52 protein-coding genes and 2 tRNA genes (1 of these 54 running past the window's edge) are annotated in these 57,095 nt (G+C 63.7%); 21 read left to right on the forward strand and 33 right to left on the reverse strand.

Annotation, left to right across the window (positions count from 1 at the left end; all coding sequences use genetic code 11):
* The 4 genes from JF290_RS15420 to rpsL all read right to left on the reverse strand — a co-directional run.
* A partial coding sequence (locus JF290_RS15420) for a GTP-binding protein (RefSeq protein WP_199025574.1) occupies window positions 1–116 on the reverse strand: 116 nt, incomplete at its 3' end.
* A gap of 87 nt (window positions 117–203) precedes the next feature.
* A complete protein-coding gene (fusA, locus tag JF290_RS15425; protein WP_199025794.1) occupies window positions 204–2,327 on the reverse strand; it encodes an elongation factor G in 2,124 nt (707 codons plus the stop codon).
* 21 nt (window positions 2,328–2,348) lie between these two features.
* Complete coding sequence (gene rpsG / locus JF290_RS15430; RefSeq protein ID WP_199025795.1) at window positions 2,349–2,819, reverse strand: 30S ribosomal protein S7; 471 nt, start codon at window positions 2,817–2,819, stop codon at window positions 2,349–2,351.
* Window positions 2,820–2,831: 12 nt separating this feature from the next.
* Entirely contained in the window at window positions 2,832–3,203 is a 372-nt protein-coding gene (gene rpsL, locus JF290_RS15435) for a 30S ribosomal protein S12 (RefSeq protein ID WP_011570072.1), read from the reverse strand.
* Window positions 3,204–3,619: 416 nt separating this feature from the next.
* Between rpsL and JF290_RS15440 the strand changes: the two genes are divergently transcribed.
* Entirely contained in the window at window positions 3,620–4,432 is an 813-nt protein-coding gene (locus JF290_RS15440) for a putative rhamnosyl transferase (RefSeq protein ID WP_199025796.1), read from the forward strand.
* Here JF290_RS15440 and JF290_RS15445 read toward each other — a convergent pair.
* From JF290_RS15445 to nusG, 8 genes are all read right to left on the reverse strand, one after another.
* Window positions 4,418–5,308 carry a DMT family transporter gene (locus JF290_RS15445; protein ID WP_199025993.1) on the reverse strand — a complete coding sequence of 297 codons (891 nt, stop codon included), beginning with the start codon at window positions 5,306–5,308 and terminating at the stop codon, window positions 4,418–4,420. The genes JF290_RS15440 and JF290_RS15445 overlap by 15 nt on opposite strands.
* Before the next feature lie 235 nt (window positions 5,309–5,543).
* Window positions 5,544–9,785, reverse strand: a complete 4,242-nt coding sequence (rpoC, locus tag JF290_RS15450; protein ID WP_199025797.1) for a DNA-directed RNA polymerase subunit beta' — start codon at window positions 9,783–9,785, stop codon at window positions 5,544–5,546.
* Between the two features lie 52 nt (window positions 9,786–9,837).
* Window positions 9,838–13,974, reverse strand: coding sequence for a DNA-directed RNA polymerase subunit beta (gene rpoB, locus JF290_RS15455; RefSeq protein WP_199025798.1), 4,137 nt, complete (start codon window positions 13,972–13,974; stop codon window positions 9,838–9,840).
* A 242-nt stretch (window positions 13,975–14,216) separates the two neighbouring features.
* Entirely contained in the window at window positions 14,217–14,594 is a 378-nt protein-coding gene (gene rplL / locus JF290_RS15460) for a 50S ribosomal protein L7/L12 (RefSeq protein WP_199025799.1), read from the reverse strand.
* 75 nt (window positions 14,595–14,669) lie between these two features.
* Window positions 14,670–15,185: a 50S ribosomal protein L10 gene (gene rplJ / locus JF290_RS15465; RefSeq protein ID WP_199025800.1), complete on the reverse strand. Its 516-nt coding sequence runs from the start codon at window positions 15,183–15,185 to the stop codon at window positions 14,670–14,672.
* A 503-nt stretch (window positions 15,186–15,688) separates the two neighbouring features.
* Entirely contained in the window at window positions 15,689–16,387 is a 699-nt protein-coding gene (gene rplA, locus JF290_RS15470; protein WP_199025801.1) for a 50S ribosomal protein L1, read from the reverse strand.
* Between the two features lies 1 nt (window position 16,388).
* A complete protein-coding gene (gene rplK / locus JF290_RS15475) occupies window positions 16,389–16,814 on the reverse strand; it encodes a 50S ribosomal protein L11 (protein ID WP_199025802.1) in 426 nt (141 codons plus the stop codon).
* A gap of 182 nt (window positions 16,815–16,996) precedes the next feature.
* A complete protein-coding gene (nusG, locus tag JF290_RS15480) occupies window positions 16,997–17,530 on the reverse strand; it encodes a transcription termination/antitermination protein NusG (protein WP_199025803.1) in 534 nt (177 codons plus the stop codon).
* Window positions 17,531–17,584: 54 nt separating this feature from the next.
* Between nusG and JF290_RS19615 the strand changes: the two genes are divergently transcribed.
* Window positions 17,585–17,860 carry a hypothetical protein gene (locus JF290_RS19615; RefSeq protein WP_233155447.1) on the forward strand — a complete coding sequence of 92 codons (276 nt, stop codon included), beginning with the start codon at window positions 17,585–17,587 and terminating at the stop codon, window positions 17,858–17,860.
* Between the two features lie 74 nt (window positions 17,861–17,934).
* Here the strand turns inward: JF290_RS19615 and secE are convergent, their stop codons facing one another.
* Together secE and JF290_RS15490 are read right to left on the reverse strand one after the other, a co-directional pair.
* Window positions 17,935–18,132, reverse strand: coding sequence for a preprotein translocase subunit SecE (secE, locus tag JF290_RS15485; RefSeq protein ID WP_199025804.1), 198 nt, complete (start codon window positions 18,130–18,132; stop codon window positions 17,935–17,937).
* 120 nt (window positions 18,133–18,252) lie between these two features.
* A tRNA-Trp gene (locus JF290_RS15490) sits at window positions 18,253–18,328 on the reverse strand.
* Window positions 18,329–18,496: 168 nt separating this feature from the next.
* Between JF290_RS15490 and JF290_RS15495 the strand changes: the two genes are divergently transcribed.
* Window positions 18,497–19,210 carry a DUF374 domain-containing protein gene (locus JF290_RS15495; protein ID WP_199025805.1) on the forward strand — a complete coding sequence of 238 codons (714 nt, stop codon included), beginning with the start codon at window positions 18,497–18,499 and terminating at the stop codon, window positions 19,208–19,210.
* A 273-nt stretch (window positions 19,211–19,483) separates the two neighbouring features.
* Here the strand turns inward: JF290_RS15495 and JF290_RS15500 are convergent, their stop codons facing one another.
* Window positions 19,484–20,665: an amidohydrolase family protein gene (locus JF290_RS15500; RefSeq protein WP_199025806.1), complete on the reverse strand. Its 1,182-nt coding sequence runs from the start codon at window positions 20,663–20,665 to the stop codon at window positions 19,484–19,486.
* Between the two features lie 674 nt (window positions 20,666–21,339).
* Between JF290_RS15500 and JF290_RS15505 the strand changes: the two genes are divergently transcribed.
* The 5 genes from JF290_RS15505 to JF290_RS15525 all read left to right on the forward strand — a co-directional run bounded on the left by JF290_RS15505 (window position 21,340) and on the right by JF290_RS15525 (window position 27,844).
* On the forward strand, window positions 21,340–22,935 hold the full coding sequence (locus tag JF290_RS15505) for an ABC transporter substrate-binding protein (RefSeq protein ID WP_199025807.1): 1,596 nt from the start codon (window positions 21,340–21,342) through the stop codon (window positions 22,933–22,935).
* Between the two features lie 80 nt (window positions 22,936–23,015).
* Window positions 23,016–23,981 (forward strand): ABC transporter permease, encoded by a 966-nt coding sequence (locus JF290_RS15510; protein WP_199025808.1) that lies wholly within the window; start codon window positions 23,016–23,018, stop codon window positions 23,979–23,981.
* A gap of 3 nt (window positions 23,982–23,984) precedes the next feature.
* Window positions 23,985–24,815, forward strand: a complete 831-nt coding sequence (locus JF290_RS15515) for an ABC transporter permease (RefSeq protein WP_199025809.1) — start codon at window positions 23,985–23,987, stop codon at window positions 24,813–24,815.
* Window positions 24,812–26,446: an ABC transporter ATP-binding protein gene (locus JF290_RS15520; RefSeq protein WP_199025810.1), complete on the forward strand. Its 1,635-nt coding sequence runs from the start codon at window positions 24,812–24,814 to the stop codon at window positions 26,444–26,446. Before JF290_RS15515 ends, JF290_RS15520 begins: the two co-directional genes overlap by 4 nt.
* A complete protein-coding gene (locus tag JF290_RS15525) occupies window positions 26,447–27,844 on the forward strand; it encodes an amidase (RefSeq protein WP_199025811.1) in 1,398 nt (465 codons plus the stop codon).
* A gap of 17 nt (window positions 27,845–27,861) precedes the next feature.
* Here the strand turns inward: JF290_RS15525 and JF290_RS15530 are convergent, their stop codons facing one another.
* The 6 genes from JF290_RS15530 to JF290_RS15555 form a co-directional block, all read right to left on the reverse strand.
* The gene (locus tag JF290_RS15530) at window positions 27,862–31,068 is read right to left on the reverse strand and encodes an efflux RND transporter permease subunit (RefSeq protein ID WP_199025812.1); all 3,207 of its coding nucleotides are present in this window, start codon (window positions 31,066–31,068) and stop codon (window positions 27,862–27,864) included.
* Complete coding sequence (locus JF290_RS15535; RefSeq protein WP_328701271.1) at window positions 31,061–32,038, reverse strand: efflux RND transporter periplasmic adaptor subunit; 978 nt, start codon at window positions 32,036–32,038, stop codon at window positions 31,061–31,063. The genes JF290_RS15530 and JF290_RS15535 overlap by 8 nt, the downstream gene beginning before the upstream one ends.
* A 302-nt stretch (window positions 32,039–32,340) precedes the next feature.
* Window positions 32,341–32,417 (reverse strand) — tRNA-Arg (locus JF290_RS15540).
* Between the two features lie 74 nt (window positions 32,418–32,491).
* Entirely contained in the window at window positions 32,492–33,889 is a 1,398-nt protein-coding gene (locus JF290_RS15545) for a sensor histidine kinase (protein WP_199025814.1), read from the reverse strand.
* Between the two features lie 18 nt (window positions 33,890–33,907).
* A complete protein-coding gene (locus tag JF290_RS15550) occupies window positions 33,908–35,326 on the reverse strand; it encodes a dihydrolipoyl dehydrogenase family protein (RefSeq protein WP_199025815.1) in 1,419 nt (472 codons plus the stop codon).
* A 4-nt stretch (window positions 35,327–35,330) separates the two neighbouring features.
* On the reverse strand, window positions 35,331–36,062 hold the full coding sequence (locus tag JF290_RS15555) for a TVP38/TMEM64 family protein (RefSeq protein ID WP_199025816.1): 732 nt from the start codon (window positions 36,060–36,062) through the stop codon (window positions 35,331–35,333).
* A gap of 293 nt (window positions 36,063–36,355) precedes the next feature.
* Between JF290_RS15555 and rpmH the strand changes: the two genes are divergently transcribed.
* From rpmH to yidD, 3 genes are read left to right on the forward strand one after another with little or no spacing between them, the layout of a single operon-like run.
* Entirely contained in the window at window positions 36,356–36,490 is a 135-nt protein-coding gene (gene rpmH, locus JF290_RS15560; protein ID WP_121063747.1) for a 50S ribosomal protein L34, read from the forward strand.
* A 23-nt stretch (window positions 36,491–36,513) separates the two neighbouring features.
* Window positions 36,514–36,939, forward strand: a complete 426-nt coding sequence (gene rnpA, locus JF290_RS15565; protein WP_199025817.1) for a ribonuclease P protein component — start codon at window positions 36,514–36,516, stop codon at window positions 36,937–36,939.
* Window positions 36,936–37,199, forward strand: coding sequence for a membrane protein insertion efficiency factor YidD (gene yidD, locus JF290_RS15570; RefSeq protein ID WP_199025818.1), 264 nt, complete (start codon window positions 36,936–36,938; stop codon window positions 37,197–37,199). Before rnpA ends, yidD begins: the two co-directional genes overlap by 4 nt.
* On the opposite strand, the gene JF290_RS15575 is transcribed toward yidD, so the two are convergent.
* Entirely contained in the window at window positions 37,172–38,488 is a 1,317-nt protein-coding gene (locus tag JF290_RS15575) for a ferredoxin reductase family protein (protein WP_199025819.1), read from the reverse strand. The two genes, yidD and JF290_RS15575, sit on opposite strands and share 28 nt — an antisense overlap.
* A 189-nt stretch (window positions 38,489–38,677) precedes the next feature.
* Here JF290_RS15575 and yghU point away from each other — a divergent pair, with 189 nt between their 5' ends.
* Window positions 38,678–39,556, forward strand: a complete 879-nt coding sequence (yghU, locus tag JF290_RS15580) for a glutathione-dependent disulfide-bond oxidoreductase (protein WP_199025820.1) — start codon at window positions 38,678–38,680, stop codon at window positions 39,554–39,556.
* A gap of 30 nt (window positions 39,557–39,586) precedes the next feature.
* Here the strand turns inward: yghU and JF290_RS15585 are convergent, their stop codons facing one another.
* A complete protein-coding gene (locus tag JF290_RS15585) occupies window positions 39,587–40,138 on the reverse strand; it encodes a DUF3833 domain-containing protein (protein WP_199025821.1) in 552 nt (183 codons plus the stop codon).
* Between the two features lies 1 nt (window position 40,139).
* On the reverse strand, window positions 40,140–40,289 hold the full coding sequence (locus tag JF290_RS15590) for a hypothetical protein (protein ID WP_199025822.1): 150 nt from the start codon (window positions 40,287–40,289) through the stop codon (window positions 40,140–40,142).
* A gap of 21 nt (window positions 40,290–40,310) precedes the next feature.
* On the opposite strand from JF290_RS15590, the gene JF290_RS15595 reads away from it, so the two are divergent.
* The 9 genes from JF290_RS15595 (at window position 40,311) to JF290_RS15635 (ending at window position 48,790) form a co-directional block, all read left to right on the forward strand.
* Window positions 40,311–40,685 carry a glycine zipper family protein gene (locus tag JF290_RS15595; RefSeq protein ID WP_199025823.1) on the forward strand — a complete coding sequence of 125 codons (375 nt, stop codon included), beginning with the start codon at window positions 40,311–40,313 and terminating at the stop codon, window positions 40,683–40,685.
* A gap of 95 nt (window positions 40,686–40,780) precedes the next feature.
* Window positions 40,781–41,659: a tRNA 2-thiocytidine(32) synthetase TtcA gene (gene ttcA, locus JF290_RS15600; protein ID WP_199025824.1), complete on the forward strand. Its 879-nt coding sequence runs from the start codon at window positions 40,781–40,783 to the stop codon at window positions 41,657–41,659.
* 68 nt (window positions 41,660–41,727) lie between these two features.
* Window positions 41,728–43,275, forward strand: a complete 1,548-nt coding sequence (locus JF290_RS15605; protein WP_199025825.1) for a putative bifunctional diguanylate cyclase/phosphodiesterase — start codon at window positions 41,728–41,730, stop codon at window positions 43,273–43,275.
* Between the two features lie 126 nt (window positions 43,276–43,401).
* Complete coding sequence (gene yidC / locus JF290_RS15610; protein WP_199025826.1) at window positions 43,402–45,225, forward strand: membrane protein insertase YidC; 1,824 nt, start codon at window positions 43,402–43,404, stop codon at window positions 45,223–45,225.
* Window positions 45,222–45,965: an MOSC domain-containing protein gene (locus JF290_RS15615; protein ID WP_199025827.1), complete on the forward strand. Its 744-nt coding sequence runs from the start codon at window positions 45,222–45,224 to the stop codon at window positions 45,963–45,965. The genes yidC and JF290_RS15615 overlap by 4 nt, the downstream gene beginning before the upstream one ends.
* Window positions 45,965–46,615, forward strand: a complete 651-nt coding sequence (gene yihA / locus JF290_RS15620) for a ribosome biogenesis GTP-binding protein YihA/YsxC (protein ID WP_199025828.1) — start codon at window positions 45,965–45,967, stop codon at window positions 46,613–46,615. The genes JF290_RS15615 and yihA overlap by 1 nt, the downstream gene beginning before the upstream one ends.
* Before the next feature lie 57 nt (window positions 46,616–46,672).
* Window positions 46,673–47,536: an acetylglutamate kinase gene (gene argB, locus JF290_RS15625; RefSeq protein WP_199025829.1), complete on the forward strand. Its 864-nt coding sequence runs from the start codon at window positions 46,673–46,675 to the stop codon at window positions 47,534–47,536.
* Between the two features lie 100 nt (window positions 47,537–47,636).
* The gene (locus JF290_RS15630; protein ID WP_199025830.1) at window positions 47,637–48,296 is read left to right on the forward strand and encodes a ferredoxin; all 660 of its coding nucleotides are present in this window, start codon (window positions 47,637–47,639) and stop codon (window positions 48,294–48,296) included.
* Entirely contained in the window at window positions 48,293–48,790 is a 498-nt protein-coding gene (locus JF290_RS15635; RefSeq protein ID WP_199025831.1) for a SixA phosphatase family protein, read from the forward strand. The genes JF290_RS15630 and JF290_RS15635 overlap by 4 nt, the downstream gene beginning before the upstream one ends.
* A gap of 57 nt (window positions 48,791–48,847) precedes the next feature.
* Here the strand turns inward: JF290_RS15635 and JF290_RS15640 are convergent, their stop codons facing one another.
* The 9 genes from JF290_RS15640 to JF290_RS15680 form a co-directional block, all read right to left on the reverse strand.
* Complete coding sequence (locus JF290_RS15640) at window positions 48,848–49,615, reverse strand: amino acid ABC transporter ATP-binding protein (protein WP_199025832.1); 768 nt, start codon at window positions 49,613–49,615, stop codon at window positions 48,848–48,850.
* 12 nt (window positions 49,616–49,627) lie between these two features.
* Window positions 49,628–50,926, reverse strand: a complete 1,299-nt coding sequence (locus tag JF290_RS15645; RefSeq protein ID WP_199025833.1) for an amino acid ABC transporter permease — start codon at window positions 50,924–50,926, stop codon at window positions 49,628–49,630.
* Between the two features lie 3 nt (window positions 50,927–50,929).
* Window positions 50,930–52,144 (reverse strand): amino acid ABC transporter permease, encoded by a 1,215-nt coding sequence (locus JF290_RS15650; protein WP_199025834.1) that lies wholly within the window; start codon window positions 52,142–52,144, stop codon window positions 50,930–50,932.
* 142 nt (window positions 52,145–52,286) lie between these two features.
* On the reverse strand, window positions 52,287–53,303 hold the full coding sequence (locus tag JF290_RS15655) for an amino acid ABC transporter substrate-binding protein (RefSeq protein ID WP_199025835.1): 1,017 nt from the start codon (window positions 53,301–53,303) through the stop codon (window positions 52,287–52,289).
* A 211-nt stretch (window positions 53,304–53,514) separates the two neighbouring features.
* Complete coding sequence (locus JF290_RS15660) at window positions 53,515–54,219, reverse strand: ATP12 family chaperone protein (protein ID WP_199025836.1); 705 nt, start codon at window positions 54,217–54,219, stop codon at window positions 53,515–53,517.
* Window positions 54,216–54,893 (reverse strand): HAD-IA family hydrolase, encoded by a 678-nt coding sequence (locus JF290_RS15665; RefSeq protein ID WP_199025837.1) that lies wholly within the window; start codon window positions 54,891–54,893, stop codon window positions 54,216–54,218. Before JF290_RS15665 ends, JF290_RS15660 begins: the two co-directional genes overlap by 4 nt.
* Window positions 54,890–55,933 (reverse strand): RluA family pseudouridine synthase, encoded by a 1,044-nt coding sequence (locus tag JF290_RS15670; RefSeq protein ID WP_199025838.1) that lies wholly within the window; start codon window positions 55,931–55,933, stop codon window positions 54,890–54,892. Before JF290_RS15670 ends, JF290_RS15665 begins: the two co-directional genes overlap by 4 nt.
* Entirely contained in the window at window positions 55,930–56,310 is a 381-nt protein-coding gene (crcB, locus tag JF290_RS15675) for a fluoride efflux transporter CrcB (protein ID WP_199025839.1), read from the reverse strand. The genes JF290_RS15670 and crcB overlap by 4 nt, the downstream gene beginning before the upstream one ends.
* 31 nt (window positions 56,311–56,341) lie before the next feature.
* Window positions 56,342–57,095, reverse strand: the 3' portion of a protein-coding gene (locus JF290_RS15680) for a replication-associated recombination protein A (RefSeq protein WP_199025840.1). 560 nt of this gene lie beyond the right edge of the window; the window shows 754 of its 1,314 coding nt (coding positions 561–1,314); the start codon falls outside the window, past its right edge — the gene reads right to left on this strand; its stop codon occupies window positions 56,342–56,344.

The raw sequence follows: 57,095 nt of genomic DNA on the forward strand, positions 1-57,095 counted from the left end.
AAATCGCCGAAATACTTCGTGATCGCAGCCGTCAGCGTCGTCTTGCCGTGGTCAACGTGACCAATCGTGCCGATGTTCACATGCGGCTTGGTACGCTCAAACTTTTCCTTACCCATCTTAAGGTCTCCTTTTTTCGTTGTCGGATGGCGGGGTGTCCCCGCCCTACAGTTGGTGGGTAGGGCGGGGTCGTCCCCGCCACCCGGTTATGCGTATTTCGCCTGGATCTCGTCGCTGATGTTCTGCGGAACCGGATCGTAGTGATCGAATTGCATGGTGAAGTTCGCACGGCCCGAGGACATGGACCGCAGCGTGTTGATGTAGCCGAACATGTTGGCCAGCGGCACCATCGCGTCGATCGCGATCGCGTTGCCGCGGGTTTCCTGCCCGGTCACCTGGCCGCGACGGCTGGTGAGGTCACCGATGATGCCACCGGTGTATTCTTCCGGGGTCACCACCTCGACGCTCATGATCGGCTCCAGCATCTTGGCGCCGGCCTTGCGCATGCCTTCCCGCATGCACATCCGCGCTGCGATTTCAAACGCCAGAACGCTCGAGTCCACGTCGTGGAACTTGCCGTCGATCAGCGCGACCTTGAAGTCGATCACCGGGAAGCCCGCCAGCGGACCGGAGTCCATGACCGACTGGATACCCTTCTCGACGCCCGGAATGTATTCCTTGGGCACCGCGCCACCGACGATGCGGCTCTCGAAGGAATAGCCTTCGCCCGGCTCGGTCGGCGAAATGATGAGCTTGACCTCGGCGAACTGACCCGACCCACCGGATTGTTTCTTGTGGGTATAGGTATGCTCGACCTCGTGACCGATGGTTTCGCGATAGGCCACCTGCGGCGCACCGATGTTGGCTTCGACCTTGAATTCCCGCTTGAGACGATCCACCAGGATGTCGAGGTGAAGTTCGCCCATGCCCTTCATGATCGTCTGCCCCGATTCCAGATCGGTTTCGACGCGGAAGGATGGGTCCTCGGCGGCCAGACGGGCCAGACCCTGGGACATCTTTTCCTGATCCGCCTTGGTTTTCGGCTCGACCGCGATCTCGATGACCGGATCCGGGAAGGTCATGGTTTCCAGAACCACCGGGTCGTTGACGGCGCAGAGCGTGTCACCGGTGGTGGTGTCCTTCAGACCGGCCAGTGCGATGATGTCGCCCGCAAACGCTTCGGTGATTTCCTCGCGGTTGTTGGAGTGCATCATCATCATCCGGCCGACGCGCTCTTTCTTCCCCTTGGTGGAGTTCAGCAGCGTGTCGCCCTTGTTCAGCTTGCCCGAATAGATACGGGTGAAGGTCAGCGATCCGACGAAGGGGTCGTTCATGATCTTGAACGCCAGGCCCGAGAACGCCATGTCATCATCCGCGCGACGCGGGATGTTGCGGGTTTCGGTTTCGTCGCCCGGCTTGAAGCCCATGTAGTCGACCACGTCCAGCGGGCTGGGCAGATAGTCGATCACGGCGTTCAGCAGCGGCTGGACACCCTTGTTCTTGAAGGCAGAACCACAGAGAACCGGGATGAACTTGATGCCGAGCGTGCCTTTGCGGATCAGCTTGCGCAGCGTCTCCACGTCCGGCTCTTCGCCTTCCAGATACGCTTCCATCGCGGCGTCGTCCATTTCGACGGCGGTCTCGATCAGCGTGGCGCGCCACTCTTCGGCAAGGTCCTTGAGGCTGTCGCGGATCTCGCGCTGCTCCCAGGACGCCCCAAGGTCTTCACCGGCCCAGACCCACTCTTTCATGGTGACCAGGTCGATCATGCCTTCGAGCTCGTTCTCGGCCCCGATCGGAATCTGGATCGGCGCCGGAATCGCACCGGTACGGTCCTTGATCATGCGCACGCAGTTGAAGAAGTCGGCGCCGATCTTGTCCATCTTGTTGACGAACACGATCCGCGGCACCTTGTAACGGTCGGCCTGGCGCCAGACGGTCTCGGTCTGGGGCTCGACACCGGCGTTGGCGTCCAGAACGGCGACAGCGCCGTCCAGAACCGCCAGCGACCGCTCGACCTCGATGGTGAAGTCCACGTGGCCGGGGGTGTCGATGATGTTCATCCGGTACTTGGTATCGGAAGTCGCATCGGCGGTCGGCTCTTCCTGGCGCTGCCAGAAGGTCGTCGTCGCCGCCGAGGTGATGGTGATCCCGCGTTCCTGCTCCTGCTCCATCCAATCCATCGTGGCCGCACCGTCGTGCACCTCGCCAAGGTTGTGGGATTTGCCGGTGTAGAACAGGATCCGTTCGCTGCAGGTGGTCTTGCCTGCATCGATATGGGCCATGATGCCGAAATTGCGGTAGCGTTCGAGCGGATAGTCGCGTGCCATGGGTCAGGTGCCTCTAGGGTTTTACCAGCGGTAATGGCTGAAGGCCTTGTTCGCCTCGGCCATCTTGTGGGTGTCTTCGCGTTTCTTGACGGCCGAGCCGCGGGACTGAACCGCGTCCAGCAGTTCGCCTGCGAGGCGCTCTTCCATCGTGTTCTCGTTGCGGGCGCGGCTCGCCTTGATCAACCAGCGGATCGCCAGCGCCTGACGACGCTCGGGGCGGACCTCGACGGGCACCTGGTAGGTGGCACCACCGACCCGGCGCGAGCGAACCTCGACGGAGGGCTGGATGTTGTCGAGCGCTTCGTGGAAGACCTCGATCGGGCTGCGTTTGATCTTGCTCTCGACCCGGTCCATCGCGTTGTAGACGATACGTTCGGCAACCGATTTCTTGCCGTCGATCATCAGGTTGTTCATGAACTTGGTCAGGATGACATCGCCGAACTTGGCGTCGGGCAGGACTTCGCGTTTTTCAGCGGCGTGACGACGTGACATGTCGCTCTCTCCTTATTTGGGACGCTTGGCGCCGTACTTCGAACGGCGTTGCTTACGGTCTTTGACACCCTGGGTATCGAGCACACCGCGCAGGATGTGATAGCGCACGCCGGGAAGGTCCTTCACACGGCCACCACGGATCAGGACGACAGAGTGCTCCTGAAGGTTGTGGCTCTCGCCGGGAATATAGCTGATGACCTCGAAGCCGTTGGTCAGGCGCACCTTCGCCACTTTCCGCATCGCCGAGTTCGGCTTCTTCGGCGTGGTGGTGTAGACGCGCGTGCAGACGCCCCGCTTCTGCGGGCATTCCTGCAAGTGCATGGACTTCGAGCGTTTGATTTTCGGCTGACGCGGCTTGCGGATCAGCTGTTGGATCGTTGGCATTCCGGTTTCTTCCCCGTTTCGCAACACATGTGTGATGCACGCTGTTGCGTGCGGTTCAAATTCGGCGACTTACGCGTCCGCAAGCGCAAAAACCGCAAACGTTCCCATTCCGAGGTGAACGTCGCGGTGGGCATTCAGAGGATCGGGGCGGCAGGTGCCCGGATCTTGACCACAAGAGTTTCGGATTCGACGTACGGGGCGACCCCCGCTGCCGAGATAGCGGGCGTATAGGGGGAGTCGCCGGTGGTGTCAACAGCCCGCCACCCAGGCCGACGCCCGCCCGGGCAGTTAGGCGGATCAAATCCTGATAGCCGCCCTACCCTGCCTACCCTGCCAGCCAGACCAGCTTGCAAGCCGGTGCGGGCGCTGCGACACTATCCCTCGCAAGATCGGGAAAACGGGCGAGACAGGGCAGGATGCAGGTCATCGGAATTTGCAGGTTCTCCTATCCGGGTCTTGGCGGCTTTCAGGTCACCCATGACAGCCTCGAAGAGCGGATTGCCTATCTCTATACGCCCGACCGGCTGGAAGAAAGGTTCCGCTTCTTCGAAACCATCACGCTTCCCGGGATCCGCGCGCAGTTCGACACCGACTTCACCTTCCTGATCGTGATCGGTGACAGCCTGCCACAGCGTTATCGCAGGCGCCTTGAGGCGCTTGTCGCCGATGTTCCGCAGGCGGTGATCCAGGCGCATCCGCCGGGTCGGCACCGCGAGGTGATGCAACGGGCGATAAACTCGGTCCGGCAGGCCAGCTCCGAACCTTGCCTGCAGTTCCGGCTCGACGACGACGATGCGGTCGCGGTCTCGTTCGTGCATCGGCTGCGCAGCGCGGCCGCCGATGTCACGGGCCTGCTGCGTGAACACCGAACCGTGGCGATCGACTTCAATCAGGGCTACATCGTGCGGCCCGGGCCCCGGGGCATCGCGGCGGCGCCAATCCAGGAACCGTACTGGACCGCTGGTCTCGCGCTGATGATCCGCCCCGACACGATGCAGAGCGTGATGAATTTCGGCCATCACCTGCTCGCAAAAAAGATGCCCACCGTCACGTTCACCGGCGAAGACATGATGGTGCGCGGCTACCACGCCTTCAACGACTCCCGGCAAACTCGGCCAAGCCGCACGCCGCCTCTGACACCGCTGGACGCGGATGGCGAACTTCTGTTCCAAATGACCTACGGGATCGAGTCCGACCACGTACGCCGGGTGTTCTCAGCGGCCCTGTAGAGCGGCGCGGGCCTTCTGCGCCACCCGCCGCTCGCGGTAGAGCGTGAAGACGCCGGTCGCCACAACGATGGCTGCCCCGATCAGCGTCAGCGCGTCCGGCCAGTCGCCAAAGACCAGCCACCCCAGCGCCAGTGCCCAAAGCAGACCGGTATAGCGAAACGGGGCCACGAACGAGACATCCCCCACGCGCATAACCATGACACTGAACAGATACCCCCCCAGAATGAAGACCGAGGAGCCGATCAGAAGAAGCGACAGCCTGAGGTCGAGCGGCTGCCACTCCGATCCGGTCGAGGCAATGGCCGAGAAGATCAGGACCGACACCGAGGCCGACAGGGTCACGGTCATCGAGGGTGCCGCGGCAGACATACGCCGCGTCGCGAGATCGCGCACCGTCACGCAACACACCGCCGCGAGCGCATAGATCGCGTCGATGCTGAACCCGTCCGGCCCCGGCCGCACGATCAGCAGCATGCCGCAGAATCCGACGATGATGGCCAGCATCCGCTTCCAGCCGACGGGGTCGCGAAAGAACAGCGCCGCCCCCAGCGTGACCGTCAGGGGCAGCACCTGCAAGATCGCGGTAACGTTGGCCAGCGGCATGTTGAAGAGCGCGGTCAGGAAGAAATAGGCCGCGCCGATCTCGCTGACCGAGCGCAAAGCCACCAGCATCCAGTCACGCGGCGACAGGTCGAATCGCAACGCGCCAAGCCAGCGTGCCAGCAAATAGATCAGCGCGGTTGAAATCAGCCCCCGGATCGTCAGAAGCTGGAACAATGGCAATGCCCCGTCCGTCGCCTTGACGCAGGTGTCGTTGAGCGTGAACGCCGCCATGCTGCCCATCATCAACAGGGCGCCGCGCGTGTTGGGCGACATCACTGCGCCAGACCCTGACTCCGTACTCATCGACGCGCTGCCCCTCCCCGCCCTGCGTGACTCGTTGCCTTGTTCACCATCTCTGAGGCCGTTCTTCGCCGTGCGCAAGCGGTTTGAACGGGAAGCCGGAACTCATCGTGTGGCCACCCGGATGGCTGCATCGCGGGGAACCAAAGAAAACGCCCCCGCACGGTTCGTGCGGGGGCGTCATCTTTTCAATCGGGAGAGATCAGGCTCAATCGCGGCTTTCCGGCGTTTCCACCAGATCGTCGAGGGCCCCGTTGTCAACGAAGTCTTCCTCGGTCGGCGCAGCGAGGGCTGCAGCGGCTTCGGCCTCTTCGCGGCGGGCTTCGATCACCACGTTGTCGCGTTCCTGAGCGATGCGGCGCACCCGCTGGGTGGCCCCACCCGTCCCCGCCGGGATCAGGCGCCCGACGATGACGTTTTCCTTCAGGCCGACGAGCTTGTCCTTCTTGCCCTGCACCGACGCTTCGGTCAGCACGCGGGTGGTCTCCTGGAAGGAGGCCGCAGAGATGAAGCTGCGGGTCTGCAAGGACGCCTTGGTGATACCCAGCAGGATCGGTTCGCCCTGTGCCGGACGGCCACCCTTGGCGATCGCCTTTTCGCAAGCCAGGTCGAACTCCTGCTTGTCGACATGCTCACCCTTCAGCAGCGTGGTATCGCCGCTGTCCTGGATCTCCCACTTCTGCAGCATCTGGCGCACAATCACCTCGATGTGCTTGTCGTTGATCTTCACGCCCTGCAGACGATAGACCTCCTGCACCTCGTTGATCATGTAGTCGGCCAGCGCCTCGACCCCGAGGATCGACAGGATGTCATGCGGCGCCGGATTGCCGTCCATGATGTAGTCGCCCTTCTGGATGAAGTCGCCTTCCTGCACCGGGATGTGCTTGCCCTTGGGCACCATGTACTCCACGGGCTCGAGCGTTTCGTCCGCCGGTTCGATGCTGATGCGACGCTTGTTCTTGTAGTCGCGCCCGAACCGGACATAGCCGTCGATCTCGGCGATGATCGCGTGATCCTTGGGACGACGCGCCTCGAACAGTTCCGCCACCCGCGGCAGACCGCCGGTGATGTCCTTGGTCTTGGACCCTTCGCGCGGGATACGCGCCACCACGTCGCCGGCCTTGATCTCGGCACCATCCTCAACGGACAGGACCGCATCAACCGACATCGGATAGGTGACCGGGTTGCCGGCATCGTTGCGCACCGGCTCGCCGTCCGCATCCACCAGGATGATCTCGGGCTTCAACTCGTTGCCCTTGGGTGCGGCGCGCCAGTCGATCACGATCTTCTGCGTCATGCCGGTCGCATCGTCGGTCTCGTCGCGCACGGCGATACCGCTGACCAGGTCGACGAATTTCGCCGTACCGGCCTTCTCCGCGATGATCGGCAGGGTGTAGGGGTCCCATTCGAACAGCTTGTCGCCGAACTTGACGTCCTGACCCTCGGTCACGAACAGCTTGGAGCCGTAAGCCAACTTGTGGCTTGCCCGCTCCTCGCCATTGGCGTCCTTGATCAGCAGCTTCATGTTTCGACCGACAACCAGCACCTCGCCGCTGGAATTCTCCAACGTCTGGGTGTTTTCATAGGCGATCTTGCCCTCCTGGCTCGCTTCGAGGAAGGACTGCTGACCGCCCTGCGCCACGCCGCCGATGTGGAAGGTCCGCATCGTCAGCTGGGTGCCGGGTTCCCCGATCGACTGCGCCGCGATGATGCCCACGGCCTCGCCTTGGTTCACCATCGTACCGCGTGCGAGGTCACGACCGTAGCACATGGCGCAGACGCCTTCCTCGGCCTCGCAGGTCAGCGGGCTGCGGATCCGTGCCGTCGCGACATTCGCCTCTTCGATGCTGTCAGCCATGCGCTCGTCGATGAGTGTTCCATGGGGCACCAGCACCTCGTCGGTGCCCGGCTTCAGGATGTCCTCTGCCGCGACGCGGCCCAGGATCCGTTCGCCCAAGGTGGCGACGACTTCGCCATCGTTCACGGCTGGCTCTGCTGTGATCGCCATGTCGGTGCCGCAATCGTGCATCCTGACGATGCAGTCCTGCGCCACGTCCACCAGACGGCGGGTCAGGTAACCCGAGTTCGCCGTCTTGAGCGCGGTGTCCGACAGACCCTTGCGGGCGCCGTGGGTCGAGTTGAAGTACTCGAGAACGGTCAGGCCTTCCTTGAAGTTCGAGATGATCGGCGTCTCGATGATGTCGCCGTTCGGCTTTGCCATCAGGCCGCGCATCCCGCCCAGCTGCTTCATCTGGGTGACCGAGCCCCGGGCCCCGGAGTGCGCCATCATGTAAACCGAGTTCGGTTCCATTTCGGCGCCGGTCTCGTCCCTTTGACTGGCCGAGATTGACCCCATCATGGCCTCGGTCACGCGGTCGTTGCACTTCGACCAGGCATCCACGACCTTGTTGTACTTTTCGCCCTGGGTGATCAGGCCGTCCATGTATTGCTGTTCGAAGTCTTTCACCTGGTCGCGGGTTTCATCCACGATCGGCCATTTCGTGTCAGGGATCAGCATGTCGTCCTTGCCGAACGAGATGCCGGCCTTGAACGCCTCGCGAAAGCCCATGGTCATGATCTGGTCGCAGAAGATGACCGATTCCTTCTGACCGCAATAGCGGTAAACGGTATCGATGACCTGCTGGACTTCCTTCTTGCGCAGAAGGCGGTTGACCAGTTCGAAAGGAGCTTTCGCATTCAGCGGCAGCAGCGCGCCAAGGCGCACACGGCCCGGCGTGGTTTCGTACCGCTTCTTGACCTCGTTGCCTTCCTCGTCGATCTGCGTGATGCGCGCGGTGATCTTGGAGTGCAGATGCACCTCGCCCGCGTCCAGAGCGTGCTGGACTTCCTCGATCGAGCCGAAGATCTTGCCTTCGCCCTTCATGCCCTCGCGTTCCAGCGTGACATAGTAGAGGCCCAAGATCATGTCCTGCGACGGCACGATGATCGGCGCGCCGTTCGCCGGCGACAGCACGTTGTTCGTGGACATCATCAGGACACGGGCTTCCAACTGCGCTTCCAGCGACAGCGGGACGTGCACGGCCATCTGATCGCCGTCAAAGTCGGCGTTGAAGGCCGAACAGACAAGCGGATGAAGCTGGATCGCCTTGCCTTCGATCAGGACCGGCTCGAACGCCTGGATGCCCAGGCGGTGCAACGTCGGCGCGCGGTTCAGCATCACCGGATGTTCACGGATCACCTCGTCGAGGATATCCCAGACTTCAGGGCGTTCCTTTTCGACCAGTTTCTTGGCCTGCTTCACGGTGCTGGAAAGCCCCTTGGCTTCGAGCCGCGAATAAATGAACGGCTTGAACAGTTCGAGCGCCATTTTCTTGGGCAGACCGCACTGGTGCAGCTTGAGTTCCGGCCCAGTCACGATGACAGACCGGCCCGAGAAGTCGACGCGCTTGCCCAGAAGGTTCTGGCGGAAGCGGCCCTGCTTGCCCTTGAGCATGTCCGAAAGCGATTTCAGCGGGCGCTTGTTCGCACCGGTGATAACGCGGCCCCGACGGCCGTTGTCAAACAGCGCATCGACGGATTCCTGCAACATCCGCTTTTCGTTGCGGACGATGATGTCGGGCGCGCGCAGTTCGATCAGTCGCTTCAGACGGTTGTTACGGTTGATGACCCGGCGATAGAGGTCGTTGAGGTCCGAGGTCGCGAAGCGGCCGCCGTCCAGCGGCACCAGCGGGCGCAGTTCCGGCGGGATGACCGGGATCACGGTCAGAACCATCCATTCCGGGCGGTTGCCGGATTCCAGGAAGGATTCAACGACCTTCAGACGCTTGATGATCTTCTTCGGCTTGAGTTCACCTGTGGCCTCCTTCAGGTCGGCGCGCAGCTGTTCCGCCTCGGCCTCGAGATCGATCGCGGCCAGCATCTCGCGGATCGCTTCGGCGCCGATGTTGGCGGTGAAGGCGTCCATGCCATAGGCGTCCTGAGCGTCCATGAACTCTTCTTCGGTCATCATCTGGCCATAGGTCAGATCGGTCAGGCCGGGTTCGATCACGACGTAGTTCTCGAAGTAGAGAACCCGCTCGAGGTCACGCAGAGTCATGTCCAACATCAGACCGATGCGGGACGGCAGCGACTTGAGGAACCAGATATGCGCGACCGGCGCAGCCAGTTCGATATGGCCCATGCGCTCGCGGCGCACTTTTTGCAACGTCACTTCGACACCGCATTTCTCGCAGACGACGCCGCGATACTTCATCCGCTTGTACTTGCCGCACAGGCACTCGTAGTCCTTGATCGGGCCGAAAATGCGCGCGCAGAACAGGCCGTCACGCTCGGGCTTGAACGTGCGATAGTTGATGGTCTCGGGCTTCTTGATCTCGCCATAGGACCACGACAGGATCCGTTCAGGCGACGCGAGGCTCACCTTGATCTCGTCGAAGACCTTGGTCGGAGTCAGCGGGTTGAACGGGTTGTTTGTCAGTTCCTGGTTCATTTTGATACCTCAAATTCGTGCGGAAGGGATGATGGGGTGAGGGCCAGAGCCCTCACTCGTCCACCTCCGCATCCAGGAGTTCCATGTTCAGGCCGAGGCCGCGGACTTCTTTCACCAGAACGTTGAAGCTCTCGGGAACGCCCGCTTCGAAATTGTCCTCGCCCTTGACGATGCTTTCATAGACCTTGGTCCGTCCGGCCACGTCATCCGACTTGACGGTCAGCATCTCCTGCAGCGTGTAGGCGGCGCCATAAGCTTCCAGCGCCCAGACCTCCATCTCGCCGAAGCGCTGGCCACCGAACTGCGCCTTGCCGCCCAGCGGCTGCTGGGTCACGAGGCTGTAGGGTCCGGTCGAACGCGCGTGGATCTTGTCGTCCACCAGGTGGTGCAGCTTGAGCAAATACTTGACACCCACGGTGACGGGACGCGCGAACTGCTCGCCCGTACGGCCATCGTAGAGAACCGATTGCCCGCTTTCGCTGAAACCCGCGCGCTTGAGCGCGTCGTTCACGTCCGCTTCCTTGGCGCCGTCAAACACCGGAGTCGCGATCGGCACACCGCGCACGACATTGCCGGCGGCTTCGATCAGATGCTCTTCGTCCATGCCGCTGATGCCTTCGTCATAGACATCTTGGCCATACGCCAGCTTCATCGCTTCGCGCACCGGGGTCAGGTCGCCCGAGCGGCGGTATTCGCCGAGCGCTTCGTCGATGTTGACGCCCAGGCCACGTGCGGCCCAGCCCATGTGGGTTTCAAGGATCTGACCGACGTTCATGCGCGACGGCACGCCCAGCGGGTTGAGGCAGAAATCGACCGGCGTGCCGTCCGCAAGGAACGGCATGTCCTCCATCGGCACCACCTTGGAAATCACGCCCTTGTTGCCGTGACGCCCGGCCATCTTGTCGCCCGGCTGCAGCTTGCGCTTCACCGCGACGAACACCTTGACCATCTTCATGACACCCGGAGGCAGGTCGTCGCCGCGGCGGACCTTCTCGACCTTGTCCTCGAACCGGGCATCGAGCGCGCGCTTCTGCGCTTCGTATTGCTCGTGCAGGGCTTCGAAGATCTTGGCATCGTCCTCGTCTTCCAGCGCCAGTTGCCACCACTGGCCGCGCGACAGCGTGTCCAGAAGTTCCTCGGTGATCTGGCTGCCGGCCTTCACGCCCTTGGGGCCTTTGACCGCGATCTTGCCCAAGATCATGTCCTTGAGACGCGCATAGATGTTGCGATCGAGGATCGCCATCTCGTCGTCCCGGTCACGTGCCAGACGTTCGACTTCCTCGCGCTCGATCTGAAGCGCGCGTTCGTCTTTCTCAACGCCATGACGGTTGAACACACGCACTTCGACCACGGTGCCGAAATCGCCCGGCTTCACCCGCAGAGACGTATCGCGCACGTCGGACGCTTTCTCGCCGAAGATGGCGCGCAGAAGCTTTTCTTCCGGCGTCATCGGGCTTTCACCCTTCGGTGTGATCTTGCCCACGAGAATGTCGCCCGGCTCCACATCGGCGCCGATATAGACGATGCCCGCCTCGTCGAGGTTGCGCAGGGCTTCCTCACCGACGTTCGGAATGTCGCGGGTGATCTCTTCCGGCCCGAGCTTGGTGTCACGCGCGGCGACTTCGAATTCCTCGATATGGATCGAGGTGAACACGTCGTCTTGTGCGATCCGCTCGGAGATCAGGATCGAGTCCTCGTAGTTGTAGCCGTTCCAAGGCATGAAGGCGACGACCACGTTCTTGCCGAGCGCCAGCTCGCCCAGATCCGTGCTCGGACCGTCGGCGATCACCTGGCCCTTTTGGACCGTGTCGCCCACCTTCACCAGCGGACGCTGGTTGATGCAGGTGTTCTGGTTGGAGCGCTGGAACTTGCGCATGCGGTAGATATCCACACCCGCGTCACCCAACTCCAGATCCTCGGTCGCCCGGATCACGATCCGCTGCGCATCCACCTGGTCGATGATACCGGCCCGCTTGGCCATGATCGCGGCACCGGAGTCCCGCGCCACGACTTCTTCGATCCCGGTGCCGATCAGCGGCGCCTCGGCCCGCAGAAGCGGAACCGCCTGACGCTGCATGTTCGAGCCCATCAGGGCGCGGTTGGCGTCGTCGTTTTCAAGGAACGGAATCAGCGAGGCGGCGACAGAGACCAGCTGTTTCGGCGAAACGTCGATCAGGTCGACATTCTCGCGCGGTGCGAGCGTGTAATCGCCCGACTGGCGCGTGCTGACCAGCTCGTTGATGAAGTTGCCGTTATCGTCAAGCGTCGCGTTGGCCTGGGCCACCGTATGCCGCATCTCCTCGGTCGCGGACATATAATGGACCTCGTCCGTTACGTGCGCGTCCTTGACCACCCGATAGGGCGTTTCGATGAAGCCATACTTGTTCACGCGGGCGAAGGTAGCGAGCGAGTTGATCAGGCCGATGTTCGGGCCTTCCGGCGTCTCGATCGGGCACATCCGGCCATAGTGGGTCGGATGCACGTCGCGCACCTCAAAGCCCGCGCGCTCGCGGGTCAGACCGCCCGGTCCAAGCGCCGAGAGACGGCGTTTGTGCGTCACTTCGGACAGCGGGTTGGTCTGGTCCATGAACTGGGACAGCTGCGAGGACCCGAAGAACTCGCGCACCGCGGCCGCCGCCGGCTTGGCGTTGATCAGGTCCTGCGGCATCACCGTGTCGATCTCGACCGAGCTCATGCGCTCCTTGATTGCGCGCTCCATGCGCAGCAAGCCGACGCGATACTGGTTCTCCATGAGCTCGCCGACAGAGCGCACCCGACGGTTGCCGAGGTGGTCGATGTCGTCGATATCGCCCTTGCCGTCACGCAGCTCCACCAGCGCCTTGATGCAGGCGACGATGTCTTCGCGACGCAGCGTGCGCACGGTGTCCTCGGCATCGAGATCGAGCCGCATGTTCATCTTGACCCGACCCACGGCCGACAGATCATAGCGCTCGCTGTCAAAGAACAGGGTGTCGAACAGCGCGCTGGCGGCTTCGACGGTGGGCGGCTCGCCCGGACGCATGACGCGATAGATATCCATGAGCGCGGTCTCGCGGCTCATGTTCTTGTCCATCGCAAGGGTGTTGCGCATGTACGGGCCAACATTGATGTTGTCGATGTCCAGCACCGGAATGTCGGTGACGCCCGCGTCGATCAGTTCCTTCGCGGTGCCGCCGATCAGGGTGCCGTCCTTGTCGTATTCCAGGGTCAGTTCATCCCCCGCCTCGACATAGATGGCCCCGGTTTCCTCGTTGATGATGTCCTTGGCGACGAACTTCCCGGCAATGTGATCGAAGGGAACGAGCAGGTCCGATACCGTACCCTCGTCGATCAGCTTCTTCACCGCGCGCGGCGTCACCTTCTTGCCGGCTTCGGCGATGATCTCGCCGGTCTTGGCATCGATCAGATCATAGGTCGGACGGGTGCCGCGCACCCGCTGCGGGAAGAACGGCGTGACCCAGCCCTTGTTCTTCTTCAGCTCGTAGGAGACCGTGTTGTAATAGGCATCCATGATGCCTTCCTGGTCGAGACCCAGCGCATAGAGCAGCGTCGTCACCGGCAGTTTGCGGCGGCGGTCGATGCGAGCATAGACGATGTCCTTGGCGTCGAACTCGAAATCCAGCCAGCTGCCGCGATACGGGATGATGCGGCAGGCAAAGAGCAGCTTGCCCGAGCTGTGTGTCTTGCCCTTGTCGTGATCGAAGAACACGCCCGGAGAGCGGTGCATCTGGCTCACGATGACGCGCTCGGTTCCATTCACGACGAACGTGCCATTGGGCGTCATCAGGGGCATGTCGCCCATGAAAACGTCCTGTTCCTTGATGTCCTTCACGGACTTGGCGCCGGTGTCCTCGTCGACATCGAACACGATCAGCCGCAGCGTCACCTTGAGCGGCGCGCTGTAGGTCATGTCGCGCTGCTGGCACTCTTCGACGTCGTATTTCGGCTTTTCCAGCTCGTACTTTACGAATTCCAGAACGCTGGTCTCGTTGAAGTCCTTGATCGGGAATACCGACTGGAACACGCCCATGATGCCTTCGCCATCGGTCGGCTGGGGCGCGTCACCGGAATTCAGGAACAGGTCATAGGAGGATTTCTGGACCTCGATGAGGTTCGGCATCTCCAGAACTTCACGGATTTTGCCATAATATTTACGCAGACGTTTCTGGCCAAGGAACGATTGAGCCATGTCAGGTATCACCTTTCGAATTTCTCACCGGTCAAGACTGCCGTCGGGCCCCGGCAGCTTGCCCATACGAGACAGCGTCTGAGGATCAATTCATGGCCACCGTCCCGACTGGCGGCCTCCCGATCCTTGGAACACGCCTTGGAAAACGCCTGCTGAAAGGCCCTTTCCAAGACAGGTTCGGCTGGACCCGGATTTCTCCGGGCCCAGCCAAATTCATTGGGTGGGAGATCCCACCGGCAGGCTTACGCCAGCTCGACCTCGGCGCCGGCTGCTTCCAGCTTGGCCTTGACTTCCTCGGCTTCGTCCTTCGAGACGCCTTCCTTGATCTTGCCACCGGCTTCGACCAGGTCCTTGGCTTCCTTCAGGCCCAGACCGGTGATTCCGCGCACTTCCTTGATCACGTTGATCTTGGATGCGCCGGCGTTCTTCAGAACGACGTCGAATTCGGTCTTTTCCTCTTCGGCAGCGCCACCGGCGTCGCCTGCGGGACCGGCCATCATGACAGCGCCGCCAGCAGCGGGCTCGATGCCGTATTCGTCCTTGAGGATGGTTTTCAGTTCTTGTGCTTCAAGCAGGGTCAGACCAACGATCTCTTCTGCCAGTTTCTTCAGATCAGCCATTTTATCAGCTCTTTCCGTTTACAGTTCGTGTGTTCCAACGACGCGTGTTCGATCACGTGCCGGACGTTACGTTGCTCAGGCGGCCGCCTTGTCCTCGATGGTGGACAAGATGGACGCGATGTTGCTTGCAGGGGCGCCAATGGCTCCGGCGATGTTGCTTGCAGGTGCGCCGATGCAACCCACGATCGAAGCGATAAGCTCCTCGCGCGACGGCATCTTCGACACGGCTTCGACACCGGCCCGGTCCAACGCGTTCTCACCCATCGCACCGCCAAGAATCTCAAACTTCTTGTTTTCCTTGGCGAAATCCTCGGCCACCTTGGCTGCTGCCACGGGGTCCTCGGAATAGGTCAGAACCGTCATGCCCGTCAGGAGCGACGTGATCGATTCACACGGCTTTCCCTCGAGGGCGATCTTGGCGAGCCTGTTCTTGGCAACACGCACGGACCCGCCTGCTTCGCGTGCACGCGCACGCAGGTCCTGCATCTCGGCAACTGTCAGTCCGACGTAGTGGGCAACCACGACGACGCCAGAGCTTTCAAAGATCTGGCCGAGTTCCTCGACCACTTTCTCTTTCTGGGCTCTATCCACAGTTTCACTCCAATTAGGGAGGTGTGACCCTCCGGCTCAGTTCTGCCGGGACGAAGAGCCCCGACAATCGGGTCCTTACGGGTCCTGCGCATCGCCTCGGGCGCCCTGCGGCGATCCGAAGAAATTCTGTCATTTCCCGTCTCAGGCAGGAATTATGGGCAAGGAGCCGACCCACCGTCTCGGACGAACGCCAGAGCGCCCCCGAATCATGAGGGCGCTCGACAGAGGCGTAGTTATGCCGCCCGGCCGCGAATGTGAAGGGGGGAATACGCCTTTTGCACAGCGCCCGGTCACAACCCCGTCATTGGGACATGGCAGGCCACGACCCATTGGCGAGGCAATCCAATCTGGCAAATGGAACCAAGCCTGCAACCGCTCTGAGGTAGCCCTGCCTGCGGGCCAGGTTGCGGTCTGGTCGCACCCAAAACAGGAATGGAAAAAGCGCGTCGCAGCAGCGACGCGCTTTTCGGTTCTATCATGGGGCCGTTCGTGCTGGCCCTGCGTCACTCGCTGGCGGCGGCGCCCACATCGATGGTCACGCCAGGACCCATGGTCGAACTGATCGCGATCTTCTTGAGGTAGGTGCCTTTGGCGCCCGCCGGCTTTGCCTTGGCCACTGCGCCAATGAACGCCTTGACGTTCTCGACCAGCTTGGCCTCGTCGAACGACGCCTTGCCAACGCCGGCGTGAACGACGCCGCCCTTTTCGGCCTTGAACTGGACCTGCCCACCCTTGGCGGCCTCGACGGCTTCCTTGATGTCCATGGTCACCGTGCCGACCTTGGGGTTCGGCATCAGGTTGCGCGGACCCAGAACCTTGCCCAGACGGCCGACGATCGGCATCATATCCGGCGTGGCAATGCAGCGATCGAACTCGATCTTGCCGCTCTGGACGGTTTCCATCAGATCTTCGGCCCCGACGATGTCGGCCCCGGCCTTCTCGGCCTCCTCGGCCTTGGCGCCACGGGCAAAGACGGCGACGCGCACGGTCTTGCCGGTGCCGTTGGGCAGGCCGACGACACCGCGGACCATCTGGTCCGCGTGGCGCGGATCGACGCCCAGGTTCATCGCGAGCTCGACGGTCTCGTCGAATTTGGCGCTGGCGCTGCTCTTGACGAGGGCAACGGCCTCTTCGATCGTCAGGTCGTTCTTGCCTGCAAAGGCTTCACGCGCGGCGCGGGTGCGTTTTCCGAGTTTTGCCATCTTACTTCACCTCGATGCCCATGGAGCGGGCAGAGCCCAAAATGATCTGCATCGCGCCTTCGATGTCATTGGCGTTCAGATCCTTCATCTTGGCTTCCGCAATCTCGCGCACCTGCGCGACGGTCACGGTGCCGACGATTTCACGGCTCGGCGTTTTCGCGCCGGACTTCAGCTTGGCCGCCTTCTTTAGGAAGTAGGACGCCGGCGGCGTCTTGATGTCCATGGTGAAGGACTTGTCCTGATAGTAGGTGATCACGGTCGGGCACGGCGCGCCCGGCTCCATGTCCGCGGTCTTGGCGTTGAACGCCTTGCAAAATTCCATGATATTGATGCCGCGCTGACCCAGCGCGGGCCCGACGGGCGGGGACGGGTTCGCCTGCCCGGCAGGCACTTGCAGCTTCATGCTGCCAACGAGTTTCTTGGCCATCGGCCCTCTCCTTTTGCAGAACCGGAGGAACGCGTTCTTCCGGCAGGGTGTCCCGTGGTCCGGTGCCGACACGCGTGCCTGCCGCCTCCCACGTCTTTGTATCGCAGTCCCTGCGATCGGCGCTGACTACAGCAATGTCCCGGGCTTGACAAGGGCGTGGTGCATGCCCCGCGCCGTCCCGATCAGCCTTGCTTGGTCACCTGAGTGAATTCCAGCTCGACCGGTGTTTCGCGTCCAAAGATCGACACCGACACCTTCAGGCGCTGGTTGTCTTCGTCGATCTCTTCGATCATGCCGTCGAAATCCTCGAACGGGCCGTCGTTGACCTTCACCTTCTCGCCGATCTCGTAGTGGATCAGGGTGCGCGGGGCTTCTTCGCCTTCCTGCACGCGGTTCATGATCACGTTGACCTCGGCATCGCGCATCGGCATCGGGCGGCCCTGCGGACCGAGAAATCCGGTGACACGGTTGATCGAGTTGATCAGGTGATAGCCTTGGTCGCTCATTTCCATGTGGACGAGCACATAACCGGGCATGAAGCGGCGTTCGGTCGTGACCTTCTTGCCCCGGCGCACTTCTATGACTTCCTCGGTCGGAACAAGCACTTCGTCGATCTGATCCTCAAGCCCCTGCTCGGCGACCGAGGCGCGAATCTGCTCCGCGATCTTCTTTTCGAAATTCGAAAGAACGCTGACCGAATACCACCGTTTCGCCATGAGTCCTGCTGTCCTTGTCTTGCCGCGCCGTCGCATGCCGCGCGGCGAAAACTGATGATTGCGCAATCGGATGTTCCGCTGCGACCCGGAACGAAAAGCGGCGCGCAACACGAATCGCCGCACGCCAGCCCCCGGGGGTTGCGGGTCACCTACCGCCCAAATCCTCGTTTTGCAAGCAGGCCTGCCCGGATTTTCGGCGGTGCAGGGAAACCACTGGTTTCATCCGTTAAATGCGATTTCCTGACGATCGGCCCGCGCCTGCGCGCAGGAGAAGCCAGCAATCATCGTTTCGCGGCGACGATGGTCTTTCGTTCCCTGCCCACCGCATAGCGATGGGTCGCGCTCGCCCGCTCTCGAGGCGGGCGCGCCGCATGTCAAAGACACGTCTTACCTGAGAATAGGACTCAGCCGAAGAATCCGAGGATGGCGTTCAGACCGCCGCGGATCAGGATATCCACCAGCGCGAAGAAAGCCGCGGTCAGGGCCGCCATGATGAAAACCATCACCGTGGTCAGGAACACCTCGCGGCGGGTCGGCCAGACGACCTTGGCCACTTCGGCGCGGACCTGCTGGATGAACTGGATCGGGTTGACGGTAGCCATGGAACGGACACTTTCTGCTAGCGGATGCAAGGCACATAAAGGGGCGGCGCGGCGAAATCAAGGCAGGGCCTGCGCCGCTCCGTCTGCCGTCATGTGTGCCGACACGGAAGGAGGGTGTTCTGGCAGGGGCTGAGGGACTCGAACCCACGACCCTCGGTTTTGGAGACCGATGCTCTACCAACTGAGCTAAACCCCTAGGCCGCGCTTTTCCTATGCCAGAGGGCGCGAGGGGGCAAGAGGTAATTCGGGGCGCGGGCGGCATCGCGGAGCAAAAGGCGGTAGCGGGCGAAATTTGTCGTCGCGCCGCATTCCAGCGCGCAGGCGGATTGCGTATGAAAGGGGCGAAACAACAGGAGCCGCGCCCGTGAGCCTGCGCAAGAAGATCGCCGACAGTCCATGGTTCAACGACTCTCTGGAGGGGGCGTTCGCCGCCTATATCCGATTTGCCCATCGCACATCCCGTTGGGAGCGGACAGGGTTCGAACCGATGGACGAGGCGGTGCGCGCGGGCGAACCTGTCATCATGGCCCTGTGGCACCAGCGGCTGATGATGGCGCCGTTCATGTTCGACACGACCTTGGGACCGATCTGTTCGCTGACCTCTTCGGCACGGGCCGGCAGCGCAGTCGGGCGGCTGCTGGGCCGGTTCGGGTTCGACACCGTCCCGATGTCGAGCCACAAGCGCCACGTGGCGCTGTCGCGCGCGGTTCTGGGCAAGATGCGCGACGGCATTTCCATCGGCATCGCGACCGATGGGCCGCGCGGGCCGGCACGCATCGCCTCGACCGTGCCGCTGGTCTGGGCGCGCGCCTCGGGCAAGCGCATTTTCGTGGTGAGTTACGCTGCGCGCCGTCAGATCACGTTTCCGACTTGGGACCGGCTGACCCTGCCCGCGCCCTACACGCGAGGTGTGCTGATGTGCAAGGAGTGGACCGAGCACGTGCCGCGCAAGGCCAGCGAGGAGGAACTCGAAGCGCTGCGGCTGAAACTGGAGGCCGCGTTGAATGAGATCACGGACGCTACCGATCGGGCGGTCGGGCGCAAGCCGTCCGCCGCACCGAACCGGCCCCGCGAATGAACATCGCTCGGACTCGGTCTCGACCTGATCCAGAAAATTCAGTCCAGAAGACTCGTCCCTCAGGGCCAACCCACGGGTCATGGAGACGAAGGTCCCTATCCCGGCAATCCATATGGCGTGAGGACTCTGCCATTGAGATGACCGGAGCCGCGATGCAAGCGCAGCATCGAATGCACGATTCACTCGCTTTCGGCCAGCAGTCCGCCGTGCCGGTGGATGACATGTCGGCAGTCACCGTAGCCGATTGTCAGGAAAAGGTCAGGAGCTTCTAGCTCATGGCGCCGTCAGCACGCAGACGCCGTCGCGTGCGGTCAACTTGCCACCCTTCAGGACCAGCTTGCGCGGCGCGCGGGTCACAACCGCCTCGGTCAAGGTCTCGCCCTCGACCAGCACCGCGTCGGCCTTGCAGCCGGGCGCGAGGCCATAGTCTGCAAGTTCCATGATCGCCGCCCCGCCGAAGGTGCAGATGTCGAGCGCCATTTCGACTTCATCATCGCGGCGCAGGTTGTTGCGCTGCCCGACATACATCGCCCGTTCCAGCATGTCGCCGTTGCCATAGGGCCCCCAGGTATCGCGGAACCCGTCCGAGCCCGCCCCGGTGAGAATGCCGAGCGCCCGCAGTTCCATGACCGCCGGCACCGGGGCGGAGGACGGCGCGGTGGTGATGATGTGGATGCGCGCTTCGGCCAGTTGCGCCTGCAGGTCGCCCACATAGGCGCGATCGGTCGCACCGAGGCAGAAGGCATGGCTGATCGTGACCTTGCCCTGCATCCCGAGCGCGACCGTGCGGGCGATGATCTCCTCCGTCGAGAACCCGCCCAGAGCGTCGCGCTCGTGGAGGTGGATATCGATCGGCTTGCCGTGCTTTTCGGCGAGGCCGAAGATCGCATCAAGGTGCGCGCGCGGATCGCGGTCGATTCCGCAAGGATCGAGCCCGCCCACGATGTCTGCGCCCAATGACAGCGCTTCATCCATTTTCTCGACCGTGCCGGGACGGATGATCATGCCCGATTGCGGAAACGCCACGATCTCTATGTCGACATAACCGGCCAGCTTCTCACGCGTGGCCAGGACGCCCTCGACCCCGGCCAGCCCGTGATGCGTGTCGATATCCACATGGCTGCGGATATGGGTGGTGCCGTAGCCGATGGATTGGATCGATTGGCGTTCCGACTGGATGCGGGGATCCAGTCCCAGAGACACCTTGACCTCGCGTTCGTTGGTGATCTTGTCGATCAAGCGCGGACCAACCTCGTTGCGATACCAAGGCAGGCCGAGCAGCGACTTGTCCAGATGGGTGTGCGCCTCGACGAGTCCCGGGATCAGGATGCGGCCACCGCAATCGACAGGTTCGGCGTTCGGCGGGGCGGTTTCGGCAAAACGACCGTTCACAACGGCGAGGTCGGTCGCGGGCTGGCCCATCGGGCGGACATTCTTCAGGAGCAGGTTTGTCATTTCAATCATCCTTGTTCGGAGTTGTTGCATGGCACAGCCAGTCACGGACAGCCAGTCACGGATTGCGATGACACACAGCGCGACCAGACAAAGATGGACCGCCGGAAAGACGATGATCCAACACCGGGCCGAAAAAGGTAACCGTTGCCGACATGGATCGGAATGATCCGTGAGGGCTGGTCCGCTCTTGTCTATGTTGGCCATGTCCGCTTCCAGCCCAGACTGCGGCGTCGCGCAGCAGCGGGGCGACCGCGGCACCGACCAAACGGCTCTCTGGATATCTCGCGGTCGGCCGGATGGTGAGCGAAGACTACTGCATGACGTGCGAGATCCTTGAGCGGTCGATACCAAGGGTAGCGGAGGTAACGACGCGCGGGGCCGCGGCACAGACCGTCCTGAGCGGCCGTAGCCAGCCCCCTGCCCCAACATTCCCACGACCATCGCCCTACAGCCTGCCAGGCATCCGACATCACCGATTCCCTGCAACCGTGAACCGACGCCACGCCCACTGTCGCCGCCGAAAAATCGGGCATGTCGCGCGGCTTTTCCTGACGCTTTTCGGGAGCTTACGGACAGGCACCCACGAAAGCCTTGTTTTTATTGCGGAACGCGGCGAACGTTACCCTACGTAAACAAAATAAAGATGCTGCTTTTCTCACATGGAGGTATTCAAAATGAATTTCAGGACCTGGGTCGGAGCGGCCCTGTGCGCCGCAGGACTGGCCGCGGGGGCCGGATCGGCGACCGCGCAAACCGCCGGCGGCACACTTGTCTACATCGTTCAGCCGGAGCCGCCGTCACTGGCCTCCTTCCTGTCGACCTCGGGGCCGATCGGCCTGGTGGCACCCAAGATCTATGACGGGCTTTTCGACTATGACAACGACCTGAACATCGTTCCCGCGCTTGCCGAAAGCTACGAAGTCAGCGACGACGGCAAGACCGTTACGTTCAAGCTGCGCGAGGGCGTGACCTGGCATGACGGCGCGCCGTTCACCTCGGCGGATGTGCAGTTCACCGTGATGGAGGTGCTCAAGAAGGTGCACCCGCGCGGCCCCAACTCCTTCCGAGAAGTGATGTCGATCGACACCCCCGACGACTACACCGCCGTCTTCAACCTCGAAAACCCTGCACCCTACATGCTGCGCGCCTTGTCGGGATACGAAAGCCCGATCGTGCCCAAGCACCTGCTGGAGGGCCAGGACCCTAGAAACTCGGACCTCGCGACCAATCCCGTCGGCACCGGCGCCTACAAGTTCACCGAATGGCGCAAAGGCCAGTATGTGCGGCTCGACAAGAACGAGAACTACTGGAAGGACGGCCTGCCCTATCTCGACCGGATCGTGGGCCGGTTCATTCCCGACGCCTCGACCCGCACTGCCGCGATGGAGAACAGCGAAGTCATGTATGGCGCCTACGGGGCGATCCCCAATATCGACGCCGTGCGCCTGCGTGACATGGACGGGTTCTCGGTCACGACCGACGGCTATTCGATGATCAACCCGATGGCGCTGATCGAGTTCAACACCAAGGAGTCGCCCTTCGACCAGGCCGCGATCCGGCAGGCCGTGTCCCTGGCCATCGACCGCGAATTCCTGATCGAGAACATCTGGTTCGGCTATGGCAAACCGGCGACGTCGGCGCTGTCGACCAACTTCTCGGCGACCGGACTCTACAAGGCGGGGCTGCCGAATTATCCGGCGAATGCCGATGTGGACGCGGCGATCAAGGTTCTGGAGGACGCGGGTATCACTGCGGATGGCGATGGGGTCCGGGCGCGCGCGGTGCTCGACCTTATCCCATATGGCGAGGATTGGCGCCGGGCCGGCGAGTACATGAAACAGGCGCTGGCGCCCATCGGGATCGAACTGGATCTGCGCTATGAGGATGTGCCGACATGGCTCAAGCGGGTCTACGCGGATTATGATTTCCAGATCAACGTGAACTACTTCTACCAGTTGCCCGACCCGGTGCTGGGCGTTCATCGCCACTACGGCTCCGACCAGATCCGCCAGGGCACGCATTTCGTGAACTCGTCGCGCTATTCCAATCCCGAGCTCGACGCCCTGCTGGCGGCCGGGGCGCAGGAAGCGGACGCGGCAAAGCGCTCCGAGATATATGGCCAGATACAGGAGATCCTGGCCGAGGACATGCCGGTGGTGAACCTGTTCGAGATGCAGTTCCTGACCGTCTACAACGACAAGCTGAAGGATCACGCGACCTCGGCGCTGGGGGCCTATGGCCCGTTCGAGCGCGTCTGGATCGAAGAGTGATCTGATACCGATGGTCCCGGCCCGAACCGGGCCGGGACCGATCTTGGGGGACTGGTAGAGTGTCACATTTCGCACGCCGTATGCGGTATGTCGTGAAGCGGCTGCTTCAGGCCATTCCGATCGTACTTGCGATCATCATTCTGAATTTCTTTCTGCTGCAATTGGCGGAAGGCGACGCGGTGGACGTGTTGGCGGGCGAGGCCGGCTCGGCAACACCGGAATACATGGCGGAACTGCGCGCCAAGTTTGGTCTCGACAAGCCGCTGCCCGTGCAACTGGCGATTTACCTGAAGAACGTGATGGTGCTGGACCTTGGCTATTCTTTCCGTCACGAGATGCCGGTGAGCGAGCTGATCTTCGACCGGCTGTTTGCTACCGTCCTGCTGATGACCTCGACGATCCTCCTGGCCGTTGGGTTCGGCGTCCTGCTGGGCCTTGTCGCAGCGATGGGGCTGAACACCTGGCGCGACACGGCGATTTCGATCTTCGCCCTGATCACCTACGCCACGCCGCTGTTCTGGGTCGGGTTGATGCTGATCGTGGTGTTTTCCCTGAACCTTGGGTGGTTCCCGACCTCGGGCATGGAGAACTTCGCCATGTTTTACGAGGGCTGGGACCGGGTGAAGGACATCGCCCATCACCTCGTGCTGCCGACGATCACGCTGTCGCTGTTCTACCTCGCGCTCTACACGCGGCTGATGCGCGCCTCGATGCTGGAGCAGGCCGGGCAGGATTACGTCACCACCGCCCGCGCGAAGGGCGTGACGGAAAACCGCATCATGTTCGTGCATGTCCTGCGCAACGCCTTGTTGCCCGTCGTCACGATGGCCGGCGTGCAGGTCGGGGCGTTGATCGGTGGCTCGGTGATCGTGGAATCGGTCTTTGCCTGGCCCGGTCTCGGGATGCTGGCCTTCGAAGCGCTGTTCTCGCGCGATCTGAACCTGCTGCTGGGCATCTTCTTTCTGTCGGCGTTGCTGGTGGTCGCCGTCAACCTGGTCGTCGATATCGTCTATTCGTCGCTCGACCCGCGGATCGAGGTGGACTGACCGATGGCATTCTGGAAACTTTTTGCGCGCAACAGGGGCGCTGTCATCGGGCTGGTAATCTTGGTATTGATCACGGTGATGGCCGCGACCGCCGGCCTGTTCTTTCCGCAGGATCCGTTCAGCCTGGCCGGGCAACCGATGTCGCCACCGGGCGAAAACGGCTTCCTGCTGGGCAGCGACAGCCTGGGCCGCGACGTGGCGGCGGGGATCGCCCACGGCGCCAAGACCTCGCTGCTGATCGGGTTGCTTGCGACGCTGGTCGCGGTCTTCGTCGGAATCGTGATGGGCGCGCTCGCCGGCTACTACGGCGGTTTCATCGACAACCTGCTGATGCGCCTGACCGAGATGTTCCAGACCATCCCCTCCTTCATCTTCGCCATCCTGCTGGTCGCGATCATGAAGCCCTCGATCGAAAGCATCGTCATCGCCATCGCCGTGGTCTCGTGGCCCGCCGTCGCGCGGCTGGTCAGGGGAGAATTCTTGTCATTGCGCAACCGCGAATTCGTGCAGGCATGCCATACGCTCGGCATGTCGGATCTGCGCATCATGCTGGGCGAGATCCTGCCCAACTGCCTGTCGCCGGTGATTGTCATCGGCTCGCTGATGGTGGCGACGGCGATCCTGATCGAGAGCGGCCTGGCCTTCCTCGGCCTGGGCGATCCCAACATCATGAGCTGGGGCTTCCAGATCGGGGCCGGGCGCACCCTGCTGCGGTCGGCCTGGTGGGTCTGCACCTTCCCCGGCATCGCGATCCTGTTGACCGTGCTCGCGATCAACCTGGTCGGCGAAGGCATGAACGACGCGCTGAACCCGCGTCTGAGGGAGCGCTCATGACCCGCCTTCTGGACATCACCGATCTGCATGTCGCCCTGCCGCCGGAGAGCCAGCGGCCCTATGCGGTGGAGGCGATGAACCTGCACCTGGAGGAAAACGAGATCCTCTGCGTCGTCGGTGAAAGCGGCTCGGGCAAATCACTGACCGCGCGCGCGGTCATGGGACTCTTGCCAAAACCGCGGGTGCGAATCGCGCAAGGCAGCGTCCTGTTCCAGGGCGAGGACCTGGCCCAGGCCAGCGAGGAGCGCCTGCGGGCGATCCGAGGCTCGGAAATCTCGATGATCTTCCAGGAGCCGATGACGGCACTGAACCCGGTGATGACCATCGGCGTCCAGATCGACGAGGTGTTCCGTTTTCACGACAGGATGCCCGGCAAGGAACGGCGCCGGCGGGCGCTGAAGTTGTTGCAGGACGTTCAGTTGCCCGACCCCGAGCAGACGCTCAAGGCCTACCCACACGAGTTGTCCGGTGGCCAGCGGCAACGCGCCATGATCGCGATGGCACTCGCGCTCGACCCGAAGATCCTGATCGCGGACGAGCCGACAACCGCACTTGACGTGACCACGCAGGCTCAGGTTCTGAAGCTGATCAAGGAGATGCAGGCCAGTCATGGCACCGGCGTGCTGTTCATCACCCATGATTTCGGGGTCGTGGCCGACATCGCCGACCGGGTCTGCGTGATGCAGAACGGGCTGGTGGTCGAAACCGGCACCACCGACCAGGTGCTGCGACGCCCGAGCCACCCCTACACCAAGGCACTGATCGGAGCGGTGCCAGATCTCGTGCCGCGCCCCGCCAGAGCGCGATCGTCGGAAACCGTGCTGCGAGTCCGTCATCTGGAGAAGACCTACCGCAGCGGTGGCGGATTGTTCGGCGGCAAGGAACGCGTGGTTCACGCGGCGAATGACGTGACGATCGACCTGGCGCGCGGCGAGACGCTCGGCATCGTCGGCGAAAGCGGCTCGGGCAAGTCGACCGTGGCGCGCTGCATCGTGCGGCTGAACGATGCCGAGGCCGGCGAGATCCTGCTGGGCGACACAGATCTCAGGCCTCTGGGACGCGCGGCGATGCGACCACACCGCGCACGCATCCAGATGGTTTTCCAGGACCCCTTCGCCTCGCTGAACCCGCGCACGCGGATCGGCAAGATCATCGCGCAGGGGCCAATGATGTATGGCGCCAGCGCCGAAGCGGCCCGTGCCAGGACACTGGAGTTGCTCGACATCGTGGGACTGGATGCGCGGGCCTATGATCGGTTCCCACACGAGTTCTCGGGCGGTCAACGCCAGCGGATCGGAATCGCCCGCGCCCTGGCCCTGGAACCCGAGATTCTGGTGGCGGACGAGCCTGTGTCCGCACTCGATGTGTCGATCCAGGCGCAGATCCTCAAGCTTCTGGACGAGATCCGTGACCGCATGAACCTGTCGATGATCTTCATCACCCATGACCTGCGGGTCGCGGCGCAGGTCTGCGACCGGATCGCGGTGATGCAGCGGGGCCAGGTGATCGAGGTCGGCCCGACCGCCGAGCTTTTTGCCAACCCGACTGCGAGCTACACGCGCGAGCTGCTGTCCGCCGTGCCCGGCAAGGATTGGTTCTCCGAGCCTGCAATCTCGTCCGAGACACCCTGAATGGACGTTCTGACCGACGCGCAATACCCGTCGCTCTGCGCGCTTGCCGATGCCTATGCCGAGGGACGGCTGCGCCCGTCACAGGTCGTGCGGGCGCATCTCGACAGGATCGAACGGCTGGAACCGGCGATCGGCGCCTTCCAGGCCATCTATGCCGAAGATGCGATGCGGCAGGCCGAGGCCGCCGACCGCATGATCGACGCGGGCAACCGGCTCGGCCCGTTTCATGGCATTCCCTTCGGGCTCAAGGATATCTGTGACGTCGAAGGTCGCGTGACCACCGGCGGATGCCAGGCGCTGAGCACGCGCGTCTCGCCCGAAACCGGCACACTGGTGCATCGGCTGCTGGCAGCAGGCGGCATCCTGCTGGGCAAGACACGGACGGTGGAATGCGCCCTAGGTGGCTGGGGCACCAACCAGCACATGGGTACACCGCGCAACCCCTGGGACAAGGCGCGGCATCGCGTGCCCGGCGGATCCTCCTCGGGAACGGCGGCCAGCACGGCCTGCGGGATGGCGGTCTGCGGTGTCGGCACCGACACCGGCGGATCGGTGCGCCTGCCGGCCGCCTTTTGCGGGTTGGTCGGACTCAAGGTGACGGAGGGACGCCTGCCGACAGACGGAATCCTGCCCCTGTCGCACACGCTGGACACGCCCGGCCCGCTGGCGCGCTCGGTCGAGGACGCGCTGGTGATGTTCCGGGTGATGGACGGGGCGGAAGGCTGGGCGATCGAGCGCGAACGCCGCGCCGGCAGCGGCGTCTTCGCGGACCTGCGCAGAGATGTCATCGGGTTGCGGCTGGGCGTGCTGGACGCCGCCGAGCGGGCGTGTTGCTCGGCGGATGTGCGCACAGCCTATGACGCGGCGCTTGACCGGCTGCGCTCCGGCGGCGCCGAACTGGTCCCCTTTTCCGCCGCCGCACCGTATGCCGACCTCGCCGCCGCCTGCGGGCAGCTGATCGCGGCGGAAGGGTACTTTCATCACGGAGCGCTCTATGACCGACCCGATCTGCCGATGGACGAGCACGTGCGTGCCCGGATGCTGGCCGGTCGCGACGTGACCGCTGCCGACTACATGGCGAGCCTGCGGGACCGGTTGGCGGGACGGGACGACCATCTCGACCGGATGGAGGGGCTCGACGCCGTGCTGACACCCACGGTCACCACCACTGCACCACCGCTCGACAGCGTGGATGAGGCCGTCTCGCCCGCCCATTTCACGCGTCACGTCAACTATTTCGGTCTGTGTGCACTGTCCGTGCCTTCGGGTCTGTCGACCGATGGCCTGCCGACCGGACTGCAGGTGATCGCCCGCCCCCATGAGGAAGCGATGGCCCTGCGCATCGGCGCCGCCTACGAAAGAGTTCGCGGGCCGATGCCGCTGCCCGCGTTCGCCTGATCCGGACCCGCCTCGTCTCAGGTCCGGAAAACGCGGTAGATCGCCGGGATGACCAGAACTGTCAGCAGCGTTGAACTGAGCAGGCCGAAAAGCAGCGAGAGCGCAAGCCCTTGGAAAATCGGATCTGCGAGGATCACCGCGGCACCGATCATCGCGGCAATGGCGGTCAGCAGGATCGGCTTGAAGCGGATCATCCCGGCTTCGATCAGGGTATCGATCCTGTCCTTGTCCGGGTCGGCATGGCGGATGAAATCGACCAGCAGGATCGAGTTGCGCACGATGATCCCGGCCAGCGCGATGAAACCGATCATCGAGGGCGCCGAGAACGGCGCGTCAAACAGCCAGTGCCCGCCCATGATGCCCACGAACGTCAAAGGGATAGGCGTCAGGATCACCAGAGGCAGACGGAACGAACCGAACTGCGCCACCACCAGGATGTAGATGCCGAGGAGCGCGATGGCAAAGGCTGCGCCCATGTCGCGAAAGGTGACCCATGTGACCTCCCATTCCCCGTCCCAAAGCAGCATGACGACGCTTTCGTTCTCGGGCTGGCCGTTCAGGCGGATCACGGGTTTGGTCCCTTCCTCCCACTCCATCTTCTCGATCTGCTCGGCCACCGCGATCATGCCGTAGATCGGGGATTCAAAATCGCCCGCGACTTCCGCCGTGACCATCTCGGCAGTGCGCCCGTTGTGACGGAAGATCGGATAGGAGGCGCGCTCCTCCGTGATCTCGATCACGTCACCCAGTTCCACGACGCCACGTGCGCCAGGGAGCACGTTGGCGGGGATCGGCGTCGAGAGATACCGTTCGTCCAGAACCCTGTCGGATCTGTCGCGCTCGACGGTGATGGGGATCGGATAGCGACCCTCGCCGCGATGCGAATAGCCAACGGTCGAGCCACGGTTCAACAGCGCAAGCGTCGTGAACACGTCCTGTTCCTGCACGCCGAAGAATTCAAGCTGGTCGGACGAAATCATTGCCCGCAGCCGACGCGGCTGGATGCCGAAGCTGTCATCCACGTCGACCACGAAAGGCACGGCCTCGAACGCGTCACGAATCTTTGCGGCGGCGACGCGCCGTGCCTCCGGATCGGGGCCATAGACCTCGGCCAGCAGGGTTGCCATCACCGGTGGGCCAGGAGGCGGTTCGACGGTCTTGAGGCTGGTGCCTTCCTGCAGGTGGAGCCCAGCGAGCCTGTTGCGAATCTCGAGCGCAATCTCGTGGCTGGTGCGGTCGCGGTGCTCCTTGTGGTCGAGCGTGATCTGCACGTCGCCCAGATGCGGCTGCTGGCGCAGATAGTAGTGCCTGACCAGCCCGTTGAAATTGAACGGCGCCGCATCGCCCGCATGGGTGCGCACTTGCAGCACCTCGGGCACGTTCAGCACTTCGCGCGCCACCGACTGCGCCACGGCGTCTGTTGCTTCGACTGAAGCGCCCTCGGGCAGGTCGATGACGACCGACAGCTCGGACTTGTTGTCAAACGGCAGCAGCTTGACGGTGACATCCTTGGTATAGATCAGCCCCAGCGAGCCGAAAGAGACCGTGGCCGCGACCAGCAGGAAGACCAGGCTGCCGGTCTTGGTGCGCAGCAACGGGCGCGCGACCGCAGCATAGACCCGCCCCAGCAGCCCGCCCTGGGCGCTCCCATGATCCTCTGCGTGAACTGGTGCATTGCCCGCGATCCGGACCATCAGCCAGGGCGTGATGATGACGGCCACGAAGAACGAGAAGATCATCGCGGCCGAGGCATTGGCGGGGATCGGGCTCATGTAGGGGCCCATCATCCCCGATACGAAAAGCATTGGCAGCAATGCGGCAACCACCGTCAGCGTCGCGACGATCGTCGGATTGCCGACCTCGGCGACGGCGCGGATCGCCTTGTTCACCCGGCTTTCGGAATCGGGCATGGCCCAGTGGCGGGCGATGTTCTCGATCACAACGATCGCGTCGTCGACGAGGATACCGATCGAGAAGATCAACGCGAAGAGCGACACCCGATTGAGCGTATAGCCCATGATCCATGCGGCGAAGAGCGTTAGCAGGATCGTCACAGGGATGACCACGGCGACCACGATGGATTCGCGCCAGCCGATGGCGACAAGTACCAACGCCACGATGGACACCGTTGCCAGCCCCAGATGGAACAGCAGCTCGTTGGCCTTTTCGTTCGAGGTCTCACCATAGTCGCGGGTCACGTCGATCTGTACGCTGTCGGGGATCAGGCCGTTTTCCAGCATGTGCACCCGGTGCAGGATCTCCTCAGCCACGACCACGGCGTTCGCGCCAGCGCGTTTCGCCACCGCGAGCGTCACCGCAGGGCTGCGGACCACCCCGCCGGCCGCATCGCGGCGGACGGTCGACACGATCCTGTCGGAGGTGTCAGGCACGAAACTCACATCCGCCACGTCGCGGACATAGACCGGGCGATCATCGCGGGTCGTCAGCAGCAGGTTGGCGATTTCGGCGGGTGCCTGCAGGGTTTCACCGGCCACAAGCGAGATCTGCTCGCCCCGGTCACGCACCTTGCCGGTGTCGAAGGCACGGTTGGCGCCCTCGACCTTTGCGACCAGCTGTTGCAGCGTCACCCCGAACAGCGCGAGGCGTTCCGGATCCGGCGCGATGCGGATCGCTTCGGGCGCGTCGCCGACAAGGTAGGTCAGCCCCACGTCGGGAATCTTGGCGACCTCGACCTGCAATTCGCGGGCGATACGGGTCAGGTCATTGGCGGTTGTGTCGCCCATGCCTTGGACGGGCGTCAGCGTCAGTTCGACGATGGCCACGTCGTCGATGCCGCGCCCGACAATCAGCGGCTCGTCGATGCCGACCGGGATACGGTCCATGTTGGCGCGCACCTTGTCATGCACCCGCAGGATCGCCGTGTCGGCAGAGGTTCCAACGAGGAACCGCGCCATCACCAGCGCATAGTCGTCGCTGGTCTGTGAATAGACATGTTCGACCTCGTTGATACCCTTGACGATGGTTTCCATCGGTTCGGTCACCAGTTTGGCCGCATCCATGGCCCGCAGCCCCGGTGCCTGGATGTGGATGTCGACCATCGGCACCGAGATCTGCGGTTCCTCTTCGCGCGGGAGGTTGAGCAGCGCCACTAGCCCGATCGTCAGCGCGGCCAACGTCATGAGCGGCGTCAGGGCCGACTGGATGAACACACCGGTCAGGCCGCCTGCGATGCCGCGAGACGGAGTGTTGGGATGTTCACTCATGGTCCGCCACCAGGGTCTCGCCCCCGCTCAGCCCGGAGAGGATCTCGACCATGTCCACACCGTCGATTTCACGCGCGGCCCCCACGACGACCGTGCGCGCGACCGGGCGGCCCTCGGCGTCGGCGACGGTCACGAAGTCGAGCCCCATGCGATGGGTGATCGCCGAAGGCGGCACCATCAGAGCTTCGGTTTCGCCGACGGGCAGGCGCACCAGCAGGCGCGCATTGATGAAATCGGTGTCGATGTCCTCGACCTCGACATCCGCGATGACGCGGCCGTTCTCGATCAGCGGATAGACCTTTGCGAGCGTCCCGGTTGTGTCCGAGCCTTCTCCCCCGATGCGGATCTCTGCGCCCTCTTTCAGGGATCCCGCGTGCCGTTCCGGGATCGCGAGGCGCAGGAAGAAGCCGCCGCCCCCGATCTCGGCGATTGCCTCGCCCGGCAACACGACCGAACCCGGCGCCAACGGCACGTCCAGCACGGTGCCCGTGATCGGCGCCAGCACCGCGCCCTCGGATTCACGCTGTCGCAGCATGTCGCGTTCGGCCTCGGTGGTGCCGATCCGCCCTTCGATCACGGCGACATCCGTCCGCAACTGGTCGAGTTGTTGCGCGGTGCTCACGCCGCGTTCAAGCAGGCTTTGGCCGCGGCGCAGTTCGGTCTCCGCGGTCTCGAGCTGGGAGCGCAACGAGCTCAACGTTGCCTCCAGCGCCCGGAGCTGAAGCGTCAACTTCTCGTCGCGCACCCGGGCGATCTGCTGGCCCCGCTCGACCCGCGTGCCCTCGACCACCTCGACCGAAACTACGGTGCCGCCCAGCCTCGAGCGCGCCAGCAGTCGATCACGCGCCTCGATTCGACCGAAGACAGCCTTCCACTGGACCACCTCGACGGACTGCACGGTGGACACGCCCTGCGCCGACGCAGCACAGGAAACAAGTGAGGCCAGGAGGGGCAAGATGAACCTGATCACGGCGGGCTCCAATTCAAACAACGGAATATTTATCATATGCCAGCCCCGGGACCGACAGGCAATCCATGGCGTTCGGATCAGTGACCTGCTGGTATGGAAAGAGGCGAGAACGCGGCCGGCACGCGCCAAGTAACTCAAAGAGAAATCTCTGTTTCCGTCGTTCTGCCTGTTCGAGAAACGGATCGCCAGCCAACGGCAACACGGTAGGGCTCTACCAAGCTGAAAAGTTCGGCGCGCGATCGAACTGCACCGGACGGCCAATGCCGTTTTAAGCACTATTGGAACGTTTCAACGGAAGGCAGTGGCGGACCGAGGAGGATTCGAACCCCCGACCCCTTGATTCGTAGTCAAGTACTCTATCCAGCTGAGCTATCGGTCCACTGTGGGGCGATGTAGAGAGCGTTCACGGGCATTGCAAGCGGAAAGTGCAGATTTTTCCGGTCCGGTTTCGGCTCACGCGGCGCGAACCGCAACGCCGTCGCCCTTGGGCAGACGGATGTGGAACACGGTACCGTCGGCTCCTGTGCGCGCGAGGGTCAGCTTGCCGCCATGCCCCCGCACCAGCTCCGCGGCGATCGCGAGGCCGAGACCCGTTCCACCCTTGCGTGCACCGCCCTGGAACGGGGTGAACAGATGCTCGACGGCCTTGGGGGGCAAGCCCGGCCCGGTGTCGGCGACGGTGATCCACCATGCATCAGCCTCCTCGCCCGCGGCGACCGTGACATGGGCATCGCCATCGCAGCCGGCCAGCGCCTGCCGAGCATTGCGCACGAGGTTCAGGATGACCCGGAACATCTGTTCCGGATCGGCGCGCACGGTCATCGTCGCCGGCACCTCCGAGATGAAGACGACCCTGTCTTCCTCTACGGCCAGCCTTTCGCTGTCCAACACGTCTGCGACGATATCCGCAAGGCGCACAAGGCCCAACACGGGCGCAGCCTCGTCGGTGCGACCGAAGGCCAGGGTGCTCTCGCAGAGCGATACCGCCCGTGTGATCGACCCGACGAGCTTTGGTGCGAGGCGGCGCACCAGCGGATCCTCCGAGCCTTCGATACGGTCGGTGAACAGCTGGGCGCTCGTCAGGATGTTGCGTAGATCGTGGCTGACGCGAGCCACCGCGCCCCCCAGCTGGGCAAGGCGTTCCTTCTGCTTCAGGGCGTGGGTCAGCTCGGTCTGCAGCTTCAGCAGCGCCTCCTCGGCCTCGCGCAGTTCGGTCACGCCGGCGCTCGGCGTGATGATCCCGCGGGCATCCTCCGGCGCGGCGGCGTAACGCTGCATGTTGCTCACCACCCCCTTGATCGGGCGGACGAGAAATACCCGAACGGCCGCGAACAGCAGAACCGCCGTGAACACCGAGATCACCGCCGAAAGCGCCAACACCCGCAGTCCATATTCGATCATGTCCCGGCGCAGAGGTTCGGTTTCCATCGTGATCTCGATCAGCAACCCCGCATCGCGCACCGGCGTGCCAATCACCCGGATCACGGTGTTGCCCGGAGTGAAGAGCCGTTTCATTGCATCACGGATCAGCGCGAAAGGTCCGGTTTCACGCAGGTCGAACGCGGCCTCGACCGGCATCGGAATTTCGGAGCTCAACCGCAACTCGCGGACCGCGTCGCGAAGCAGGACCACGTTGAAGACGCCCGCATTCTCGAGCAGCTCGGCCTCGAGTTCGGATGTCAGCATGTCGTCGGCTTCCAGCGCCAGCGACGCGATCTGGGCGCGCTCCAGCCGGTTCAACAGATAGACCTCGCGGAACCGCGCGACCGATGGCACGAAGATCATCACTTCGGCCAACATGACGAAAACCACCGTCAGGATCAGGAACCGGCCCGAAAGCGAATTCAGCATGTCGCCCCTTACATCAGGTCAGGGCACCCATTTCTGAACCAGCCCGACCGCGCGTTTGACCATAGGATTATCAAACAGTCTGGGCGAGAAATAGGCCCCCGCGACTCGTTTGTTAAGTTCCCCTATGGTCGGATAGGGCGATACCATCGAGGTGATCTGGCTCATTTTCAACCGGTTGGCCAGCACCAGCGCCCACAGGTTGGCCAGTTCCCCAGCCTGGTGGCCGACGATCGACGCACCAACGGGCCGACCCTTGACCACCATCACCTTGATTTGCCCGGCGGTCTTGCGTTCGGCCACCGCGCGGTCGTTCTCGTCAAAGCGGAACCGCGCAATTTCCACCTTGCCACCGTGTTCCTTGCGGGCCTGCGCTTCGGTCAGGCCGACCTGTGCCAGTTCTGGATCGGTATAAGTTGCCCATGGAATATGGGCCGTCGACGCCTTGCTGGGCAGGCCGAAGAGGATCGAGCGGATCACCACGCCGGCGTGGTATCCTGCCACGTGGGTGAACTGCAGCCCGCCCGCGATATCGCCCACCGCATAAACCTTGCGGTTGGTGGTGCGCAGGGTCGCATCGACCTTGATGCCGGTTTTCGTGGTCTCGATCCCCGCCGCGTCGAGATTCAGTTTCTCGGTATTGGGCTTGCGTCCGACTGCCAGCAACAGATGGCTGCCCGAGAAGACGCGACCGTCTTTTGCCTCAACCTGGACAGCGCCGGCTTCTCCGCGGATTTCCGCCGCCAGAGCGCCCTCGGCGATCTCGACGCCCTCGTCACGCAGATGCTCCAGCACGACGGCGGCCATTTCGGGATCGTCCTTCGGCAGCGCCTTGTCACCCTCGATGACGGTCACCTTGCAGCCCAGCCGCCGATGCGCCTGTGCCATTTCCATGCCGATGGGACCGCCCCCGATGATCAGCAGGTGATCGGGTTTTTCGCGCAGGTCGAACAGGGTCTCGTTTGTCAGGTAGGGTACGGAGTCCAAACCCGGGATCGGCGGCACAAGCGGGCTGGATCCCGTCGCGATGACAATCCGGCGGGCAGTGATGACGCTGTCGCCCGCCTGCACCTCCGTTGGCGAGATGAAGCTGCCATATTCACGGATCACCCGGACCCCCAGCCCCTCGAAACGCTCCTGGCTGTCGACCGGCGCGATCTGCGCGATCACGTCCGCGACATGCGCCATCACCGCGGCATAATCGACCTCCGGAACCTGATCTGTAAGCCCGTATTGCGAGACATGTGCTTGCCCATGCGCCGCCTTGGCCGCCGCCAAGAGCGCCTTGGAGGGGACGCAACCGTAGTTCAGACAGTCCCCACCCATCTCGTGGCCTTCCAGCAGGACCACGTCGGCCCCCATCTGGCTGGCCCCGGCGGCGACGGACAACCCGCCAGACCCGGCCCCGATGACCAGGATATCGGTCTTGATGCGTTCCATGATGTCAAATCTCTTTCTTGCCGCGCACGGCCTTGATGAGGATGGGCAGCGCCGCCAGCGCGCAAAGCCCCAGGATCGGGCCGAGGATATGCGGCTCCCACAACAAGGACAGGTCAGGGGTCTCACCGCGGTCGAACACTTCGCCGAGGCCGACGCCGATCGAGGTGAAGACGATCGCGCCCGGGATGATTCCCAGCGCCGTGGTCAGCAGGAAGTTGCGGAACTTCACTCCCACGAGCGCCGGCAGCAGGTTGGCGACGAAGAACGGCACCGCAGGCACCAGCCGCAACAGGAACAGAACGCTGATCTCGTTTTCGCGCAGCCCTTCCTTCAATCGCTTGACCGTGCCTTCGGAGGCTTCGAGCCGGGCCGACAACGTCGCGCCCAGTCCCCAACGGGCGGCGAGGAAGATGGCGCAGGCGCCGATGGTGGCCGAGGTCACGTTGAGCGCCGTGCCTGCCGCGAGGCCGAACAGGAACCCGCCAGTGACCGAGGCGACCGCCGCGCCGGGCAGCGAAAAGGCCACGATCGTGACGTAGGCGGCGACGAATCCGGCCGCGAGACCGATCAGGTTGTCGTCGCGAAACGCCAGAAGGGCTTCGCGGTTGGCCCTGAGCGTCTCGAACGTCAGGTAGTCGCCGAGCGTGAGGCTCCCGATCACCGCCACCGCGGCAATCACGATCAGCGGGATGTGGCGGGTCAACCCGCGGTTTGGCGTATCCGTCATGTCCTGCATCGGTCCTGATCCTCGGGGGGCGGTCTGACGAACATGCGCCGTTCGCGCTGCCAGCGACAGGGGGATCACGCCGCCTTGATCGCCCGCGCCGGTTTCGTGAAAAGCGGTGGAAATTCGGGCCGGGCTGAAACATCCGGCCGTGACGTCGCGCCGAAATGTTGCAATCAGTGGCCAAAATGCGCCTCACACCGTTTGACTTACCGGAAAACGGGCTTTAGAGGACGGGCTTCAACGACAGACATGACGGGGGGCGATTCCGCGCCGATCCCGACCGAAGAACTGGAGACGGAGCGATGAAACGCACCTTTCAACCCTCGAACCTGGTCCGCAAGCGGCGCCATGGGTTCCGTTCGCGCATGGCCACCAAGGCTGGCCGCAAGATTCTGAACGCCCGCCGCGCCCGCGGTCGCAAGGTGCTGAGCGCGTAAGCGCCAGACCCGTTCTGACAGACATGACACCGCCGGAGGCCCCAGAGGACGGCAATGCCGCCCAAGGGACAGTGCCCCCGGCGGTTTCCGTTCGTCCGCACTCCGGCTTGATCACCCTGACCAAGCGTGCCGATTTCCTGCGCGCGGCCCGCGCGCGCCGGCAAGGCACCGCGTCGATGATGGTTCAGGGCCGCCAGCGCGCCGAGGACGAAACCCCCACTGGCATCCGCGTCGGTTTCACCTGCTCCAAGAAGGTCGGCAACGCCGTCGCGCGCAACCGCGCCAAGCGCCGCCTGCGCGAGGCCGCACGTCTGGTCCTGCCCGAGGCCGGCCGCGCCGGTTGGGACTATGTCCTGATCGGGCGCGCAGAGGCCACCGCTGCCCGCCCGTTTGACGCCCTGCAGAACGATCTGCGACATGCCCTGCGCAACCTACATGGCAGCCAATGACTCCGCTGGCTCATATCCTTGCCCTGCCGGTCCGGGCTTATCGGCTGGTCTTCTCGCCCTGGGTCGGCTTCAACTGCCGCTACCAGCCCACCTGCTCGGCCTATGCGCTGGAAGCGCTGGAAAAGCACGGCGCGCTGAAAGGCGGGTGGCTGGCGGCACGACGCATCGGGCGCTGCCACCCGTTCGGCCACTCGGGCTATGATCCTGTGCCGGACCCCGAAGACGCCGGCGATCAACGGAAATCGAACGCCTCTCGGTGAAACCGGTCGCGCGGCAGGCCGGCGTCCGTAAAACCGCGCTCTAGTGCATCGCCAAACCCAGCAGGACCACAGAACCAGAGGCTGGCGTCGGCCCAATCCGGCACCTTGTCCATGATCTCCGGGGCATCCAGCAGACCGTCGTGCCCGGTGTCGATCACATGAAGCCTCACCGCCCCCGCCTCGGCCATGCCGCGCAAGCGTGCCAGGACATCCGCCGAAACGCCCTGGGTGCTGTAGAACAGATCGACCGGTTCTGCCGACTCGGTCATCGCCGCCCGGTGTTCCAGCTGTGCCACGAAGGGCGTTACTCCGATCCCACCCGCGATCCAGATCTGGCGCCCGATGCCTTCGTTGAACACAAACCGCCCGTAGGGCCCTTCCAGGCGCACTGGATTGCCTTCGCACAGCGTGTCGGGCAGCGTCGCAGTGTAGTCGCCCAAGGCCTTGATCGCCAACCGCACCCGCCCGTCGCCACCCCACGCCGAGGCCAGCGTGAACGGATGCGCGCCCTCGGCAGTGTCGAACGTGACCAGCGCGAACTGTCCGGCCCTGTGTCCGGGCCAGCCGGGACCGAGATCGATCAACACTTCCAGGACCCGGTTTCCCAGCGGCGTCACCTGCGCGATGCGGCCCTGAACCTGCCGCCGCCGTCCGATCTGGCCTGAAAGGCTCAGGCCAGCGGCCGCCAGGCCCGCGAGCGACAGGATCACGATCACCCCGCTCGCCGGGCTGGCCCAATAGGACAGCGGCATGAACACCAACCCGTGCAGCACGAACCCGAGATACAGCACCGGCAGGATCCGGTGCCAACGCACGAAGACGCGGTAGGGAATGGCGCGGATCAGCGCGATGGCGATCAGGGCCAGCGCCGCGTAGAGGCCCCACTCCCCGGCCAGCTTCGCGACATCGTGAAGGGGATCGAACAGTTCCGGAATCCCGCTGTCAAAGCCCTTGGGTTTGACCAGCAGCCCGTCCTTGCGCAGTTCTTTCGACCCCAGCTTGATCAGGTAATGCGCGAGCCCCAAACCGACGCCCCACTGCCCGGTCTGTCGATGCAGGCGATAGGCTTGGTCCAATCCGCCAACTCGGTCCTCGATCCACGGCAGCCGCAGGGCGAGGATCATCGCAACGGACATCAGCAGCAGGGACAGGAACCCCGTGGCGAACAGAAGTTGCAGGTAGATCGCCCAAGGCAACGCCGGCCCCGCCTGACCCAATGCGCTGAACGGCAGCGCCGAAACAACAGCAAGCCCGCCGAACAGAAGCACCCACCAGATCACAGCCCGCATCAATGCCCCACATTCGGAAATTCGACTATATCAGAGGTGTCGCAGATCGGCAGGGTTTGGACAAGCGGTCAGCCTATCCCTCCGCGCATCTGCGAAGCCGGCAACGCGCAGAAACGCACAGGACACCCGGTGGACAATCATCTCGCGGAGCGTATGTGTAGGCCATCATTCAGAACGGAAGGCCGACACATGACCGACAATCCCGACGAGTACACCCCGCCCGAGGTCTGGACATGGGACGCGGAAAGCGGCGGCAAGTTCGCCAGCATCAACCGCCCTATCGCAGGCCCCACCCATGACAAGGAGTTGCAGGTCGGAAAGCACCCATTCCAACTCTACTCGCTGGCCACACCCAACGGCGTCAAGGTCACGGTAATGCTGGAAGAACTGCTGGCGGCAGGCCACACTAGTGCCGAATACGACGCCTGGCTGATCAATATCGGCGACGGCGATCAGTTTGGCAGCGGATTCGTGTCGGTGAACCCCAACAGCAAGATCCCCGCGCTGATGGATCACAGCACCACTCCGCCGACCCGCGTGTTCGAGAGCGGTGCAATCCTTCTGCACCTGGCCGAGAAGTTCAACGCGTTCCTCGGCGCGCCCGCAACGCGCCCCGAGATGCTGTCCTGGCTGTTCTGGCAAATGGGCAGCGCGCCTTATCTGGGCGGCGGCTTCGGCCACTTCTATGCCTATGCGCCGTGGAAAATGGAATACCCGATCAACCGTTTCGCGATGGAGACCAAGCGCCAGCTCGACGTGCTGGATCGCAAATTGGCCGAGACCACGTATATCGCCGGCGAGGACTACACCATCGCCGACATGGCGATCTGGGCCTGGTATGGACAGCTCGTGCTGGGCCGACTGTATAGTGCTGAGACGTTCCTCGACGTGGCCAGCTACAAGAACGTGCAGCGGTGGGCGAAAGCGATCGACGCGCGTCCTGCCGTGCAGCGCGGCCGCATGGTCAACCGTACGTTCGGCGAGCCGGAAACCCAGCTGCACGAACGCCACGACGCGTCTGATTTCGACACCAACACGCAGGACAAGATCGGCGACGCCGCCGAGTGATCCGCGCTGGCGCTCCCCTTGCGGGAGCGCTCAGCGTTTCTCAAAGCTGATGATCACCTCGCCGATGGTCACCCCGAATTTCTGCATGTAGGCGCGGTTCAGCAACCGGTCCTCGGTGAGCAACCACATCCAGTCGTCAAACGTCACGCGCAAGGTCTCAGGCGGAGTCCCGGGGGGAGCCGAGGCGTCAGGCAGCGGCAAGTCGATCGTGTATTTCCAGTTGAACGTGTCGCCGTTCTCCTGACCCACCGCCTGCCCGATCACCCCGGGCGCGGTCCCGACCCAGCTATCCGGCCCGGTCTTGGTCAGCGACCAGACCCGTTGCTCCGTACTGCCATCCTCATAGACGAAATCCTCGACCAGCGTCAGCAGTCGCCCGTCCCACGTCCCGACGATGTCGACGGTGAACCGCCGCGAGACATTGCCGAACCGGTCCTGAAACTGGCCATGCGCGACCGATTCACCGGCAAAGAACTCCTCGAGGTTCAACTGCCGGTCCGATAGCTTTTCGCCCTCGAGCGACGGCCGCCCCGTGCATCCCACCAACGCCAGCGCCAACAGAGTCACAATCAGAACCCGCATTTCAACTCTCCTTTACCAGAATACGTCCGCCAAAGCCGGGCGGTTCAAAAAACAGCGAAACACGGCCGGTTTGCGCCACGGCCCTTGCCCTTTTCGCCTGCGCGACCAATAGTTCCTCGCGATTGCGCCGGCGCTTGCCGAACTTCCGCATGACGCAAAACAAGGATCTATCATGGCTTCTTCCAGACTTTTCATCGCGCTGCCACTGCTCGGAGCGCTTGCCGCTTGCTCCAATGTCGGCGCGAACTACACCCCGGTGATCGACGGTCCGGTGGGCCCGAACTACAATGCCGACCTTGCGCAGTGCCAGTCGCTGGCTGCCTCGCAGGCACAGGTCGACGGCAGCACGGCAGGCGCGGCAGCCACCGGCGCCGGCCTTGGCGCGGCGTCCTCGGTCATCTTCAATGACAACAGTGACGATCTGGGCGAAGCGGCGGCGATCGGCGCGCTGGCCGGCGTCACGTCCAACGCGATCCAGAAGACCCAGAACCGCGAGACCATCGTCAAGAACTGCATGCGCGGCCGCGGCTACAACGTGGTCGGCTGATCAGCGCGGCATGTGCTGATCGACACCTGGCAGGGCTGCCCGAACGTGGCCCTGCGCCCCTTGCCGGACAAGGCCTTCTCCACTAAAGCGGGCGCATGCTCGATCAGGACGACGATATCCATCCGCTCTTTGCCGGCGCGCCGCGAACCACCGAGTTCAAGAAGCTGCGCAAGCGCATCGTGCGCGCGACCCGCGAGGCGGTCGAGCAATACGGCATGGTCGACGCGGAGGGACCCCGCGCGAAATGGCTGGTTTGTCTGTCGGGCGGCAAGGACAGCTATACCCTGCTCGCCGTGCTGCATGAATTGCAGTGGCGCGGCCTGTTGCCGGTCGACCTGCTGGCCTGCAATCTCGATCAGGGGCAACCCGGTTTTCCCGCGACCGTCCTGCCCGAGTTCCTCGCGCGGATGGGCGTGCCGCACCGGGTCGAATATCAGGACACCTATTCCGTCGTGGTCGACAAGGTGCCCGCCGGACGCACCTATTGCGCACTGTGCTCCCGGCTGCGGCGCGGCAATCTCTATCGCATCGCGCGCGAGGAGGGCTGTTCAGCCGTGGTTCTGGGCCACCACCGCGACGACATTCTCGAAACCTTCTTCATGAACCTGTTTCACGGCGGTCGGCTTGCGACCATGCCGCCGAAACTGGTGAACGAGGAAGGCGACCTGTTCGTCTTCCGTCCGCTGGCGCATGTGGCAGAGGCCGACTGCGCGCGGTTTGCCGCCGCGATGAACTACCCAATCATCCCTTGCGACCTCTGCGGATCGCAGGACGGGCTGCAGCGTCAGCAGGTGAAACGCATTCTCGACGGCTGGGAATCAAACAGCCCCGGACGCCGCCAGGTCATGTTCCGGGCGCTGATGAATGCCCGCCCGTCGCACCTTCTGGACCCGAAATTGTTCGACTTCGCCGGGCTGGAAACAAATTGCGAACAAAAATCGAACAATCTGAGCGAAATTCCGTCTTTGCGTTAACTTAGAGGTCAGGTTGAGCCGCCTACGGTCGCCGGGTGCCACAGTGCCTGCTTGCGAAAGGTTGCCAAATGAACACTCCGTCGTCCGGCTCGTTGACCCGACTGCAGCAGCGGATCGTTCCGGTCCTGACCGGTCCGCCGATCCTCGCTTTCCTGCCGGCGGTCACGCTGGGGGCGTTCTGGCTTGGCGGCGAACAGGCGCTGTTCTTCGTTTCGCTGGGCCTGCCGTTGCTTTTCGCCTTCGCTGGCGCTTACGGGGGCTGGCCGGCCCGCCCCGGCCTGTCGCGGGACAGCGTGACGGGGCTGATGTTGCGTGACGGGTTCGACGTGACGATCCAGCAGGTGTTCGAGGATACCGAGGCCTCCGGACTGAAGTCTGCCTGTTTCGTGCTCGAGATCGACGACTACGCCGAAGCGGTGGACCGGCACGGGCAGTCGGCCGCGGATACCGTCGCCACGCGCTGTGGTGAACGCATCCTTTCGGTCCTGCGCGATGGCGATACCGTTGCGCGGATCGGCGACAGCCGCTTTGCGGTCTGCCTGATGGCGGTCCGCCAGCTCGACCTGGAACTCTGCATCCAGCTCTCGGGCCGGATGCAGGCCGCCGTCGAGGAGCCTGTTTCGCTGGGCGGCCTGACGGTCTATTCCTCCTGCTCGATCGGCTTCTGCCTGCGCACACGCGCGCCGGGCGACAACGGGCAGGATTGGCTGGAGGCGGCGAACACCGCGCTGGCGGACGCCCGCAACTCCGGTCCCTCGGCGATCCGCGCCTTCTCCGCCGAGATGCAGCGCAAGACAAAGGCGCGCAGCGACCTGCGCGACGACGCCGCCACCGCGCTCGAGAACGGCCAGATTCAGCCCTGGTACCAGCCTCAGATTTCGACCGACACCGGCAAGGTCACAGGGTTCGAGGCCCTGGCGCGCTGGTCGCACCCGGTGCACGGCATGATCCCGCCAGATGTCTTCCTGCCGGTGATGGAGGATGCCGGACTGATGGAGCGGTTGGGCCAGGTGATGCTCTATCACGCGCTGACCGCGCTCAAGGCCTGGGACAGCGCCGGGGTGAACGTGCCGCGCGTAGGCGTGAATTTCGCCGGCGACGAGCTGCGCAACCCGGGCCTCGTCGACAAGATCCGCTGGGAGCTCGACCGGTTCGAACTGGCACCGGAGCGCCTCTCGGTGGAAATCCTGGAGACGGTCGTGACCGACACCCCCGACGACGCGGTGACGCGCAACATCGCCGGATTGGCCGACCTCGGGTGCCGCATCGACCTGGACGATTTCGGCACCGGGCATGCCTCGATCGCCTCGATCCGCCGCTTCAAGGTCTCACGCATCAAGATCGACCGCTCCTTCGTCATGAAGGCGGACCGCGATCCCGAACAGCAACGCCTGATCGGCGCGATCCTCACGATGGCCGAGCGGCTTGAACTGGAAACTCTGGCCGAAGGTGTGGAAACCGTGGGCGAACACGCCCTTCTGGCCCAGCTTGGATGCGATCACGTGCAGGGCTTCGGCATCGCGCGCCCGATGCCCTTCGACCAGACGCTCACCTGGATCACAGGTCACGCCGCCAAGCTTACGGAAGCACCCAGGATCGGCCGCGACGCGGGCTAGGCGCCCGCGGGGTCACACGGTCTTGCACGCAGCGAGACCGCAATTCCGGGGCGAATCCGCTTGACCTTTGGGGCGCACCTCTGTTGAACCCACCCTGTCTTTGCAAGCACAAGGTGGCTGTCCCCGATGGACGATCAGAACAAGAATCTCATCCTCGCAACCGCGCTCAGCTTTGCCGTCATCCTGGTGTGGTTCGTGCTGTTCCCGCCACCGGAACCCGAACCGCTGCCGGAGCCGCAGAGCCAAAGCCAGGGTGAGACGACCACCGCAGACACACTGGCCGTCGCGCCGTCGACCGCCGCGGCCCCCGCCGGCACCGCCGCCGAGCAGGAAACCCGGCAGGACGCCTTGGCGGACGCCCCTCGCATCGACATCGACACCCCTCGCCTGACCGGCAGCATCTCGTTGCTGGGCGGGCGCATCGACGACCTGTCGCTCAAGGACTACCGGGAGACCAACGAACCGGACTCGCCCATCGTCACCCTGCTCTCGCCGGTCGGCACTCCGAGCGCCTACTACGCGCTCTACGGTTGGGCACCGGGCGCCGGATTGACACTTGAGGACGTGCCTGGTGCAAATACCCGCTGGACGGTGGAGGCCGGCGAACAGCTTGGCATCGACGCGCCGGTCACCCTGTCCTGGACGAATGACAAGGGAATGACGTTCCGCCGCACCGTCGCGATCGACGACGACTTCATGTTCACCGTCACCCAGTCGGTCGAGAACGGCTCTGACGCGACAGCCAGTCTCGCGCCCTACGGCATTCTTGCACGCCACGGCGAGCCGCAGGATCTGAAGAACTTCTTCATCCTGCACGAGGGCGTCGTCGGCATGGCCGATGGCGAACTGACCGAAACCGACTATTCGGACATGGTCGATTTCGCGATCGATCCGCGCGAGGGCGCCCGCGCCGAGGTCATCCAGGTCGCCGAGAACGGTTGGATCGGCTTCACCGACCATTTCTGGATGACCACTTTGATTCCGGATCCGGGCAGCGCCTTCAAATCGGTGGCCAAATACGACGAGCGTCGTGATATCTACCAGACCGAGGCCGTTCTGCCGACCCAGACCGTCGCAGCCGGCGCATCCGCGAGCGTCACGACCGAGCTTTTCGCCGGCGCCAAGGAATGGGAAACCCTGCGCGACTACGAACAGGGCGGCGTGCAGAACTTTCTCGACAGCATCGACTGGGGCTGGTTCTTCTTCCTGACCAAGCCGATCTTCTGGATGCTGCACCACATCAACCTGCTGATCGGTAACATGGGTTGGGCGATCATCGGGCTCACTCTCATCATCAAGGCGATCCTGTTTCCGCTGGCCTACAAGTCCTATGTCTCGATGGCCAAGATGAAGGAGCTGCAGCCGCAGATGGAGGCGCTGAAAGAACGCGCCGGCGACGACCGCCAGAAGCTGCAACAGGGCATGATGGAGCTCTACAAGAAGGAAAAGGTCAACCCGGCGGCGGGCTGTCTGCCGATCCTGTTGCAGATCCCGATCTTCTTCTCGCTCTACAAGGTGATCTTCGTCACGATCGAACTGCGTCACGCCCCCTGGTTCGGACCGTTCCAGGATCTGTCGGCACCGGACCCGACCTCGATCATCAACTTGTTCGGCCTTCTGCCCTTCGACAACCCAGAGCCGGGCAGCATCATGGCGCTGATCTTCATCGGCATCCTGCCGCTGTTGCTGGGCATATCGATGTGGCTGCAGCAAAAGCTGAATCCGGCCCCGACCGACCCGACCCAGCAGATGATCTTTGCCTGGATGCCCTGGGTGTTCATGTTCATGCTCGGCGGCTTCGCCAGCGGGCTGGTAGTCTACTGGATCGCCAACAACACCATCACCTTCACCCAGCAATACCTGATCATGCGCAGCCAAGGGTACAAGCCCGACGTGTTCGGCAACATCAAATCCGGCTTCAGCAAGAAGGCAAAGACGGAAAAGAAATGACCGGCGCTGTCACCAGCCTCTGGCGGCACCCGATCAAGAGCCATGGCCGCGAGGCGCTGGAGCGCGTGGCCCTGACCGCTGGGCAGACCCTGCCCGGAGACCGGATCTGGGCGGTGGCGCACGAAAGATCGGCCGCCGATGGCAGCGCATGGGTGCCTTGCGTGAATTTCAGCCGGGTGTCCAAGGCCCCGGAGCTGATGGCCATCACCGCAAAGCTGGACGAAACCGCCGGCACAGTCACCCTGTCGCATCCGAACCTGCTGGACCTGACATTCGACCCCGATCGCGACCTCGCGGCCTTCCTGATCTGGGTCGCACCGTTGATGCCCGCCGACCGCGCCGCCTCGGCGCGCATCATCCGGGTGCCGGGGCGCGGCATGACCGACAGTGATTTTCCCTCGGTCACGCTCTGCAACATGGCCTCGCACCGGGCCGTTTCGCAGCGCATCGGACAGGACCTTTCGATCCACCGCTGGCGCGGCAACATATGGATCGACGGGCTGGCGCCGTGGGAGGAGTTCGACTGGATCGACCGCGAGGTGCAGATCGGCGATGCTGTTCTGCGCGCGCGCGAGCGCACGGACCGTTGCGCGGCGACCACCGCAAACCCCGAAACGGGCCGGCGGGACGCAGACACGCTTGCGGCCCTATCGCATTGGGGCCACCAGGATTTCAGTGTCCGCGCCGAGGTGATCCGGGGCGGCGATATCGCCCTCGGCGACAGCGTGCAGGTTTTGTGATGCAGATGACGTTTCCCGTGGCCGAGGCGCCCGACGACCTGACCGCTGACAGGGGCCGCCTGCTCTTTGCGCAGGAGTCAATCTTCGTCAAAGGGGTCGTGGCCATGTCGGGTCTGCCGCCGGCGGACCGGATCGAGGTCTGTTTCGCGGGCCGCTCCAACGTCGGCAAGTCGACGCTGATCAATGCGCTGACCGGCACCAAGGCGTTGGCGCGGGCGTCGAACACGCCGGGGCGCACGCAGGAGATCAACTACTTTGCGCAAGGGCCGGATCTCTACCTCGTCGACCTGCCCGGTTATGGCTATGCCAACGCGCCGCTGCCCGTGGTCGAGAAATGGCAGAAGCTGCTCAAGCAATACCTGTCTGGACGCCCCACCCTGCGCCGGGCCTTCGTGCTGATCGACGCGCGCCATGGTGTCAAGAAGGTCGACGAGGAGATCATGGCGCTGCTGGACAGCGCCGCCGTGACCTTCCAATGCGTTCTGACCAAGACAGACAAGGTCAAGGCGGCGGAGCGCGACAAGGTATTGGGCCAGGTGCGCGGCGCTCTCTCAAAGCACCCCGCCGCCTATCCCGAGCTGATCCTGACCAGTTCCGAGAAAGGTGACGGGATCGCCACGCTGCGCGCGATCATCGCCGGGCTGGTCTGAGTGGCACTTGCGGGACGGGTGCAAAGCATGACATCCCGGTGAAAACGGATGGTCGGGATGAGAACGCAGGACATGAACCGGGACTGGATCGCCACCGCAGCAACGCTGTCGAGCGCGCTGCCTTATCTGCAACGCTACACGGACGCGATCGTCGTCATCAAGCTGGGCGGGCACGCCATGGGCAGCGACGAGGCGATGGAAGGCTTCGCCCGCGACGTGGTGCTGATGCAACAGGTCGGGGTGAACCCGGTGATCGTGCATGGCGGCGGGCCCCAGATCAACGCGCTGCTCGACAAGCTGGATATTCAGTCCGAGTTCGTGAACGGCAAGCGCGTGACCGACGCGGCCACTGTCGAGGTCGTCGAAATGGTGCTGTCGGGCCTCGTGAACAAGCGCATCGTGCAGGCGATCAACCGGCAGGGCGGGCGCGCGGTCGGCGTGTCCGGCAAGGACGCCAACCTGATGATCTGCGATCAGACCGACCCGGCGCTGGGGTTTGTCGGCACGCCGGCCGAGATGGACCCCAAGCTGCTGCACACGCTGTTCGAACGCGACATGATCCCGGTCATCGCGCCGCTCGGTGCGGGGCGCAACGGCGAAACCTTCAACGTCAACGGCGACACGGCCGCGGGGGCGATCGCCGCCGCGCTGAAGGCCGACAGACTGTTGCTGCTGACCGATGTCTCTGGCGTCAAGAATGCCTCGGGCGAGGTCGTGACCGAGTTGAAGGCGGCGCAGATCAGGGCAATGACGCAGGACGGTGTGATCGCGGGCGGCATGATCCCCAAGACCGAAACAGCGCTCGATGCGATCGACGGCGGGGTGCGCGCGGTGGTGATCCTGGACGGACGCGCGCCGAATGCCTGCCTTTTGGAGCTCTTCACCGAGCATGGTGCGGGCTCGTTGATCCGCCCGGATTGACCACGGGTGTTGTGCGCCGCGATGACGGGTTGGCCCGGAGGTGTCGGACCGATCGTATGTGATCGACGGCTTGCTGAGATCTGGTTGCGGCGAGCACAGCATGACCACCCATGACGAGATCGTCGAATTGGCCCGGGCCGAGGGGCTTCTGGCCATGGGCGCTCTTCATCCCGACCGGCTGGCGGCCAAGGGAGTGCAAGGCGGCACATTGATCCTGCTCGGCGCCGGGCCGGGGTTCTGGGAGGTGCTGCGGGCCTCGCCCGAGATGCTGGATGGCCGCCCCAATCCCGTCGACCGCTGGTCGCGACGTGTCATTGGCGCGTTGGCCGACTCACTCCGCGCAGTGGCGCATTTCCCCTTCGGCGGGCCGCCCTACGCGCCCTTCATCGACTGGGCGATCAAGTCCGGCCGCGCTTTCGTCAGTCCGACCGGCATGCTGGTGCATGATGTCGTTGGACTGATGATCAGCTATCGCGGCGCGTTGCACCTGCCCGACGAGATCCCCCTGCCCGACGCGCCCGGTGCCTCGCCCTGCACGAGTTGCGCCGGAAAACCCTGCCTCACCGCCTGCCCGGTCGGGGCGCTCGGGGAAACGGCCCCCTATGATGTTGCTGCCTGTCATGCTTATCTGGATACTGCGGCGGGACGCGATTGCCTCGAACGGGAATGCCGTGTCCGCCGTTCATGTCCCGTCAGTGCGGGCGCCGACCGCAAACCGGCCCAATCGGCCCACCACATGAAAGCCTTTCACCCGTCATGACCCGCACCCTGATCCTGATGCGCCACGCCAAGTCCAGTTGGGACGATCCTGCCCTCGCCGACCATGACCGTCCCCTGACCGGACGCGGCAAGCGTGCGGCCAAGGCGCTCGGCGACTGGATGCGCGCGCAAGACTGGATGCCCGACCAGGCGCTGGTTTCGGACGCAGTGCGCACGCGCGACACGTTCCAGCGGCTGGCCCTGCCGGTCGAAGCCGAATTCACTGGATCGCTCTACCACGCGAACCCCGCTGACATGCAATTGGTGTTGGAAATGGCGCAGGGTAAGACAGTGCTGATGATCGGCCACAACCCCGGCATCAGCGAGTTTGCAGAAGCGATGGCGCAGACACCGCCGACACATCCCAAATTCAGGGACTTTCCGACTGGCGCGACGCTGGTCCTGCGTTTTGATATCGAGGACTGGGACAAGATCGACACCCGCATGGGCAAAGTGCTCGACTTCATCACCCCGCGCGAGTTGACCGACGGGTGATGCGCCACGCAAAAGCGCCGGGCAAGAGCACCCGGCGCCTGCGCGGTGTCGGCGCGTTCAGTGTCCGAGGATCTGGCTGAGAAACAGCTTGGTCCGCGGGCTCTGCGGGTTCTTGAAGAAGGCCTCAGGCTCGTTCTGTTCGACGATCTGCCCCTCGTCCATGAAGATCACCCGGTTCGCGACCTGGCGTGCGAAACCCATCTCGTGCGTCACGCAGAGCATGGTCATGCCTTCTTCGGCCAGCTCGATCATGGTGTCGAGCACTTCCTTGATCATTTCGGGGTCGAGCGCCGAGGTCGGTTCGTCAAACAGCATGATGCGCGGACGCATGCAAAGGCTGCGCGCGATGGCGACCCGCTGCTGCTGACCGCCCGACAGCTGGCCCGGATACTTGTCGGCCTGATCGGGAATCTTGACCTTGGAGAGGAAATGCATGGCGATCTCCTCGGCCTCTTTCTTGGGCGTCTTGCGCACCCAGATCGGGGCAAGGGTGCAGTTTTCGAGGATCGTGAGATGCGGGAACAGGTTGAAGTGCTGAAAGCACATCCCGACCTCGGATCGGATCTTGTCGATGTTCTTGAGGTCCGACGACAGCAGCGTGCCGTCCACCTCGATCTTGCCCTGCTGGTGCTCCTCGAGCGCATTGATGCAGCGGATCAGGGTCGACTTGCCCGAGCCCGAGGGCCCGCAGATCACGATCCGCTCGCCGCGATAGACGGTCAGGTCGATGTCGCGCAGCACGTGGAAGGTTCCGTACCACTTGTTCATCTTCTGGATCGAGATCGCGACCTCGTCGGAGACTTGCATTTGGGTGTTTTCAGCCATGGAGAGAATTCCTTACCGGTGGTCGGTCGCGAGGCGGCGTTCCAGCCACTGCGAATACTGCGAGATGCCGTAGCAGACGACAAAGAACAGGAGTGCCGCGAACATGAAGAGTTCCCAGTAGACGCCGTTCCATTCCGTCGATGCGAGGATCGGGCCGCGGATCATGCCGACGAGGTCGAACATCGAGATGACCGAGACCAGTGTGGTGTCCTTGAAGAGGCCCACGGCGACGTTGACGATGCCCGGGATCGAGATTTTGAGCGCCTGCGGCAGGATGATCAGCCGCATCGCCTGCGGATAATCGAGCCCGAGGGAATCCGCCGCTTCGTACTGCCCCTTGGGCAGCGCAGCCAGACCGCCCCGGATCACCTCGGCGATATAGGCCGAGCTGAACATGGTGATCATGATGATGACGCGCAGGATCAGGTCGATCGAGGCCTCGGGCGGGAAGAAATAGGCCAGAACCACGGACGCAACGAAGAGCAGCGTGATGAGGGGAACGCCCCGAACGAATTCGATGAAGACGACGCAGACCAACTTGATCAGCGGCATCGAGGATTGCCGCCCCAGCGCCAAGGCGATGCCGATCGGCAGAGACAGCGAGACGCAGATCACCCCCAGCATCATGTTGAGCATGAAGCCGCCCATGTCGCGGCTGGGCACCGCTGCCATGGCGGGGTTCTCCGCGGCCAGCAGTGGCGTGATGTATCCCGCGAGGGTCCAGATCAGGAAGGCCGCGGCAATGCCGCCAAAGAAGCCCTTGGCGAAACTCTGTGTCACGAAGCGCGCATAGGTCAGATAGCCGCCCGCGAAGCCGAGCAGCGCAAAGATCGGCACCCAGATCGTGCCCCCCCAGATCAGGTAATAGGCGATGAACGGATAGAGCGCAGTGAAGATCAGCAGCTTGCGCGGCAGGTCGAAGAACAGCACCGGCGCGGCGGCAAAGAATAGCAGAACGAAGGCCAGCGTCGGCCGCCAGTAAAGCTCGGACGGATAGGTGAAGCCGAACAGAAGCTGGTGCCAGCGCTCCGTCAGGACCGAGAAACAGGCCCCGGTGGCGCCTTGCAGGATCTCGCGGCACTCTGCCAAGCTGTCGGTGTTCCAGATCCCGTTCACGATCCAGGGCAGGATCGCCGACAGCACGACGTAGATGGCATAGAGCGCCACCAGCGTCAGGATCGTGTTCGGTACGTTGGCGAACAGGTTTTCGCGGATCCACTTGACGGGGCCGGTCGCCTGGAAGGGCGGCGGCGCCGAGGGCACCGGCTCGGTGCGGACGAAGGCAACGGATTCGGCATGTGTATCGGACATGTCTCAGCGCTCCTTCAGCTTGGTGGCGTTGTTGTAGACATTCATCACCGCCGAGATCGACAAGGAGATCGCGAGGTAGAACAGCATCAGCAGAAGCACGCACTCGATGGCGCGACCGGTCTGGTTCAGCGTGATGCCCCCGAGCGTCGCTGTGACGTCGGCATAGCCGACCGCGATGGCGAGCGAGGAGTTCTTGGTAATGTTCAGGTAATGCGAGATGAGCGGCGGGATGATGACCCGCAGCGCCTGCGGCAGCACCACGAGGTTCATCACGCGGCGTGGGCGCAGACCGAGCGCCGAGGCGGCCTCGGTCTGTCCCTTGGACACTGACAGGATGCCGGCTCGGACGTTCTCGGCGATGAAGGCGCCGGTATAGATCGCCAGCGCGAACCAGAGCGCGATCAACGGGCCGCCGACCTTGATGCCGCCGGAGAAGTTGAAGCCCTTGAGCTCGGGGATATCCAGCCCGATCGGCTGGCCAAGTGCGAAGAATACGACCAGCGTCGGCACGAAAAGCAACGCCAGGCTGGGCCACAGGACCGGCAGCAGCTTTCCCGTGTCATAGAGAAGTTTCGTCGCGTAGCGGCGATAGGCGAAGATGCCGACGATGGATGCGAGGAAGGTGACCGCCACGATGCCTGATCCCGGACCCCAGACCGGCGCCGGCACGTAGATGCCGCGGTTGGTGAAAGCGACCGAGTCGAGGAACATGCTCGAACTGGGGTTCTCTCCGCGGAACGCGCTTGGTGCAGGCAGCACGGCGGTCATGATCGTGAAGATGATGATGATCCAGATCAGAACCGGGATGTTGCGAAAGATCTCGACGTAGAACGACATGAGCTTGCGCACCAGCCAGTTGTTGGACAGGCGCAGCACGCCGGCGATCACGCCGAACACCGTCGCCGTCACGCAGGCCAGAAAGGCGACAAGCAACGTGTTCAGGATACCGACAAGGGCCGCGCGGGCGTTGGTCGACTGGCTGTCATATTCGATCAGTCGCTGGTTGATGTCATACCCGGCCGGACTCCACAGGAAGTCGAACGAGATGTTGAGGCCGGCGGCCCGCAGGTTGCTGACCAGATTGTTGCCCAGATAGGCGAAGGCCACGATCAGCAGGAACAGCGCAATCGCCTGGAAGGTCAGCGAGCGATAACGCGTGTCGTTCAACAGCATGGATAGCCGGAACGAACCCTGTTGAGGGTCGGAAATGGATGTCATCTGGCAGTTCCCCGTTATCCCGGCCGGAGTTTTTATTATGCAGCCGAATGGCTGGTGGCCAGGGTTTGGTACGTCACAGTATGGTCGTTACGACATGTGCAAGGGGCGCAGACTTTCATCTGCGCCCCGAGGCTTTCCCGTCTTAGCGGAACGGCGGCGAGTAGAGCAGGCCACCGTTGGTCCACTGCGCGTTCAGACCGCGCGCAAGACCGATCGGGGTCGACTCGCCAATGTTGCGGGCGAAGATCTCGCCGTAGTTGCCGCCGGCGCTAATGGCGTTGTTGGCCCAGTCGGCCGAGAGGCCCAGCATCTCGCCCAGCGTGCCCTCGGTACCGAGGATACGGTTGACTTCGGGGTTGTTGGTCCCTTGTGCCAGTTCGGCGATGTTGGCCGAGGTGATGCCGTACTCTTCGGCCGCGATCAGGGCGTTCAGGGTCCAGCGGGCCACGTCACCCCAGTCGTTGTCACCATGACGGACGAGCGGGCCGAGCGGCTCTTTCGAGATGATCTCGGGCAGCAGGGCGTGTGCGGACGGATCCTCGAAGGTGGCGCGGGTCGCGGCAAGGCCCGACGCGTCTGTCGTATAGACGTCGCATGCGCCCGCAAGGTACTGTTGCTGCGCTTCGGCGTTGGTTTCGATCGGAACCGGCTCATAGCTGATGTTGTTGGCGCGGAAGAAATCCGCGAGGTTCAGCTCGGTCGTGGTGCCGGTCTGGATGCAGACCGTCGCGCCGTCCAGTTCCTTGGCCGAGCTGACACCGAGCGCCTTGGGCACCATGAAGCCCTGACCGTCATAGTAGTTGACGCCAACGAAGTCGAACTTGAGGTCGACGTCACGGCTGAACGTCCAGGTGGTGTTGCGGGCCAGCAGGTCGATTTCGCCGGATGCAAGCGCGGTGAAGCGGGTCTTGCCGGTGGTCGGCACGAACTCGACAGCGGTCGGATCACCGAGGACGGCGGCGGCGACTGCGCGGCACACGTCGACGTCGAAGCCCTTCCACTCCCCGTTCGCATCCGGAGCGGCAAAGCCGGCGAGGCCTGTTGTGACGCCGCAGTTCAGCTTGCCGCGGGCCTTGACGTCATCCAGCGTGCCAGCCGCTGCTGCGGTCGCAGCGATGCCGGCCACGGTAAGTGCGCCAAAAAATACGGATTTCTTCATTTTTACCTCTTCCTGATTTTCCGCCACGGAGCTGGGCGGTTTTACCGGCACGATCCGCACCGGATTGTACACCGAAAAAGGGGTGCTCCCCTTCAGTGAACGCAAGTGTGGGCGGATTCATCAACAAACGTCAAGGCTCTGATCAAACAATTCAATATGCCCCCGCCGCTTGACGATGGGTCAGCCCGGGGATGATGCACCGAGCCGGCGATCAGGCCAGATCGAAGAACCGCTTGGCGTGTAGAAAGGCGTCGCGCTTGATCCCGGCCATCGCCTGCGCCTCGTCATCGGCACCCCATTGTTCTTCCTGCCAAAGCTCGTCGAGCCGGGACAGGGTCCATATCTCGTCCGCCGTGCGCCAGTCGCGCGCAGCGGCGAAGCCGAGCACCAGCGAGCCGGACAGGCTGACGAGATCGTGAAACGCCGCGAGATGGAACGGATCCAGCGCGTGGACCTGGGCCGACAGGCACTCGAGGGCCTCGGGATCCTGGGGAACGTGCAACACACCGGTGTGCGTTTCCAACCTCACGCCCAGGGCCTCGCGCGCCCAGGCGAGCGCCGGATTCCAGAGTTCGGCCTGCCGCGCCACCAGTTCCGAAGGCTGATCGGCGCGATAGCACAGGAGGTCGCAATCGCCGTAGGCGGCGAGCATGTCGGCCACCTCGGCGTGCTGAATGCGGACCTTGTCGATGGCGGCATTGGCCGAGCGGGTGACCGGCATCGACAGTGGGTTCACCACGCCCTCCTGTGCCTCCCATTCGGCGGCTGCGGCCTCGGCCATCGCGCGGGTCGGCAGGATCAGCCCCGCCTTTGCCGGGGTCTTGACGCGCCGCCCGTCCAGTTCGATGGCAAAGCCGTCATCTGTTTCGACCGCCGTCGCATCCGTCCAGAAGCGTTTCTGTTTCCACTCGCTCATGCCGTCTCTTCCCAGATCTCGTCGATGGCACCGGGCAGGTCATCGAACCGGTCGATCACGCGGCGGGCCGCTGTCAGCGCGGTGGGTGCGTGATAGCCCCAGCTGACGCCGATGCCGGTAACGCGCGCGGCGCGTGCCATGTCCATGTCATATGTGGTGTCGCCGATCATCACCGCGTCATTCGCGTCGACCCCGGTTTCCGCCAGCGCCGTGAGGAGCATCGAGGGATGCGGCTTGGAGGGATGATGGTCGGCCACCTGCCGCGTGACGAAGGTGTGCTCCATCCCGAGGGCTTCGAGCAGGGCATCAAGCCCCCGCTGCGACTTGCCCGTGGCGACCCCGAGCAAAAGGTCGTCGCGGGCGGCGAGCCGGTCGAGCTGCGCCCGTGCACCCGGATAGAGCAGAGGTGCGGCCGTGGCCGCAAGCCGTTGGGCGTGAAAGGCGTCCTTGTATCCGGCGACAAGCCGTGCCTGCATCGCGGCCGGCTGATCGGGCACCAGCCGCGCCATCGCGTGATCCAGCGAGAGCCCGACGATGCCCAGAATGGCCGCGCGGTCGGGGGCCGGCAGGTCGCAGGCCGCGAAGGCCTCGGCCATGGCGCCCAGAATGCTGGCCTGGCTGTCCACCAGCGTGCCGTCGACATCGAAGATGACCAGTCGTAGACGGTCCGTCATTGCAGGCCTTCGAAGGGATCGTCGGCAGCCAGGTCCTCGGTCCAGCCAAAGGTCTCCCAGCTCTCCTGCATGTGCGGAGGCAAAGGGGCGGTTACCGTCAAGGGCTTTTGCGTCACCGGGTGCTGCACGGTCAGGCTGCGCGCATGCAGGTGGAGTTTCTTGCTGATGATGCCGCCCAACTGGGCGCCCCAGCCATCGCCCAGATTGTCCTGGCCCGACCCGCCATATTTGCCGTCGCCGACGATCGGGTGGCCGATCCCGGCCATGTGCGCACGCAACTGATGAGTCCGCCCGGTGACCGGCTCCATCGCGACCCAGGCCGCGCGCCCGGCGACACGGTAGAGCGTGGCATAGAAGGTGTGCGCCCTTTTGGCGCCGGGCGTGTCGTCGATATCGGCGGGGTGCACGAGGTTCATCTTCTCGCCCTCGCCATCCTTGCCATGCCCCGGCGCCTTGACCAGCCCGGTCTTGATCTCGCCGAGATAGGGCGTCGGCACGCCCGCGACGAGCGCCCAGTAGATCTTGCGCGTGCCACGGTGGCGGAAGGCCGCGGTCAGCGCTTTGGCTGCCGCGCGAGTGCGGGCCAACAGCAGCACGCCCGACGTGTCCTTGTCGAGGCGGTGCACGAGGCGCGGTTTCTCGTCCAGATCGAACATCAGCGCGGCGGCGAGCCCGTCCACGTGGCGCGTCTGGCCGCTGCCGCCCTGCACGGCAAGGCCGGCGGGTTTGTTCAGTGCGATGATCTGGTCATCCTTGTAGATCACGCAATCGCGGATCATCTTCGCGTCAGCCTGCGAGATGCGGTCGGGCGGCGGCGGCGGGCTGTGGTCGCTTTCTGGCAAAGGTGGCACACGCACCACCTGCCCCGCCATCACGCGGGTCGAGGCCTTGACCCGCCCGCCATCGACACGCAGTTCGCCCTTGCGGCACATCTTCTCGATGCGGCCCTGGCTGACATGCGGAAACAGACGGCGCAGCCAGCGATCGATGCGCTGATCGGTATCGGCCTCTTCGACCGTGATGCTTTGAACGCCACTCATGCGAACACCCCCCGCGCTGCCACCAGCCCCAGCGCCAGCGCACCGACCGAAAGCCCGACAGACAGGATGACATAAAGCGCCGCCTGCGCCGCGTCGCCGCGTTCGACCAGGGTCATCGTCTCCAGCGAGAAGGCCGAAAACGTCGTGAACCCGCCCAAAAGCCCGGTCATAACGAAGGGGCTGAGATGGGTCAGGCCGCGATGCGCGGCCGCCACAACGAAGACCCCCATCAGGAACGACCCGATGACGTTCACGGTGAGGATGCCGGTGGGGAACTCCTGCGGGCCGAACAGCCGCAGCAGCCCGACGCCGGTCAGATAGCGCAGGGACGCGCCGATTGCGCCACCCAGCGCGACAAGGGAAAGGGTTGAAACCATGCGCGGTCTGTCGCGCCTGCGGGGCGGCTTGTCAAGTTTGCCGCTGCGACCGCAGTTTTGCAAAATAGTCCAGCCGCTTTTTCAACTCGCGCTCGAACCCGCGTTCGACCGGCTGATAGAGCACCGGGCGCTTCACGTCGTCGGGGAAGTAGTTCTGGCCGGAAAAGCCGTCCTCGGAATCGTGGTCATAGGCATAGTCGGCCCCATAGCCCTGTTCCTTCATCAACCCGGTCGGGGCGTTCAGGATATGCTTGGGCGGCGGCGTGCTGCCGGTCTGTTTGGCCAGTCGCATCGCCGCCTTGTAGCCGGCATATGCGGCGTTGGATTTCGGCGCCAGCGCGAGGTAGGTGACCGCCTGCGCAAGAGCGAGCTCGCCCTCGGGGCTGCCAAGCCGCTCGTAGACCTCCCAGGCGTGCAGGCAATGGGCCTGCGCCTGCGGATCGGCCAGCCCGATATCCTCGACCGCCATGCGGGTGATGCGGCGGGCGAGGTAGCGCGGGTCTTCGCCGCCTGCCAGCATCCGCGCCAGCCAGTAGAGCGCGGCGTCGGGGTCGGAGCCGCGCACCGATTTGTGCAGCGCCGAAATCAGGTTGTAATGCTCGTCGCCGCTCTTGTCGTATTTTGCGGCCCGTCGCATCAGTCGCTTGCCCAATGCCTCGGGATCGAGCGGGGCATCGGTTTTCCAGGCCGCGACCTGTTCGATCAGGTTCAGTAGTGCGCGGCCGTCGCCGTCGGCCATCTCGTGCAGCGCATCGCGCCCTGCCCCCGTCAGCGGCAGCTTTCGA

The organism is Sedimentitalea arenosa, from assembly GCF_016428585.1.
Taxonomy (GTDB): Bacteria; Pseudomonadota; Alphaproteobacteria; order Rhodobacterales; family Rhodobacteraceae; genus Sedimentitalea; species Sedimentitalea arenosa.

What these genes read in the sequence shown, in the direction of transcription:
- JF290_RS15650 (WP_199025834.1), bottom strand. Translation starts at nt 52,144, where the DNA reads ATGACATCCATTTCCGACCCTCAACAGGGTTCGTTCCGGCTATCCATG.
- JF290_RS15670 (WP_199025838.1), bottom strand. Translation starts at nt 55,933, where the DNA reads ATGAGTGGCGTTCAAAGCATCACGGTCGAAGAGGCCGATACCGATCAG.
- rplK (WP_199025802.1), bottom strand. Translation starts at nt 16,814, where the DNA reads ATGGCCAAGAAACTCGTTGGCAGCATGAAGCTGCAAGTGCCTGCCGGG.
- JF290_RS15445 (WP_199025993.1), bottom strand. Translation starts at nt 5,308, where the DNA reads ATGTCGCCCAACACGCGCGGCGCCCTGTTGATGATGGGCAGCATGGCG.
- JF290_RS15660 (WP_199025836.1), bottom strand. Translation starts at nt 54,219, where the DNA reads ATGAGCGAGTGGAAACAGAAACGCTTCTGGACGGATGCGACGGCGGTC.
- JF290_RS15655 (WP_199025835.1), bottom strand. Translation starts at nt 53,303, where the DNA reads ATGAAGAAATCCGTATTTTTTGGCGCACTTACCGTGGCCGGCATCGCT.
- JF290_RS15530 (WP_199025812.1), bottom strand. Translation starts at nt 31,068, where the DNA reads ATGAGTGAACATCCCAACACTCCGTCTCGCGGCATCGCAGGCGGCCTG.
- JF290_RS15635 (WP_199025831.1), top strand. Translation starts at nt 48,293, where the DNA reads ATGACCCGCACCCTGATCCTGATGCGCCACGCCAAGTCCAGTTGGGAC.
- JF290_RS15615 (WP_199025827.1), top strand. Translation starts at nt 45,222, where the DNA reads ATGACCGGCGCTGTCACCAGCCTCTGGCGGCACCCGATCAAGAGCCAT.
- JF290_RS15590 (WP_199025822.1), bottom strand. Translation starts at nt 40,289, where the DNA reads ATGCGGAAGTTCGGCAAGCGCCGGCGCAATCGCGAGGAACTATTGGTC.
- argB (WP_199025829.1), top strand. Translation starts at nt 46,673, where the DNA reads ATGAGAACGCAGGACATGAACCGGGACTGGATCGCCACCGCAGCAACG.
- rpmH (WP_121063747.1), top strand. Translation starts at nt 36,356, where the DNA reads ATGAAACGCACCTTTCAACCCTCGAACCTGGTCCGCAAGCGGCGCCAT.
- rpoC (WP_199025797.1), bottom strand. Translation starts at nt 9,785, where the DNA reads ATGAACCAGGAACTGACAAACAACCCGTTCAACCCGCTGACTCCGACC.
- JF290_RS15585 (WP_199025821.1), bottom strand. Translation starts at nt 40,138, where the DNA reads ATGCGGGTTCTGATTGTGACTCTGTTGGCGCTGGCGTTGGTGGGATGC.
- rnpA (WP_199025817.1), top strand. Translation starts at nt 36,514, where the DNA reads ATGACACCGCCGGAGGCCCCAGAGGACGGCAATGCCGCCCAAGGGACA.
- JF290_RS15515 (WP_199025809.1), top strand. Translation starts at nt 23,985, where the DNA reads ATGGCATTCTGGAAACTTTTTGCGCGCAACAGGGGCGCTGTCATCGGG.
- JF290_RS15505 (WP_199025807.1), top strand. Translation starts at nt 21,340, where the DNA reads ATGAATTTCAGGACCTGGGTCGGAGCGGCCCTGTGCGCCGCAGGACTG.
- JF290_RS15525 (WP_199025811.1), top strand. Translation starts at nt 26,447, where the DNA reads ATGGACGTTCTGACCGACGCGCAATACCCGTCGCTCTGCGCGCTTGCC.
- rpsG (WP_199025795.1), bottom strand. Translation starts at nt 2,819, where the DNA reads ATGTCACGTCGTCACGCCGCTGAAAAACGCGAAGTCCTGCCCGACGCC.
- JF290_RS15605 (WP_199025825.1), top strand. Translation starts at nt 41,728, where the DNA reads ATGAACACTCCGTCGTCCGGCTCGTTGACCCGACTGCAGCAGCGGATC.
- rpsL (WP_011570072.1), bottom strand. Translation starts at nt 3,203, where the DNA reads ATGCCAACGATCCAACAGCTGATCCGCAAGCCGCGTCAGCCGAAAATC.
- yidD (WP_199025818.1), top strand. Translation starts at nt 36,936, where the DNA reads ATGACTCCGCTGGCTCATATCCTTGCCCTGCCGGTCCGGGCTTATCGG.
- JF290_RS15500 (WP_199025806.1), bottom strand. Translation starts at nt 20,665, where the DNA reads ATGACAAACCTGCTCCTGAAGAATGTCCGCCCGATGGGCCAGCCCGCG.
- ttcA (WP_199025824.1), top strand. Translation starts at nt 40,781, where the DNA reads ATGCTCGATCAGGACGACGATATCCATCCGCTCTTTGCCGGCGCGCCG.
- JF290_RS15630 (WP_199025830.1), top strand. Translation starts at nt 47,637, where the DNA reads ATGACCACCCATGACGAGATCGTCGAATTGGCCCGGGCCGAGGGGCTT.
- JF290_RS15575 (WP_199025819.1), bottom strand. Translation starts at nt 38,488, where the DNA reads ATGCGGGCTGTGATCTGGTGGGTGCTTCTGTTCGGCGGGCTTGCTGTT.
- JF290_RS15545 (WP_199025814.1), bottom strand. Translation starts at nt 33,889, where the DNA reads ATGCTGAATTCGCTTTCGGGCCGGTTCCTGATCCTGACGGTGGTTTTC.
- JF290_RS15440 (WP_199025796.1), top strand. Translation starts at nt 3,620, where the DNA reads ATGCAGGTCATCGGAATTTGCAGGTTCTCCTATCCGGGTCTTGGCGGC.
- JF290_RS15510 (WP_199025808.1), top strand. Translation starts at nt 23,016, where the DNA reads ATGCGGTATGTCGTGAAGCGGCTGCTTCAGGCCATTCCGATCGTACTT.
- yghU (WP_199025820.1), top strand. Translation starts at nt 38,678, where the DNA reads ATGACCGACAATCCCGACGAGTACACCCCGCCCGAGGTCTGGACATGG.
- rplL (WP_199025799.1), bottom strand. Translation starts at nt 14,594, where the DNA reads ATGGCTGATCTGAAGAAACTGGCAGAAGAGATCGTTGGTCTGACCCTG.
- JF290_RS15550 (WP_199025815.1), bottom strand. Translation starts at nt 35,326, where the DNA reads ATGGAACGCATCAAGACCGATATCCTGGTCATCGGGGCCGGGTCTGGC.
- JF290_RS15555 (WP_199025816.1), bottom strand. Translation starts at nt 36,062, where the DNA reads ATGCAGGACATGACGGATACGCCAAACCGCGGGTTGACCCGCCACATC.
- nusG (WP_199025803.1), bottom strand. Translation starts at nt 17,530, where the DNA reads ATGGCGAAACGGTGGTATTCGGTCAGCGTTCTTTCGAATTTCGAAAAG.
- JF290_RS15640 (WP_199025832.1), bottom strand. Translation starts at nt 49,615, where the DNA reads ATGGCTGAAAACACCCAAATGCAAGTCTCCGACGAGGTCGCGATCTCG.
- rplA (WP_199025801.1), bottom strand. Translation starts at nt 16,387, where the DNA reads ATGGCAAAACTCGGAAAACGCACCCGCGCCGCGCGTGAAGCCTTTGCA.
- fusA (WP_199025794.1), bottom strand. Translation starts at nt 2,327, where the DNA reads ATGGCACGCGACTATCCGCTCGAACGCTACCGCAATTTCGGCATCATG.
- JF290_RS15665 (WP_199025837.1), bottom strand. Translation starts at nt 54,893, where the DNA reads ATGACGGACCGTCTACGACTGGTCATCTTCGATGTCGACGGCACGCTG.
- yihA (WP_199025828.1), top strand. Translation starts at nt 45,965, where the DNA reads ATGCAGATGACGTTTCCCGTGGCCGAGGCGCCCGACGACCTGACCGCT.
- JF290_RS19615 (WP_233155447.1), top strand. Translation starts at nt 17,585, where the DNA reads ATGATTGCGCAATCGGATGTTCCGCTGCGACCCGGAACGAAAAGCGGC.
- JF290_RS15645 (WP_199025833.1), bottom strand. Translation starts at nt 50,926, where the DNA reads ATGTCCGATACACATGCCGAATCCGTTGCCTTCGTCCGCACCGAGCCG.
- JF290_RS15520 (WP_199025810.1), top strand. Translation starts at nt 24,812, where the DNA reads ATGACCCGCCTTCTGGACATCACCGATCTGCATGTCGCCCTGCCGCCG.
- rpoB (WP_199025798.1), bottom strand. Translation starts at nt 13,974, where the DNA reads ATGGCTCAATCGTTCCTTGGCCAGAAACGTCTGCGTAAATATTATGGC.
- crcB (WP_199025839.1), bottom strand. Translation starts at nt 56,310, where the DNA reads ATGGTTTCAACCCTTTCCCTTGTCGCGCTGGGTGGCGCAATCGGCGCG.
- JF290_RS15595 (WP_199025823.1), top strand. Translation starts at nt 40,311, where the DNA reads ATGGCTTCTTCCAGACTTTTCATCGCGCTGCCACTGCTCGGAGCGCTT.
- yidC (WP_199025826.1), top strand. Translation starts at nt 43,402, where the DNA reads ATGGACGATCAGAACAAGAATCTCATCCTCGCAACCGCGCTCAGCTTT.
- secE (WP_199025804.1), bottom strand. Translation starts at nt 18,132, where the DNA reads ATGGCTACCGTCAACCCGATCCAGTTCATCCAGCAGGTCCGCGCCGAA.